Annotated in this window: 49 protein-coding genes (2 of these 49 running past the window's edge); 31 read left to right on the top strand and 18 right to left on the bottom strand. The window is 52.8% G+C overall.

The window, feature by feature from the left end; translation table 11 throughout:
- The 10 genes from LY264_RS20140 to thpR form a co-directional block, all read right to left on the bottom strand.
- Window positions 1–647, bottom strand: the 5' portion of a protein-coding gene (locus tag LY264_RS20140) for an outer membrane usher protein (RefSeq protein ID WP_071692319.1). It extends 1,951 nt beyond the left edge of the window; the window shows 647 of its 2,598 coding nt (coding positions 1–647); the start codon lies at window positions 645–647; its stop codon lies beyond the left edge, outside the window.
- A gap of 37 nt (window positions 648–684) precedes the next feature.
- Window positions 685–1,416: a fimbrial chaperone gene (locus LY264_RS20135; RefSeq protein WP_240498918.1), complete on the bottom strand. Its 732-nt coding sequence runs from the start codon at window positions 1,414–1,416 to the stop codon at window positions 685–687.
- A 95-nt stretch (window positions 1,417–1,511) separates the two neighbouring features.
- Complete coding sequence (locus tag LY264_RS20130) at window positions 1,512–2,117, bottom strand: fimbrial protein (protein WP_048227074.1); 606 nt, start codon at window positions 2,115–2,117, stop codon at window positions 1,512–1,514.
- A gap of 237 nt (window positions 2,118–2,354) precedes the next feature.
- Window positions 2,355–2,954, bottom strand: a complete 600-nt coding sequence (locus LY264_RS20125) for a fimbrial protein (protein ID WP_048227073.1) — start codon at window positions 2,952–2,954, stop codon at window positions 2,355–2,357.
- Between the two features lie 590 nt (window positions 2,955–3,544).
- Window positions 3,545–4,036 carry a 2-amino-4-hydroxy-6-hydroxymethyldihydropteridine diphosphokinase gene (folK, locus tag LY264_RS20120; protein ID WP_048214906.1) on the bottom strand — a complete coding sequence of 164 codons (492 nt, stop codon included), beginning with the start codon at window positions 4,034–4,036 and terminating at the stop codon, window positions 3,545–3,547.
- A 110-nt stretch (window positions 4,037–4,146) separates the two neighbouring features.
- The gene (gene pcnB / locus LY264_RS20115; protein WP_204528218.1) at window positions 4,147–5,544 is read right to left on the bottom strand and encodes a polynucleotide adenylyltransferase PcnB; all 1,398 of its coding nucleotides are present in this window, start codon (window positions 5,542–5,544) and stop codon (window positions 4,147–4,149) included.
- Window positions 5,545–5,615: 71 nt separating this feature from the next.
- Window positions 5,616–6,512 carry a tRNA glutamyl-Q(34) synthetase GluQRS gene (gluQRS, locus tag LY264_RS20110; RefSeq protein ID WP_048227072.1) on the bottom strand — a complete coding sequence of 299 codons (897 nt, stop codon included), beginning with the start codon at window positions 6,510–6,512 and terminating at the stop codon, window positions 5,616–5,618.
- 70 nt (window positions 6,513–6,582) lie between these two features.
- A complete protein-coding gene (gene dksA / locus LY264_RS20105) occupies window positions 6,583–7,038 on the bottom strand; it encodes an RNA polymerase-binding protein DksA (protein WP_003829221.1) in 456 nt (151 codons plus the stop codon).
- A gap of 177 nt (window positions 7,039–7,215) precedes the next feature.
- Entirely contained in the window at window positions 7,216–7,920 is a 705-nt protein-coding gene (gene sfsA / locus LY264_RS20100) for a DNA/RNA nuclease SfsA (protein ID WP_048214903.1), read from the bottom strand.
- A gap of 15 nt (window positions 7,921–7,935) precedes the next feature.
- Entirely contained in the window at window positions 7,936–8,466 is a 531-nt protein-coding gene (gene thpR / locus LY264_RS20095) for an RNA 2',3'-cyclic phosphodiesterase (RefSeq protein ID WP_048214902.1), read from the bottom strand.
- A gap of 73 nt (window positions 8,467–8,539) precedes the next feature.
- Between thpR and hrpB the strand changes: the two genes are divergently transcribed.
- The 6 genes from hrpB (at window position 8,540) to fhuB (ending at window position 19,988) form a co-directional block, all read left to right on the top strand.
- Window positions 8,540–10,969, top strand: coding sequence for an ATP-dependent helicase HrpB (gene hrpB, locus LY264_RS20090; RefSeq protein WP_048227071.1), 2,430 nt, complete (start codon window positions 8,540–8,542; stop codon window positions 10,967–10,969).
- Between the two features lie 135 nt (window positions 10,970–11,104).
- Window positions 11,105–13,645, top strand: a complete 2,541-nt coding sequence (gene mrcB / locus LY264_RS20085) for a bifunctional glycosyl transferase/transpeptidase (protein ID WP_048214900.1) — start codon at window positions 11,105–11,107, stop codon at window positions 13,643–13,645.
- Window positions 13,646–13,949: 304 nt separating this feature from the next.
- A complete protein-coding gene (gene fhuA, locus LY264_RS20080; protein WP_048227070.1) occupies window positions 13,950–16,199 on the top strand; it encodes a ferrichrome porin FhuA in 2,250 nt (749 codons plus the stop codon).
- 47 nt (window positions 16,200–16,246) lie between these two features.
- On the top strand, window positions 16,247–17,044 hold the full coding sequence (gene fhuC / locus LY264_RS20075) for a Fe3+-hydroxamate ABC transporter ATP-binding protein FhuC (protein ID WP_003829206.1): 798 nt from the start codon (window positions 16,247–16,249) through the stop codon (window positions 17,042–17,044).
- Window positions 17,044–17,934 (top strand): Fe(3+)-hydroxamate ABC transporter substrate-binding protein FhuD, encoded by an 891-nt coding sequence (fhuD, locus tag LY264_RS20070; protein WP_048227069.1) that lies wholly within the window; start codon window positions 17,044–17,046, stop codon window positions 17,932–17,934. Before fhuC ends, fhuD begins: the two co-directional genes overlap by 1 nt.
- Window positions 17,935–17,948: 14 nt before the next feature.
- Window positions 17,949–19,988, top strand: coding sequence for a Fe(3+)-hydroxamate ABC transporter permease FhuB (gene fhuB / locus LY264_RS20065; RefSeq protein ID WP_122984003.1), 2,040 nt, complete (start codon window positions 17,949–17,951; stop codon window positions 19,986–19,988).
- Window positions 19,989–20,101: 113 nt separating this feature from the next.
- Here the strand turns inward: fhuB and hemL are convergent, their stop codons facing one another.
- The gene (gene hemL, locus LY264_RS20060) at window positions 20,102–21,382 is read right to left on the bottom strand and encodes a glutamate-1-semialdehyde 2,1-aminomutase (protein ID WP_048227067.1); all 1,281 of its coding nucleotides are present in this window, start codon (window positions 21,380–21,382) and stop codon (window positions 20,102–20,104) included.
- Between the two features lie 168 nt (window positions 21,383–21,550).
- Here hemL and clcA point away from each other — a divergent pair, with 168 nt between their 5' ends.
- The 3 genes from clcA to erpA are packed head-to-tail and all read left to right on the top strand — an operon-like array spanning window position 21,551 to window position 23,398.
- A complete protein-coding gene (gene clcA, locus LY264_RS20055; RefSeq protein WP_048227066.1) occupies window positions 21,551–22,972 on the top strand; it encodes a H(+)/Cl(-) exchange transporter ClcA in 1,422 nt (473 codons plus the stop codon).
- 23 nt (window positions 22,973–22,995) lie between these two features.
- Window positions 22,996–23,061, top strand: coding sequence for a small protein YadW (gene yadW, locus LY264_RS20050; protein WP_122984004.1), 66 nt, complete (start codon window positions 22,996–22,998; stop codon window positions 23,059–23,061).
- A complete protein-coding gene (gene erpA / locus LY264_RS20045; protein WP_008786260.1) occupies window positions 23,054–23,398 on the top strand; it encodes an iron-sulfur cluster insertion protein ErpA in 345 nt (114 codons plus the stop codon). The genes yadW and erpA overlap by 8 nt, the downstream gene beginning before the upstream one ends.
- 119 nt (window positions 23,399–23,517) lie before the next feature.
- Here the strand turns inward: erpA and LY264_RS20040 are convergent, their stop codons facing one another.
- Genes LY264_RS20040 through mtnN form a run of 3 tightly spaced genes read right to left on the bottom strand, consistent with a single transcriptional unit; the run spans window position 23,518 to window position 25,670 of the window.
- Window positions 23,518–24,141: a TRIC cation channel family protein gene (locus tag LY264_RS20040; protein ID WP_003829199.1), complete on the bottom strand. Its 624-nt coding sequence runs from the start codon at window positions 24,139–24,141 to the stop codon at window positions 23,518–23,520.
- Window positions 24,142–24,178: 37 nt separating this feature from the next.
- On the bottom strand, window positions 24,179–24,979 hold the full coding sequence (gene btuF, locus LY264_RS20035) for a vitamin B12 ABC transporter substrate-binding protein BtuF (RefSeq protein ID WP_003829197.1): 801 nt from the start codon (window positions 24,977–24,979) through the stop codon (window positions 24,179–24,181).
- The gene (gene mtnN, locus LY264_RS20030) at window positions 24,972–25,670 is read right to left on the bottom strand and encodes a 5'-methylthioadenosine/S-adenosylhomocysteine nucleosidase (protein WP_048214894.1); all 699 of its coding nucleotides are present in this window, start codon (window positions 25,668–25,670) and stop codon (window positions 24,972–24,974) included. Before mtnN ends, btuF begins: the two co-directional genes overlap by 8 nt.
- Before the next feature lie 83 nt (window positions 25,671–25,753).
- On the opposite strand from mtnN, the gene dgt reads away from it, so the two are divergent.
- From dgt to cdaR, 3 genes are all read left to right on the top strand, one after another.
- Entirely contained in the window at window positions 25,754–27,271 is a 1,518-nt protein-coding gene (gene dgt / locus LY264_RS20025; protein ID WP_048214893.1) for a dGTPase, read from the top strand.
- A gap of 129 nt (window positions 27,272–27,400) precedes the next feature.
- A complete protein-coding gene (gene degP / locus LY264_RS20020; RefSeq protein ID WP_003829191.1) occupies window positions 27,401–28,834 on the top strand; it encodes a serine endoprotease DegP in 1,434 nt (477 codons plus the stop codon).
- 148 nt (window positions 28,835–28,982) lie between these two features.
- On the top strand, window positions 28,983–30,140 hold the full coding sequence (gene cdaR, locus LY264_RS20015) for a DNA-binding transcriptional regulator CdaR (protein WP_003018564.1): 1,158 nt from the start codon (window positions 28,983–28,985) through the stop codon (window positions 30,138–30,140).
- 87 nt (window positions 30,141–30,227) lie between these two features.
- Here cdaR and LY264_RS20010 read toward each other — a convergent pair whose 3' ends face one another.
- The 4 genes from LY264_RS20010 to map form a co-directional block, all read right to left on the bottom strand.
- Window positions 30,228–30,614 carry a DUF3461 family protein gene (locus tag LY264_RS20010; RefSeq protein ID WP_005132126.1) on the bottom strand — a complete coding sequence of 129 codons (387 nt, stop codon included), beginning with the start codon at window positions 30,612–30,614 and terminating at the stop codon, window positions 30,228–30,230.
- Between the two features lie 109 nt (window positions 30,615–30,723).
- Window positions 30,724–31,548, bottom strand: a complete 825-nt coding sequence (gene dapD, locus LY264_RS20005; protein ID WP_003829186.1) for a 2,3,4,5-tetrahydropyridine-2,6-dicarboxylate N-succinyltransferase — start codon at window positions 31,546–31,548, stop codon at window positions 30,724–30,726.
- A gap of 31 nt (window positions 31,549–31,579) precedes the next feature.
- Entirely contained in the window at window positions 31,580–34,252 is a 2,673-nt protein-coding gene (gene glnD / locus LY264_RS20000; RefSeq protein WP_048227065.1) for a bifunctional uridylyltransferase/uridylyl-removing protein GlnD, read from the bottom strand.
- A 113-nt stretch (window positions 34,253–34,365) separates the two neighbouring features.
- Window positions 34,366–35,160 carry a type I methionyl aminopeptidase gene (gene map, locus LY264_RS19995; protein ID WP_048227064.1) on the bottom strand — a complete coding sequence of 265 codons (795 nt, stop codon included), beginning with the start codon at window positions 35,158–35,160 and terminating at the stop codon, window positions 34,366–34,368.
- 449 nt (window positions 35,161–35,609) lie between these two features.
- Here map and rpsB point away from each other — a divergent pair, with 449 nt between their 5' ends.
- The 19 genes from rpsB to LY264_RS19900 form a co-directional block, all read left to right on the top strand.
- The gene (gene rpsB / locus LY264_RS19990) at window positions 35,610–36,335 is read left to right on the top strand and encodes a 30S ribosomal protein S2 (RefSeq protein ID WP_249457465.1); all 726 of its coding nucleotides are present in this window, start codon (window positions 35,610–35,612) and stop codon (window positions 36,333–36,335) included.
- Window positions 36,336–36,471: 136 nt separating this feature from the next.
- On the top strand, window positions 36,472–37,323 hold the full coding sequence (gene tsf, locus LY264_RS19985; protein WP_003018551.1) for a translation elongation factor Ts: 852 nt from the start codon (window positions 36,472–36,474) through the stop codon (window positions 37,321–37,323).
- Between the two features lie 145 nt (window positions 37,324–37,468).
- The gene (gene pyrH, locus LY264_RS19980) at window positions 37,469–38,194 is read left to right on the top strand and encodes a UMP kinase (protein ID WP_003018549.1); all 726 of its coding nucleotides are present in this window, start codon (window positions 37,469–37,471) and stop codon (window positions 38,192–38,194) included.
- 139 nt (window positions 38,195–38,333) lie between these two features.
- Window positions 38,334–38,891: a ribosome recycling factor gene (gene frr / locus LY264_RS19975; protein WP_003018547.1), complete on the top strand. Its 558-nt coding sequence runs from the start codon at window positions 38,334–38,336 to the stop codon at window positions 38,889–38,891.
- Window positions 38,892–39,074: 183 nt separating this feature from the next.
- Window positions 39,075–40,271, top strand: a complete 1,197-nt coding sequence (ispC, locus tag LY264_RS19970) for a 1-deoxy-D-xylulose-5-phosphate reductoisomerase (protein ID WP_048227063.1) — start codon at window positions 39,075–39,077, stop codon at window positions 40,269–40,271.
- Window positions 40,272–40,458: 187 nt separating this feature from the next.
- A complete protein-coding gene (ispU, locus tag LY264_RS19965; RefSeq protein WP_008786266.1) occupies window positions 40,459–41,217 on the top strand; it encodes a (2E,6E)-farnesyl-diphosphate-specific ditrans,polycis-undecaprenyl-diphosphate synthase in 759 nt (252 codons plus the stop codon).
- Window positions 41,218–41,229: 12 nt separating this feature from the next.
- Entirely contained in the window at window positions 41,230–42,087 is an 858-nt protein-coding gene (cdsA, locus tag LY264_RS19960) for a phosphatidate cytidylyltransferase (RefSeq protein ID WP_003829174.1), read from the top strand.
- An 11-nt stretch (window positions 42,088–42,098) separates the two neighbouring features.
- Window positions 42,099–43,451, top strand: a complete 1,353-nt coding sequence (rseP, locus tag LY264_RS19955) for a sigma E protease regulator RseP (RefSeq protein WP_048227062.1) — start codon at window positions 42,099–42,101, stop codon at window positions 43,449–43,451.
- A 29-nt stretch (window positions 43,452–43,480) separates the two neighbouring features.
- Complete coding sequence (gene bamA / locus LY264_RS19950; protein WP_048227061.1) at window positions 43,481–45,898, top strand: outer membrane protein assembly factor BamA; 2,418 nt, start codon at window positions 43,481–43,483, stop codon at window positions 45,896–45,898.
- A 122-nt stretch (window positions 45,899–46,020) separates the two neighbouring features.
- Window positions 46,021–46,506, top strand: a complete 486-nt coding sequence (skp, locus tag LY264_RS19945; RefSeq protein ID WP_016151765.1) for a molecular chaperone Skp — start codon at window positions 46,021–46,023, stop codon at window positions 46,504–46,506.
- A gap of 3 nt (window positions 46,507–46,509) precedes the next feature.
- Complete coding sequence (gene lpxD, locus LY264_RS19940) at window positions 46,510–47,535, top strand: UDP-3-O-(3-hydroxymyristoyl)glucosamine N-acyltransferase (RefSeq protein WP_003018531.1); 1,026 nt, start codon at window positions 46,510–46,512, stop codon at window positions 47,533–47,535.
- Between the two features lie 103 nt (window positions 47,536–47,638).
- Complete coding sequence (fabZ, locus tag LY264_RS19935) at window positions 47,639–48,094, top strand: 3-hydroxyacyl-ACP dehydratase FabZ (RefSeq protein WP_003018528.1); 456 nt, start codon at window positions 47,639–47,641, stop codon at window positions 48,092–48,094.
- Window positions 48,095–48,097: 3 nt separating this feature from the next.
- Window positions 48,098–48,886, top strand: coding sequence for an acyl-ACP--UDP-N-acetylglucosamine O-acyltransferase (gene lpxA / locus LY264_RS19930; RefSeq protein ID WP_003018525.1), 789 nt, complete (start codon window positions 48,098–48,100; stop codon window positions 48,884–48,886).
- Window positions 48,886–50,034 (top strand): lipid-A-disaccharide synthase, encoded by a 1,149-nt coding sequence (gene lpxB, locus LY264_RS19925; protein ID WP_003829168.1) that lies wholly within the window; start codon window positions 48,886–48,888, stop codon window positions 50,032–50,034. The genes lpxA and lpxB overlap by 1 nt, the downstream gene beginning before the upstream one ends.
- On the top strand, window positions 50,031–50,627 hold the full coding sequence (gene rnhB, locus LY264_RS19920; RefSeq protein ID WP_048214887.1) for a ribonuclease HII: 597 nt from the start codon (window positions 50,031–50,033) through the stop codon (window positions 50,625–50,627). Before lpxB ends, rnhB begins: the two co-directional genes overlap by 4 nt.
- 24 nt (window positions 50,628–50,651) lie before the next feature.
- A complete protein-coding gene (gene dnaE / locus LY264_RS19915; protein WP_071692322.1) occupies window positions 50,652–54,134 on the top strand; it encodes a DNA polymerase III subunit alpha in 3,483 nt (1,160 codons plus the stop codon).
- 12 nt (window positions 54,135–54,146) lie between these two features.
- Window positions 54,147–55,106 carry an acetyl-CoA carboxylase carboxyl transferase subunit alpha gene (gene accA, locus LY264_RS19910; protein ID WP_003829164.1) on the top strand — a complete coding sequence of 320 codons (960 nt, stop codon included), beginning with the start codon at window positions 54,147–54,149 and terminating at the stop codon, window positions 55,104–55,106.
- 99 nt (window positions 55,107–55,205) lie between these two features.
- A complete protein-coding gene (ldcC, locus tag LY264_RS19905; RefSeq protein ID WP_048227059.1) occupies window positions 55,206–57,344 on the top strand; it encodes a lysine decarboxylase LdcC in 2,139 nt (712 codons plus the stop codon).
- 66 nt (window positions 57,345–57,410) lie between these two features.
- Window positions 57,411–57,671 carry the 5' portion of a VOC family protein gene (locus LY264_RS19900; protein WP_003829160.1) on the top strand. Its footprint extends 129 nt past the window's final position, so the window shows 261 of its 390 coding nt (coding positions 1–261); its start codon is at window positions 57,411–57,413; the stop codon falls past the right edge of the window.

The following is a 57,671-nucleotide window of genomic DNA, read 5'->3' as shown; positions in this document are numbered from 1 at the left end:
GAACGCAGATGCCAACCCGCGAGGTTTATCCCTGCGTTCAGGCCAGTGTAGAGGCTATCATCGGAGTCATCGGAATATTCATTATGCCAGGCGTTAGCGTTATAGGAGAGCATGGCGGCATTGACGCCGTCCTCCCAAAAGGAAGGATCGATATAGTTGCTATAGGACTTCTCTTCCCACGCTTGGGGGACGCTAATATTCAGCAACTGATCGTTGGCGTTGTACTCTACTGAGGACAGAGGGATCAGCTTTGGCAGATCGAGGCAATTCTCAATATCGTCGCTGCGTTTTTGTAAAATGCCCTCATTTCCATGGTACTCGGGTTGGCTGATATGCAGGCGCAGCAGCATGGAGGGCGTAATACAGGCTTTAGCGCTTTTATTGTCGCCGAGATCAATAAACGTCAGCTTCATGTTGCCGACCGTTTTATTGTTCACGCTGACTCCGACATCGTAGATGCCCGGAAGCACGGCGTTACCGTTAGAGTAACGATCTAAGTCGATACCCCCTGCGGAGCTCCCCATCAAAAATGTGCGATCAAACTCCAGGTTTTCTTCAGCCCAGGCGAGATGACTAGAGGCAAATATGCAGCATATAATTGCCCGGGTAAGCCGCTTTAATTGACGTTTTTTTGATATGGGTGACATAAAATTTCCACATTAGAGCGCGAACGGCAATGAAAAATTACAGGGAGACCTGCCCGCTGATATCACCACCAAAATCGCTGATTGCGTGGTAATTCAACTTGGCTGATGACGGTGGTGAAGCCAGGCCCTTAATGGTGAAATCGGCGCTGCTTTTAGGGGCAACCATCGTGGCATTCACCTCATACTTTTTGCCCGCGCTTTCCACCGTGACGGCGCTAAAGGAGACAAAATAAGGGGTCGGGTTCGTTACCTGCACGATGGCGCCAGTGGCGGCTTTTTGGGCGTGCCAGGTTAATTTTTCAGGCGCTGTTGTGGATGTGCCTTCCAGCCCGTCAGGGCGATAGAAAAGTTTTATGCGCGTGCGAAAAGCCAACTGCAGCAGGTTCTTACCCTTTGCATCCGCTTCGCTCGGTTTAGGGGGAATTTCCAGCGCGTTAAACCAGAAAACGCTTTCTCTGTCTTTTGGCAGTGGAATGCTACCCGTATAGGTAAATTTCACCGTCTGACCGCGTTTAGCTTCAATACGGGAAACGGGGGGGGTGACAGTAAAAGGCACCTTGATGGTGCTGGGATCTTCGTTATCTTTGCCGTTATCCAACCAGCTTTGTACCAGTAACGGGCGTTGTCCTTTGTTTTCCATTCGAATGGAGGTGTCTTTTTGCTCTTCTTTATAAATAATTCGGGTCCCGGACAGGACAATATCGGCAGTAGCCTGTGAACAATAAGCAATGCTCAGTGTACAGAGCAAACAGTGGCTAAGATGACGCATCCTGGTCATACTCTTCTTTCCTTAAGTGTTGATAAAAGGAAATAACCGCAGTTATTTCCTTGGGTTAGGCTAAAACTACTAAGTACAGTGCTTAATTAGTTGTAAGCAATGGTGTAGGCTGCGTTGGTTTTAACAAAACCTGCTGCTACCGGAGCGACGACTGGAGTCGCTGCAGGGTCAGTCTGAGCTACGTATGAAGCAACAAATGACCACTGCGCCTTCTTGTTGGTGTCAAAGTTCTGTGAATGGAGGTCTTTACCATCAACAGTGACCATGGAATAAACGCCTGAGGTCGGATTTACTTCGTGAATCGCAATATTGACGCCGGTTGCCGCATTAGTAATGCTGGGGTCGTTGTTCAGGGTGCCCTGACCGTTGCTGTGGAACGGAGAGGTCATAGTCAGGTCTGCTTTAGTCTGAGTGATGAAGCCTGCTTTGCTGCAATCAACGCTGATAGTAAACGCTTTTGGTTTAGCGCCAACAGTGGCTGCTTTCACCATACCAGCGGTGTTAACTTCATCCACGGAGGCCGTTTCTAACTGAATTTGTGCATCTTGCGCACCGTTGTTGACGCTCATCACGCAGGTGTTATCACTGACCAGTCCAGCGAAGTCGATCTGGCCGCCATCCAGCGCAAACGCTGAGGAGGAAATCGTTGCCGCAGAAAATGCCAGTGAGATAACAAGTAATTTTTTGTTCACAATTAAACGTCCTTTTAATAAAAAATACTACTAGTCTGGAAAATGAATATTTCCGCTACGTAATATTAATTCATCTTGTTTTATCCAGTAAAATAACCAGCTCAAATGGTTTGCTTCTATTTATTTTCTGTGTTTATGTTCATTGTTCTGGTGAATGAAACATGGCTTACGTTAATTGCGTTTGTTGTAGTAAAGGAAATGGTTTCCCATTTCCTTTTTAATAACTAAAAAACTGACTTAGTTATAGGCGATGGTATAGGCCGCGTTGGTTTTAACAAAACCGGCAGCTACTGGAACCACCACCGGTGTGGCTGCCGGATTGGTTTGAGCTACGTATGAAGCAACAAATGACCACTGCGCTTTCTTATTGGTATCAAAGTTCTGGGAATGAACGTCTTTACCATCGACGGTAACCATAGAATAAGCACCGCTGGTAGGATTCTGTTCGTGAATTGCCACGTTAACGCCGGACGCTGCGTTGGTAATGGTGGTGTCGTTATTCAGAGTCCCCTGACCGTTACTACGAAACTGTGAGGTCATAGTCAGGTCTGCTTTAGTCTGAGTGGTGAAGCCTGCTTTGCTGCAATCAACGCTGATAGTAAACGCTTTTGGTTTAGCGCCAACAGTGGCTGCTTTCACCACACCAGCAGTGTTAACTTCATCCACGGAGGCCGTTTCTAACTGAATTTGTGCATCTTGCGCACCGTTGTTGACGCTCATTACGCAGGTGTTATCACTGACCAGCCCGGCAAAATCGATCTGACCACCATCCAGCGCAAACGCTGAAGATGAAAGCGTAGCGGTAGATAACGCGATAACGAGTAGCGTTTTGTTCATTTTGAAATGTCCTTATTAAACTTAATAATATTAAAAAATAACCGATGAATAAATTATTGCGGGGCAATTAAATCAAATATCAGCACCTGATGTAAAATTCATGAATTTGATTTTTTTTATAGAATTATTTTCCATGTGAATGATATTAAATTTTCATATTCATATGAGGGTATGCTTTTAGATGGTTATTGTTTTTGTGAATTCCTTAAGGGTCGGAATGAGAGCGAATTGGCATTTTTATACTTGTAACATCTGATGTGGTGATGTTTTAGCTTGATGCATTGACCAAATAGCGGTTTTTTTTGTAGGAAAAATCGAATGATTGGTTATGCTTTATCTGATATATCACTGTGGTTGATGTTTTTTTATTTATTAGAAAAAATGCAATCTTCTTTTAAAAAAAATAACAATCTCTGTGTTAATTAATAATCTAAAATATTAACGTATTGTACATTTATGAAGTAATACAATATTAATTATCGTGCAAAATGGTTATGGTTATGTTGCGGGCGGAGGGGCAACGTTGAATAGTAACACGGGCAACAATCGCGCAGTGTCTCTTGCGAGCGGCATGTCTGAAATTAACGGTATTACCAGAGAGCAGGACGTTGAGGGTAATTCTGGGCGAGATAAGTACGGAGCGGAGTATTGCCAGGGAAGAGCAGTTCTGGCGCGATTTCAACTAACGGCCACAGCATAAAGCCCCGGTTTTTCATGTCGTAGTGCGGCACGGTCAGACGTTCGGTGTTAATCACTTCATCGCCAAACAGCATAATGTCGAGGTCCAGCGTTCGCGGCCCCCAGCGTTCAGCTTTGCGCACGCGGCCCTGTTGCAGTTCAATACGCTGGGTATGGTCCAGCAACGCTTCGGGGGCGAGGGTGGTTTCCAGCGCCACGGCGGCGTTCAGGTAATCGGGCTGATCCTGTGGGCCTAATGGCGGTGTGCGGTAAAATGAAGAGACGGCCATAATGCGGCTGTCGGGAATTTCACCGATCGCCTGTATGGCAGCATTCACCTGTTCCAGCGGGGAGGCGAGGTTGCTGCCAATAGCGATATATACCCGTCGTCTTTCAGGCTGCATCTGTGTTGGCTTTCCTCGCTCATCCCAGTCACGTACTGATGTACGCTCCCGGGAGTTCGCTGTGTCGCCGCCTTGATGCAACCCGAAATCCATTGGGTATACGCGATTGGTCACGCGGAACCTTCGCGGCGTGGCGCGCGTTTACGCGGGCGACGATGGCGACGGCGTACGTCTGGCTCTTCATCCAGCTCGTTCAGCATGCCTTTTTGTTCCGGCGGCGCTGAAACCTGGAATTCACCCCACCATTTCGCCAGTCGTTGCAATTCCGCGTTGTGTTCGACTTCAGCACGCAGCGCTAACAGGTCGTAAGCTGCGCGGAACTTTGGATGCTCCATCAGCTTCCAGGCGCGTTTGCCCTGGCGACGGGACATACGTAACTGCAACTGCCAGATATCGCGGGTCAGTGAGGTCAGACGTTTCGGGATCGCCAGCGAGCGGCAGGCTTCGTCCAGCACGTCGTTCATTGCCAGCGCGAAAGCGTCGTAATAGGCCAGACCGCTTTCTTGCGCAATTTTCTGTGCGGCTTCCAGTAACGGATACCAGAACATGGCAGCAAACAAGAACGCCGGGTTAACGCGCATATCATTGTGAATGCGGTTATCGGTATTCTTCAGTACCTGGGCAATGATGCGTTCCATCGGGCTGTCACCGTCTTCGGTGAAGTAGCGCGTAATGGTTGGGAACAGCGGTTGGAACAGGCTGTACTCACGCAGTTTTTTATAGGTTTCGTACCCATAGCCCGCCTGTAACAGCTTGAGCGCTTCTTCAAACAGGCGTGCAGGAGGAATATCGTTAAGCAAGGTAGCCAGACGCGGGATAGGCTCCGCGGTTTCCGGGCTGATACGCATGTCGAGCTTGGCGGCAAAGCGCACGGCGCGCAGCATACGTACAGGATCTTCGCGGTAGCGCGTTTCCGGATTACCGATCAGGCGAATGATGCCCTCTTCGAGATCCTGCATTCCCCCGACGTAATCACGTACGGTGAAATCGGCCACGCTGTAATACAGGCTGTTGATCGTGAAGTCGCGACGCTGGGCATCTTCTTCGATGGAGCCGAAGATGTTGTCACGCAGCAGCATACCGTTTTGCCCACGCTGCGATGTTGTGCGATCGGATTCGCTGCCTTCATGATGACCGCGGAAAGTCGCCACTTCGATAATTTCTGGGCCGAACATGACATGGGCCAGACGGAAACGGCGACCGACCAGGCGACAGTTACGAAACAGTTTGCGCACCTGATCCGGCGTTGCGTTAGTGGTGACATCAAAATCTTTCGGTTTTTTGCCCAGCAAAAGATCGCGTACACCACCGCCAACCAGCCATGCCTCGTATCCGGCCTTATTGAGCCTGTACATTACCTTCAGGGCATTTTCACTGATATCTTTGCGGGAGATAGAGTGCTGCTCACGCGGAATTACCGTCATATGTGGACGGGCGACGGCGAGCTCAGCCTCGCGCTCCTCGCGGCTTAGCACCTTGCGGCAAAAATTAGCGACTCGGGTAAAAATAGTGCACCTCGGTAGTGTCAAACTTCAATCAGAACAAGTGTTGCTGTGTAAAAATAGCGGCTAATCATAGCTCAGCATGATGCATTTGAGAATGCCGGATTTAAGATCGCCGATTCAGGCACCGCTGTCAGACGCCAATTCTCAACGGCAAACTCCAGGATCTGATCAACCTGCATATCCTGCCACGGGATATCGGCACGCTGGCCGAGAAAGCGCAGCGCGGCAATAATCACCGGACGCGGATCGCCTTGCGGCAGCGCAGGTGCATGATTTTGTTTTGAAAGTTTAGCGCCTTGTTCGTTGAGCGCCAGCGGAAGATGAATATAGTCAGGCGCTTGCCAGCCAAACTGCTGATACAAAGAGATTTGCCGCACCGTGGGTTCGATAAGATCGGCGCCGCGTACAATCTCCGTTACGCCCTGAAAGTGGTCATCAACCACCACAGCGAGGTTATAGGCAAACAGCCCGTCGCGTCGGTGGATAATAAAATCTTCCCTCGCAAGCTGCGGGTCAGCCTGAATCTCACCGCGCAGTTGGTCAGTAAACTGCATCACCGGATGGCGTTGCTTTATGCGGACAGCCGCCTGCTCTGGTCCGAGGCGTAACTCACGGCAGTGGCCGTCATAAATACCGCCGACGCTTTGAATACGCGCCCGCGTACAGGTGCAGTAATAGCTCAGATCCTGTTGATGTAACCAGGCGAGCGCCTCGCGGTAGGCATCATGACGTTGGGATTGCCATAAAATATCGCCATCCCAGTGCAGTCCGTAATGTTCCAGCTGACGCAGAATCGTATCTGCAGCACCGGGAACTTCACGAGGGGGGTCAATATCTTCAATGCGCACTCGCCAGATTCCGCGCTGTGAGCGGGCCTGCAGGTAACTCCCGAGGGCGGCAATTAGTGAACCGAAATGCAGTTCGCCAGAAGGGGAAGGGGCGAAGCGGCCTATATAGTGTGAATCGCTCATTTTGCGGACTAACAAATAATAAGGCGGGAGAAGCTCCCGCCTGTAGTAAACGTGGTAAAAATGACCGGAATTAACCTGCCATTTGTTTTTCGCGGATTTCTGCCAGCGTTTTACAGTCGATGCACAGATCGGCTGTAGGACGCGCTTCCAGACGGCGAATACCAATTTCTACGCCGCATGATTCGCAGTAGCCGAAATCTTCGTCTTCTACTTTCTTCAGCGTCTTCTCGATCTTTTTGATCAATTTGCGCTCACGGTCACGGTTACGCAGCTCAAGGCTGAATTCTTCTTCCTGTGCGGCGCGGTCCACCGGATCAGGGAAGTTAGCCGCTTCGTCTTGCATATGAGTTACGGTGCGATCGACTTCATCCCTAAGTTGATTGCGCCATGCCTCAAGAATACGCCTGAAGTGCGACAGCTGGGCTTCGTTCATATACTCTTCGCCCGGTTTCTCCTGGTACGGCTCCACCCCAGCGATGGCGAGAATACTCAGGGACGATGTTTTACGGTTTTGCCCTTCTTGCATGTTGCTTCTCCTTAACACGCACTATCGATCCCCATGTTCGGGGGAAAAATCAGGTCGCTATAAATAGCAGATGCTTTTCCGGATAGCAATTATCTAAACGTAACACTTGACAACCCTGTGAGGAAAAGCGTATTTGCCCACGCGCCCAGAATACTAATTGACCAGATATTTACACCATTACAAGGTAATGGGCAACGGCTCTTTAAGAGTCATACCGTGGGCAGAAAGTTCCGCTTTATAAACCAGAATTTCAACCCCCTTAAGCTGTGCTTCAACTAATAATTGCGCATATTTTGCATCGATATGGCGCGCGGGTGAAAACCGTGTAATGGCTGAATGTAGCACGGCGAAAAATATCACTGCCCGCTTGCCTTCAGCCGCTACGCTCATCAATTCCCGAAGATGCTTCTGACCTCGTTCAGTGATGGCATCGGGAAAATAACCCTGCTCTTTTTCCGCCAACGTGACTGATTTCACTTCAATATAGCAGTCAGGTCGGGAATCTGCCTGTAACAAAAAGTCGATGCGGCTCCCTTCGGCGCCGTATTTTACTTCACTTTTCAAAGTGCTGTAGCCTGAAACTTCTGAAATTAACGCCTGCTGAATCGCCTCTTTCGTTAATCTGTTGGCCCACAGCGTGTTAACACAAATAAATTCACCGGATTGAGTTTGCGTTAATTCCCAGGTATGTGGATATTTGCGTTTAGTATTTTCTGATGTCGAATACCAAACGGTGTCACCTGGCATTGCGCATCCGGTCATCGCACCGGTATTTGGGCAGTGTAACGTTAACTCTGTGCCATCTGGTGTGATCACATCCGCTAAAAAGCGCTTATAGCGCTGGATGAGCGTTGCTGGTTGTAAAGGTGGAGAAAATTGCATAAACAGTCCCTTTGATTATTCAGTCAGCGTCCAGCGTTGCAACTGCGTGTAACGCGTGCGTCCTCGCGCAAATGAGGAGGAATAAAGCGCAAATTCCGTGACTGGAAACGACCAGCCAAAGCCCGGTGGCGGGATTGGCACCGCGTGGCCGGCATCGCGCAGCAGCGTGATATGTGGATGAAACGGCTGCGGGCTTTGGTAGCAACCGCTGCGTGCGGCCTGTGCCCGCAGCATATTCGCCAGTTGCAGCAACCCGCGCGGCGGCTGACGCATTCCCAGCCACACAACCCGGGATCGCAACCATTGCCCGGCATCATCGAGTTTGAGCGTAAAACCCGGCTGGCGAATACGCCCCGCGAGCTGCGACAGCGCCTGTTGCTTCTCAGCGCTGACGTCGCCTAAAAAGGCCAGCGTCAGATGCAGATTATCAGCCGCGACGGGGCGACCCGCTTCAGGGGGAAACTGCGCGGCCCGCCAGTGGATTAGCTGCTCCCGAACCCCGGCTGGCAATTCAATCGCAAAGAACAGCCTTTTTGGCTCAGACATGATGGATACTCGGTTATGAATTAACGCGATGCTACAATGCAGCGCGAAGAATGTTAACCCTCTGGAGCCATTTGTGACGTCGTTGCCCGTTGCCGCCGTAGTGCCTGAACTGCTTACCGCCCTTGATGCCTCGCCGCAGGTTCTGCTTACGGCGCCGACCGGTGCCGGGAAATCGACCTGGCTGCCGTTGCGACTTCTTGAGCATCGCGGTATCACGGGGCGGATTATTTTGCTGGAGCCGCGCCGCCTGGCAGCGCGCAATGTGGCGCAGCGATTAGCGGAATTGCTGAACGAAAAGCCGGGTGAAACCGTGGGTTATCGCATGCGCGCGCAAAGTTGCGTAGGGCCGCAGACCCGGCTGGAAGTGGTAACAGAGGGCGTCCTGACGCGGATGATCCAACGCGATCCTGAACTGACAGGCGTCGGGCTGGTGATCCTCGACGAATTTCACGAACGGAGTTTACAGGCTGATCTGGCGCTGGCGCTATTGCTGGATGTGCAGCAAGGGCTGCGGGACGATCTGAAACTGTTGATTATGTCCGCCACTCTGGATAACGGGCGTTTGCAGCAGATGTTGCCCGATGCGCCGACGATCGTTTCTGAAGGCCGCGCATTTCCCGTTGAGCGGCGGTATCAGCCGTTGGCGGCGCATTTGCGTTTTGATGAAGCGGTAGCGATAGCGACGGCGGAGCTATTGCGCCATGAAGGTGGGTCACTGCTGCTGTTTTTACCGGGTGTGGGCGAAATCCTGCGTGTACAGGAGCAGCTGGCTACGCGTGTAGGCAGCGATGTTGTGCTGTGTCCACTGTACGGCGCGTTAACGCTTTCCGAGCAGCGTCAGGCGATTGTGCCCGCGCCGCAAGGCAAACGCAAAGTGGTGCTGGCCACCAATATTGCTGAAACCAGCTTAACGATCGAAGGCATCCGACTGGTGGTGGACTGCGCCCAGGAACGCGTGGCGCGCTATGACGTGCGTACCGGTCTGACGCGACTGATTACCCAGCGCATCAGCCAGGCTTCGATGACTCAGCGCGCGGGACGTGCGGGTCGTCTGGAGCCCGGTATTTGCGTGCATCTGCTTGCCAAAGAGCAGGCAGAAAGAGCGGCAGCACAGGGGGAAGCGGAGATATTGCAGAGCGATCTGTCCGGGCTACTGATGGAGTTGCTGCAATGGGGATGTACCGAACCTGAACAACTGAACTGGCTGGATACGCCGCCCGCCATCAATCTGCAGGCGGCAAAACGGCTGTTGCAGATGCTGGGCGCGCTTGAGGGCGACAGGCTCAGTGCTCGCGGACAGAAAATGGCGGCATTGGGTAACGATCCTCGTTTAGCGGCGATGCTGGTCGGTGCCAAAAATAATACCGAAGCGGCTACGGCGGCAAAACTGGCTGCGATTCTGGAAGAGCCGCCGCGCGGCGGAAGTACCGATCTGACCGTGGCGTTTTCACGAAATCAGCCCGCCTGGCAGCAGCGCAGTCAACAGTTGCTGAAACGGCTTAACGTTAGCAGCGGACAGCCCGACAGCACGTTGCTCCCCTCATTGCTGGCGCGGGCGTTTACCGATCGGATCGCGCGTCGACGCGGGCAGGAAGGGCGCTATCAACTGGCGAATGGCATGGGCGCAATGCTGGATGCTGATGACGCTTCAGGACGCTATGAATGGCTGATAGCGCCACTTTTGTTGCAGGGTAGCGCTGCGCCAGACGCGCGTATTTTGCTGGCTCTGCCGCTGGATATTGAGGCGCTGATGCAGGCATGTCCTGAGCTGCTGCAACAGTCCGACACCATCGAATGGGATGAGACTCAGGGAACGTTAAAGGCATTGCGTCGGTCGCGCATTGGTCAGCTCACGGTAAAAGTACAGCCATTGGCCAAACCCTCGGAAGAGGAGTTGCATCAGGCGATGTTGAATGGCATTCGCGATAAAGGGCTAAGTGTGCTCAACTGGACGTCGGAAGCCGAGCAGTTTCGACTGCGTCTGCAATGTGCGGCAAACTGGTTGCCAGAGTATGACTGGCCCGCGGTAGATGAGGATTCTCTGCTGGCGTCGCTGGAGACCTGGCTGCTGCCGCACATGAGCGGTGTGCACTCGTTACGCGCATTAAAAGCACTCAATGTGGGACAGGCGTTGCGCGGTTTACTGGACTGGTCAATGTTGCAACGTCTGGATAGTGAGCTGCCTGCGCATTACACTGTGCCGACGGGAAGCCGGATTGCCATTCGCTATCATGAGGATAATCCTCCAGTATTGGCGGTTCGGATGCAGGAAATGTTTGGTGAAGCAAAGACCCCAACCATTGCCCAGGGGCGCGTGCCGCTGGTGCTGGAGTTGCTGTCTCCGGCCCAAAGACCGCTACAGGTGACCAGCGATCTGAGCGCGTTCTGGCAGGGATCGTACCGCGAGGTGCAAAAAGAGATGAAAGGGCGTTATCCCAAACATGTCTGGCCGGACGATCCGGCGAATACCGCGCCAACGCGGCGTACCAAAAAGTATTCGTAATGTAACTGTAGGCCGGATGAGGCGTTATGCCGCATCCGGCGAAAGAGCGGTAATAATTGAGAGATTTCTTCTTCTGTCGCAGGACGGAAGAACAGAGAATCGGGCCCTTGCGCCTGAATGTTGCGGAGAAAAAGCATGGCGGGGAATGACCGCGAGCCAATTGGACGTAAAGGGAAACCCTCGCGTCCGGTGAAACAAAAGGTGAGCCGTCGTCAACTCAGAGATGAAGAGTATGACGACGATTATGATGATGATGACTATGAGGATGAAGAACCGATGCCGCGTAAGGGTAAAGGCAAAGGGCGTAAGCCTCGTGGTAAGCGCGGCTGGTTCTGGCTGCTGGTAAAACTGTCGATTGTCTTTTTGGTGCTGATCGCCATTTACGGCGTTTATCTGGACCAAAAAATTCGTAGCCGTATTGATGGCAAAGTCTGGCAGCTTCCTGCGGCAGTTTATGGCCGTATGGTTAACCTTGAGCCAGAAATGCCTATCGGCAAGAACGAGATGGTGAAGCTGCTGGAGGCCACGCAGTACCGTCAGGTGACGAAGATGACGCGTCCGGGCGAATTTACCGTGCAGGCGAAGAGCATCGAGATGATTCGTCGTCCGTTTGACTTCCCGGACAGCAAAGAAGGGCAGGTGCGTGCGCGTCTGACCTTTGACGGCGATCATCTGGACACCATCGAGAATATGGATAACAACCGCCAGTTCGGTTTCTTCCGTCTCGATCCGCGTCTGATCACCATGCTCTCTTCACCTAACGGTGAGCAGCGCCTGTTTGTTCCGCGTAGCGGCTTCCCGGATCTGCTGGTGGATACGCTGCTGGCGACCGAAGACCGTCACTTCTATGAGCATGACGGTATCAGCCTTTATTCCATTGGTCGTGCGGTGCTGGCGAACCTGACGGCTGGTCGTACGGTACAGGGGGCCAGTACGCTGACTCAGCAGCTGGTGAAAAACCTGTTCCTGTCCAGCGAACGTTCCTACTGGCGTAAGGCCAACGAAGCCTATATGGCGCTGATCATGGATGCGCGTTACAGCAAAGACCGCATTCTTGAGCTGTATATGAACGAAGTCTATCTCGGCCAAAGCGGTGATAACGAGATTCGCGGCTTCCCGCTGGCGAGCCTCTATTATTTCGGTCGTCCGGTAGAAGAGCTGAGCCTCGACCAGCAGGCGTTGCTGGTGGGGATGGTTAAAGGGGCGTCGATCTACAACCCGTGGCGTAACCCGAAGCTGGCGCTGGAGCGTCGTAACCTGGTTCTGCGTCTTCTGCAGCAGCAGCAGATTATCGACCAGGATCTGTATGACATGCTGAGCGCGCGTCCGCTAGGCGTACAGCCGCGTGGTGGGGTGATCTCCCCGCAGCCTGCCTTTATGCAGATGGTGCGTCAGGAGCTCCAGGCGAAGCTGGGCGATAAAGTTAAAGATCTCTCCGGCGTGAAGATTTTCACCACCTTTGATTCCGTGGCGCAGGACGCCGCAGAAAAAGCGGCGGTGGAAGGCATTCCGGTATTGAAGAAACAGCGTAAGCTGAGCGATCTGGAAACCGCGATTGTGGTCGTTGACCGCTTTAGTGGTGAAGTTCGCGCCATGGTCGGCGGAGCAGAACCGCAGTTTGCGGGCTATAACCGTGCGATGCAGGCGCGTCGTTCGATTGGTTCTCTGGCCAAGCCAGCAACCTATCTGACCGCGCTCAGCCAGCCGAAGTTGTACCGCCTGAATACCTGGATTGCCGATGCGCCGATTGCGCTGCGTCAGCCGAACGGCCAGGTGTGGTCACCGCAGAACGATGACCGTCGCTATAGCGAAAGCGGCAAAGTAATGCTGGTGGATGCGTTAACGCGTTCAATGAACGTGCCAACGGTAAATCTGGGGATGGCGCTGGGCCTGCCTGCTGTAACCGATACCTGGTTGAAGCTGGGTGCGCCGAAAGATCAGCTTAACCCGGTTCCGGCCATGCTGCTGGGTGCGTTAAACCTGACGCCAATCGAAGTGGCGCAGGCGTTCCAGACTATCGCCAGCGGTGGGAACCGCGCGCCGCTGTCGGCGCTGCGTTCGGTGATTGCCGAAGATGGTACCGTGCTGTACCAGAGCTTCCCACAGGCCGAGCGTGCTGTTCCGGCGCAGGCGGCGTATATGACGCTGTGGACTATGCAGCAGGTGGTTCAGCGTGGTACGGGTCGCCAGCTTGGCGCGAAGTATCCGGGTCTGCATCTGGCAGGGAAAACCGGGACCACCAACAACAACGTGGATACCTGGTTTGCCGGGATCGACGGCAGCCAGGTGACCATCACCTGGGTGGGCCGCGATAACAACCAGCCAACCAAGCTGTACGGTGCCAGCGGCGCGATGTCGATTTATCAGCGTTATCTGGCCAACCAGACGCCAACACCGCTGGTGTTGACGCCGCCGGAGGATGTGGTGGATATGGGCGTAGACTATGACGGTAACTTCGTTTGTAGCGGGGGTATGCGCACGCTTCCTGTATGGACCACCGATCCGGATTCACTGTGTCAGCAAGGTGAGATGCTGCAGCAGTCGGGTAATCCGTTTGATCAATCTTCTCAGCAGCCGCAGCAACAGCAGCCTCAACAGCAGCAACCGCCGCAGCAGGAGAAGAAGGACGGTGATGGCGTAGCCGGTTGGATTAAAGAGATGTTTGGCGGTAACTAACGCCAGCCTAAAAACCCGCTTCGGCGGGTTTTTCTTTTTTGCGCTATATGGTTTTAGTTTGCCTTGCCTGATGGCGTTGCGCTTATCAGGCCTACGGAATTAAGGCTGCCATCCGGTACGTTATTCGTTAAAACATTTCAGCCTAATTTATTAACCCTTTCTTTTCATCTGGTTATTTCTTAACCCCTCAGTTTTAGTAGGGACGCGTATTGCTTGCTATCTCGCCAGAGTTTCGAATATTATGCTGCCGTTATAATAATAATTCTCGTTTACGTTATCATTCACTTTCATCAGAGAAATACCAATGGCGCGTCTTAAAACTGCTCAGCCAAGTTCATCACTGCGTAAAATCGCAGTAGTGGTAGCCACAGCGGTTAGCGGCATGTCTGTCTATGCACAGGCGGCGGTTGACCCGAAAGAAGAAACCATCACCGTAACTGCTGCACCTGCTCCGCAGGAAAGCGCATGGGGGCCTGCGGCAACCATCGCTGCACGACAGTCTGCTACGGCGACCAAAACCGACACTCCGATTCAAAAAGTTCCTCAGTCTATTTCAGTGGTCACCGCCGAAGAGATGGCGTTGCATCAACCAAAATCGGTCAAAGAGGCGCTCAGCTACACCCCGGGCGTTGCCGTGGGTACACGTGGCGCGTCCAATACCTATGACTACCTGATTATTCGCGGATTTGCCGCCGACGGCCAAAGTCAGAATAACTATCTGAATGGCCTGAAGATGCAGGGCAACTTCTACAATGATGCGGTCATCGACCCTTATATGCTGGAGCGCGCCGAAGTGATGCGCGGTCCGGTTTCCGTTCTGTACGGAAAGAGCAACCCGGGTGGGTTGTTGAATATGGTCAGCAAGCGCCCGACAACGGAGCCGCTGAAAGAAGTTCAGTTCAAAATGGGTACTGACAGCCTGTTCCAGACCGGTTTTGACTTCAGCGATGCGCTGGATGACGATGGTGTGTACTCATACCGCCTGACCGGCCTGGCGCGTTCCGCGAATGCGCAGCAGCAGGGCGCAGAAGAACAGCGTTATGCCATCGCGCCATCTTTCACATGGCGTCCGGATGATAAGACGAATTTCACCTTCCTCTCCTACTTCCAGAACGAGCCGGAAACCGGTTATTACGGCTGGTTGCCGAAAGAGGGGACCGTGTCTAAGCTGCCAAATGGTTCACGTCTGCCGACCGATTTCAACGAAGGTGCGGACAACAATACCTACTCTCGTAACGAGAAGATGGTGGGCTACAGCTTCGACCACGAATTTAACGACACCTTTACCGTACGTCAGAACCTGCGTTATGCGCAAAACAAAGTGTCGCAGAAAAGCGTGTACGGCTACGGCATGTGCTCCGATCCGCTGTATACCAAAGATCCGGCTAACAGTCCTTGCGCCAGTATCCCTCAGTCAGATTGGGATCACACGCTGACTCGTCAGTACGTTGACGACAATGAAAAATTGCAGAATTTCTCTGTTGATACCCAGTTGCAGAGCACATTCGCCACCGGTTCCCTGGATCACACATTGCTGACCGGCGTTGACTATATGCGTATGCGTAACGATATCAACTCCTGGTTCGGTTGGGCTGGTTCGGTAGCGCCGTCTGATATCTATAATCTTGACCGTAGCGATTTTGACTTTGGCTCGCACCCTGGACCTGGCGCAGCTTATCGCGTTCTGAATAAACAGGAACAAACGGGCCTGTACGCTCAGGATCAGATGCAGTGGGATAAGGTGCTGGTCACTCTGGGCGGCCGTTACGACTGGGCTAAACAGGACTCTCTGAACCGCGTTTCTGGTGTGCTGGACTCCCGTGATGACCGACAGTTCACCTGGCGTGGCGGTGTTAACTACCTGTTCGACAACGGTGTGACCCCGTATTTCAGCTACAGCGAATCGTTTGAACCAAATTCTCAGGTTGGGGAAAGCGGCAATATCTTTGCGCCATCTAAAGGTAAGCAGTACGAAGCGGGCGTGAAGTACGTGCCGAGCGACCGTCCGATTGTATTAACCGGTGCCGTTTACCAGTTGACCAAAACCAACAACCTGATGGCCGATCCGAATGGATCGATCTGGTCAGTTGAAGGCGGTGAAATTCGTTCACGCGGTGTTGAAATCGAAGCGAAAGCGGCACTGTCTGCCAGCGTTAACGTGGTCGGTTCTTATACCTACACCGATGCGGAATACACCACCGACACCAATTACAAAGGCAATACGCCTGCTCAGGTGCCAAAACATATGGCATCACTGTGGGGGGATTACACCCTCTATGATGGCGCGCTTTCCGGGCTGACGTTGGGTACGGGGGTTCGTTATACTAGTTCCAGCTATGGCGATCCGGCAAACTCCTTCAAAGTGGGAAGCTACACGCTGGTAGATGCGTTAGTACGTTACGATCTGGCGCGTGTTGGTATGGCTGGCTCCAACGTGGCGCTGCATGTGAACAACCTGTTTGACCGTGAATACGTCGCCAGCTGCTTCAATACTTATGGCTGCTTCTGGGGCGCAGAACGTCAGGTCGTTGCAACTGCAACCTTCCGTTTCTAATTTCTCTTTGGGCACGCTTTGCGTGCCCGTTTTACAAGTTGGCTGCTATGCAGGAAAACAGATCCCATCCCGACACCACTTTTGCGTTGCGTAATGTCTCCTTTCGTGTGCCTGGCCGCACGCTTTTGCATCCTCTCTCATTAACTTTTCCTGTAGGGAAAGTGACGGGTCTTATCGGCCACAACGGTTCCGGTAAATCGACATTATTGAAAATGCTGGGACGTCATCAGCCGCCGTCAGAAGGTGAAATCCTGCTCGACGAACAGCCGCTGGAGAGCTGGAGTAGCAAAGCGTTTGCCCGCAAGGTCGCCTATCTGCCGCAACAGCTGCCGCAGGCAGAAGGGATGACCGTACGCGAACTGGTGGCGATTGGTCGTTATCCGTGGCACGGGGCGCTGGGGCGTTTTGGCGTTGCCGACAGAGAGAAAGTAGAAGAAGCCATTTCGCTGGTAGGTTTAAAGCCGCTGGCGCACCGTCTGGTCGATAGCCTGTCCGGTGGGGAACGCCAACGCGCGTGGATTGCCATGCTGGTGGCACAGGACAGCCGTTGTCTGCTGCTTGATGAACCAACTTCCGCGCTGGATATCGCCCATCAGGTTGACGTGCTGGCGCTGGTGCACCGCTTAAGCCAGCAGCGTGGGCTGACGGTGGTAGCGGTGCTGCATGATATCAATATGGCGGCCCGTTACTGCGATTACCTCGTTGCGCTGCGCGGCGGTGAGATGATTTCTCAAGGAACGCCTGCTGAACTGATGCGCAGTGAAACTCTGGAACAAATTTACGGTATCCCGATGGGCATTTTGCCGCATCCGGCCGGTGCCGCACCCGTGAGTTTTGTCTATTAATGATCGGATTACCTCATATTACCCGTCGGCGGCTGCTTACGGCGATGGCGCTGTCGCCTCTGTTGTGGCGGATGAATACGGCGCACGCCGCGGCGGTTGATCCCCAGCGCATTGTAGCGCTGGAATGGCTGCCGGTAGAGCTGCTGCTGGCGCTGGGTATTACGCCGTACGGCATCGCAGATATCCCTAACTACAAGCTGTGGGTCAGTGAGCCTCCTCTGCCGGACTCGGTAATTGACGTCGGGCTACGTACGGAACCCAATCTCGAACTGCTGACCGAAATGAAGCCCTCATTTCTGCTCTGGTCGGCAGGCTATGGTCCTTCCCCTGAAAAGCTGGCGCGGATTGCACCAGGCCGGGGATTTAATTTCAGCGATGGCAAAAAGCCGCTGGCCGTTGCGCGACAGTCGCTGCAGGAAATGGCGCAATTGTTCAATCTGCAAGCCTCTGCTGAACGCCATTTGACTGAGTACGATCGTTTTATTGCCAGCCTGAAACCGCGCTTTATGCAACGCGGCGCGCGTCCCGTGCTCCTGACATCCCTGCTTGATTCGCGGCATATGCTGGTGTTTGGTTCAAACAGCCTGTTCCAGGACGTACTGGACGAATATGGGATCCCTAACGCCTGGCAGGGAGAAACAAACTTCTGGGGCAGTACTGCCGTGAGTATTGACCGTCTGGCTGCTTATAAGGATGTCGATGTGCTGTGCTTTGATCACGGCAACGATAAAGAGATGGCTGCGCTGATGTCTACGCCATTATGGCAGGCGATGCCGTTTGTCCGTGGCGGACGTTTTCAACGTGTGCCTGCCGTTTGGTTCTATGGCGCAACGTTATCGGCCATGCATTTTGCCCGTATTCTGGATAATGCGTTGGGAGGCAAAGCGTGAGCAGGAAACTTGAAATGCCGGATGGCGGCGCGAAAAGCGCCTTATCCGACCTACGGTTTGGGCGCTTTGTAGGCCGGATAAGGCGAAGCCGCCATCCGGCGTTGCTGTTGTTGGTGCTGTTTGTTGCTGCCTGCTGGCTGACATGGGTTAACTTCTCCGTTGCGCTACCGCGCAGTCAGTGGCAACAGGCTATCTGGTCACCGGATATCGACATCATTGAGCAGATGGTTTTTCACTATAGCCTGCTGCCGAGGCTGGCGATATCGCTACTGGTCGGCGCCGGGCTGGGTCTGGTCGGCGTGTTGTTTCAGCAGGTGTTGCGTAACCCGCTGGCGGAGCCAACCACGCTGGGCGTTGCGACCGGTGCGCAGTTGGGCATTACGGTCACCACGCTGTGGGCTATTCCTGGTGCGCTGACCACGCAATTTGCGGCGCTGGCGGGAGCATGTGTCGTTGGGGCGCTGGTGTTTGGCGTTGCCTGGGGCAAGCGCCTTTCTCCGGTGACGTTAATCCTTGCCGGGTTGGTGGTCAGCCTGTACTGCGGGGCGATTAACCAGTTGATGGTTATCTTCCATCACGATCAGCTGCAAAGCATGTTTTTATGGAGCAGCGGCACGTTAACGCAAACCGACTGGAGCGGCGTACAGCGTCTGTGGCCTCAGCTGTTGGGCGGTGTGATGCTGACTCTGTTGTTATTACGCCCAATGACACTGATGGGACTGGATGACGGCGTGGCGCGTAACCTCGGTCTGGCGCTGTCGCTGGCACGTCTGGCGGCGTTATCGCTGGCCATTGTCATCAGCGCCTTACTGGTTAACGCGGTTGGGATTATCGGCTTTATTGGCCTGTTTGCACCGCTGCTGGCGAAAATGCTCGGTGCGCGTCGTTTGCTGGCACGTCTGGGGCTTGCCCCGCTAATTGGTGCGTTGATCCTCTGGCTCTCCGACCAAATCATTCTGTGGCTGACCCGCGTATGGATGGAAGTCTCCACCGGTTCAGTGACCGCGTTGATTGGCGCACCGTTGCTACTGTGGTTGTTGCCGCGCTTGAGGAGTATGAGCGCCCCGGATATGAACGCCAGTAATCGCATCGCCGCTGAGCGTCAGAATGTGCTGATGTTTGCGCTGGCAGGTGGCGTAATCTTGCTGCTAACCCTCGTGGTGGCGCTGTCGTTTGGCCGCGACGCACATGGCTGGACATGGGCCAGCGGCGCGATGCTGGATGAGCTGATGCCCTGGCGCTGGCCTCGCATTCTGGCGGCCCTGATTGCCGGGGTGATGCTGGCGGTAGCGGGCTGTATTATTCAACGTCTGACGGGCAACCCGATGGCCAGCCCGGAAGTGCTGGGCATTAGCTCCGGTGCGGCATTTGGCGTGGTGCTCATGCTGTTTTTGGTCCCCGGAAATGCTTTTGGCTGGCTGCTGCCTGCCGGAAGCCTCGGGGCCGCGGGCACTCTGCTTATCATTATGATTTCCGCCGGGCGCGGTGGTTTTTCACCGCACCGTATGCTGTTGGCCGGTATGGCGCTCAGTACGGCCTTTACTATGCTGCTGATGATGCTGCAGGCCAGCGGCGATCCGCGCATGGCGGGCGTGTTGACCTGGATTTCCGGTTCAACCTATAACGCGAGCGGAGAGCAGGTACTGCGTACCGGGATTGTGATGGTGATTCTGCTGGCGATGACGCCACTGTGCCGCCGTTGGCTAACAATTTTACCGCTCGGCGGCGATACGGCGCGGGCTGTCGGTATGGCTATCACGCCATCACGCGTGGGGTTACTGCTGCTGGCGGCAGGGCTGACGGCGACAGCCACCATGACAATTGGACCGTTGAGCTTTGTCGGGCTGATGGCTCCGCATATTGCCCGTATGATGGGTTTTCGCCGGGCGATGCCGCATATGCTGATTTCGGCGCTGGCGGGTGGCGTGTTGCTGGTCTTTGCTGACTGGTGCGGCAGGATGGTGCTGTTTCCGTATCAGATCCCGGCGGGATTATTGTCGACGTTTATTGGTGCGCCGTACTTTATCTATCTGCTGAGAAAGCAGAGTCGCTGAGGCTGACCCCTTTCATGTAGGCCGGATAAGACACTTTTAGTCGACATCCGGCAATAAAAAAGCCGGGTGGCGGCTTCGCCTTACCCGGCCTACATTTCTGCACGTTCTCTTGTTTACAATTTCGCAAACACCCGGCGCGCGGCGTCGATGGTGTTATTGATATCGTCTTCACTGTGCGCCACGGACATAAAGCCCGCTTCGAAGGCAGACGGCGCCAGATAAATTCCTTCATCCAGCATCATGTGGAAGAAGCGCTTGAAGCGTTCGACGTCGCATGCCATCACATCCTGATAGCAGGTTACGGTTTCTGCATCGGTGAAGAAAATCCCGAACATCCCGCCCACATGGTTAACCACCAGCGGAATATTCGCTTCTTCGGCAGCTTCCAACAGACCTTCCGCCAGACGCGTTGTCAGTTCGTTCAGCGTTTCATGAATACCCGGTTGGGCCACTTCGGTCAGACAAGCAAAGCCCGCCGCCATTGCAATCGGGTTACCGGACAGCGTACCCGCCTGGTAAACCGGACCGGTCGGCGCCAGCGCGTCCATCACATCACGACGGCCACCGAATGCGCCAACGGGCATCCCGCCACCGATGATTTTACCCAGGCAGGTCAGGTCCGGAACAACGCCGTAATAATCCTGCGCACCGGCCAGTGCCACGCGGAAACCGGTCATCACTTCATCGATAATCAACAGCGCGCCAAACTCATCGCACAATGCACGCAGGCCTGGCAGGAATTCTGGCAGCGGCGGGATGCAGTTCATGTTGCCGGCGACCGGCTCAACGATGATACAGGCGATCTCCTGCGGGTACTGTTCAAACGCTGCACGCACTGAAGAGAGATCGTTATAGGTGCAGGTCAGGGTGTGTTTCGCGAAATCAGCTGGAACGCCAGGGGAGTTCGGCTGGCCCAGCGTTAACGCGCCGGAACCGGCTTTGACCAGCAGGCAGTCAGCATGGCCGTGGTAGCAGCCTTCAAATTTGATGATTTTATCACGACCGGTGAAACCGCGCGCCAGACGGATTGCGCTCATTGTCGCTTCCGTACCGGAGTTCACCATGCGCACCATGTCCATGGTCGGCACTAATTCGGTGACCAGCTCCGCCATTTTCACTTCCATCTCGGTCGGTGCACCGAAGCTTAAACCGCGTTCCGCAGCTTCAATCACCGCATTACGGATTGCCGGGTGGTTGTGACCCAGTACCATCGGTCCCCAGGAACCGACGTAATCGACATAGGCTTTACCATCGACATCGTACAGATACGCGCCGTCCGCTTTTTCGATAAACAGCGGAGTACCACCCACGCCAGTAAAGGCGCGAACGGGGGAGTTAACGCCGCCTGGGATAAGTTCGCGTGCTGCGCTGTAGAGATTTTCAGACTTACTCATGGATGGGGTCCTGGTTCGTAGAAAAAGTAAATGCCCGCTATTCTAGTTATTCAGAGAAGGTTATGAAAGTTTTACGCATTTGAAACAATGCGATTTGCAGGGGATTTTCGCGAAATGTGCGAGTAGAATGCCGATTCCGTATTTGTATTACCAATTAATGATCATCTGATGAAGACAGACACTCCCTCTTTTGAAGCACAGCAAATTGTGCGTTTACGCCGCAGGGATCAAATTCGTCGTCTCCTGGAACGAGACAAAACGCCGTTGGCGATCCTGTTGATGGCTGCAGTAGTGGGTACTGTGACAGGGCTTGTTGGCGTGGCATTTGAGAAAGCGGTGACCTGGGTGCAGAATCAGCGCATTGGCGCGCTGGCTCAGGTTGCGGACCATGACATTCTGCTGTGGCCGCTGGCGTTTATTCTCTCGGCGTTGCTGGCGATGGTCGGCTATTTCCTGGTGCGTAAATTTGCGCCGGAAGCCGGTGGTTCGGGGATCCCAGAGATTGAAGGTGCGCTGGAAGAGCTGCGACCTGTGCGCTGGTGGCGTGTCCTGCCGGTGAAATTTATCGGCGGCATGGGTACGCTGGGAGCCGGCATGGTGCTCGGGCGAGAAGGGCCGACCGTGCAGATTGGCGGCAACATTGGACGCATGGTGCTGGATATTTTCCGTATGCGCAGCGCCGAAGCGCGGCATACCCTGCTGGCTACCGGTGCCGCAGCGGGCTTGTCGGCGGCGTTTAACGCTCCGCTGGCGGGGATCCTGTTCATTATTGAAGAGATGCGTCCACAGTTTCGCTATAACCTCGTGTCGATCAAAGCCGTGTTTACCGGCGTTATTATGTCGAGCATCGTGTTTCGTATTTTCAACGGTGAAGCCCCGATAATTGAAGTCGGGAAACTCTCTAATGCGCCGGTGAATACGCTGTGGCTGTATCTGGTGCTCGGACTTATTTTTGGCTGTGTCGGACCGTTGTTCAACACTATGGTGTTGCGTACCCAGGATATGTTCCAGCGCTTTCACGGCGGTGAAATTAAAAAATGGGTGCTGATGGGCGGCGCGATCGGTGGTCTGTGCGGGATCCTCGGATTAATTCAACCGGAAGCGGCAGGCGGTGGTTTTAACCTGATCCCGATTGCCGCAGCAGGCAATTTTAGCGTCGGTCTGTTGCTGTTTATATTTATCACCCGGGTGATCACCACGCTGCTGTGCTTCTCATCCGGTGCGCCCGGTGGGATCTTTGCCCCGATGCTGGCGTTGGGCACGTTGCTTGGCACCGCGTTCGGTATGGCCGCAGCGGCCTCTTTTCCGCAGTATCACCTGGAGGCCGGAACCTTTGCCATTGCCGGAATGGGGGCTTTGTTGGCGGCTTCGGTACGTGCGCCGCTCACGGGTATTGTACTGGTGCTGGAGATGACCGATAACTATCAGCTCATTTTGCCAATGATTATTACCTGTCTTGGCGCAACACTATTAGCCCAATTTATGGGCGGAAAGCCGCTATACTCGACTATCCTTGCCCGTACGCTGGCAAAACAGGAAGCGGAGCAGGCGGCGAAAAGCCAGGGGACTGCCGCTGGCGAGAATACTTGAACGAAATACCAGGGTATTAGATAATGGCCCAAAGTATTGGGTTGAAATTTACCCAATTGCCGATGTCGTTTGGAGCAAAATATGAGTGATGACGTAGCGCTGCCACTGCAATTTACTGAAGCAGCAGCCAATAAAGTTAAAAGCCTGATCGCTGACGAAGATAACCCGAATCTGAAATTACGCGTGTATATCACTGGCGGTGGTTGCAGCGGTTTCCAGTACGGTTTCACCTTTGATGATCAGGTCAATGAAGGTGATATGACCATCGAGAAACAAGGTGTTGGTCTGGTCGTTGATCCGATGAGTCTGCAATATCTGGTGGGCGGCGCGGTTGACTATACCGAAGGTCTGGAAGGTTCCCGCTTCGTTGTGACTAACCCGAATGCGAAAAGCACCTGCGGGTGTGGTTCTTCTTTCAGCATCTGATTGCTGTCTGTAATACTGATGGTCTGATGTTGTAGGCCCGGTAAGCGTAGCGCCACCGGGCAATGTGCCGGATGGCGGCGTAAACGCCTTATCCGGCCTACATGTTCTGTATCGTCATATCAACGCCCGTTATCATCCAGCGCAAACGTCGGCAATTTCAGATGCCAGCGAATGGCGGCAAGCCGAATCAGCAGCGTGACAATCATCCCCATCATACTGGCGTTTTCCAGTGAAACATCAAAGGTATAAAACGCTGTCGCATGCACGATCCCGCCGATAATACAGGCTGTGGCGTAGATCTCGGTGCGCAAAATCATCGGGACTTCACGAGCTAACACATCGCGAATGATCCCACCACCTACGCCGGTAATCACCCCCATACAAATCGCCACCAGCGGCCCTGTTCCTGCGAGAAATGCCTTGTTGACCCCAATACCCACGAACACCGCCAGACCAACGGCATCCAGCACCGGAAGGATCCATTTCGGTATGCGTCTTGGTTGACGTACCAACAGGATCGTCAGCATGCTGGTGATCATCGCCACCACCAGATCGGTCGGATCCTTAACCCAAAAAACCGGTCCATTATCCAGCGCCATATCGCGGATCGTGCCACCACCAACGGCGGTAACCACGCCGAGTACCAGGACGCCAAACGGATCCATACGTAATTTTCCGGCCAGTAATACGCCAGAGATTGCAAATACTGCGGTGCCGACAATATCAAGCCAATAGACGAGCATTTTTAAATCCTCACAACAGACCTGGTGGGGGCAGGCGCTAATTTATCTGTGAAAGCGCATTACAGAGTTGTTTTGCGGCGAGGATAATACGCGGGCTCGCGCGTTCGAACCAGTCACTATTAAGTGTAATAATGGGTATTTTAAGCTGGTTTCCCCAGTATTGCTCAATTTTCAGAGTTTCGCCCGGACCGCCTGTGGCAACAATAGCCTGGGGGGCTCGTGCCAGGACCTGCTCACGGCTAACCTGCGGCCAGGGAACCCGACTACCGGCAAAGATGTTTTCTCCGCCGCATACCTCAAGAACTTCGTGCTGAATAGAACCTTTTCCACTGGTAAACAGAGGATTGGCACCAAACTGGAGAAACACGCGTTTTTTCGGTTTGTTGGCATACTGAGATTTAAGTAAAGCATAGTCATCAAGCATGGTTTGCGCCGCCTGTTTAGCTTGTTCAGGCTTGGGGCTCCATGCCGCTAATTGGCGTAGCGCATCGGCAACCTGCTCAATGGTAACGGCGTCCACCCAGATGACCTTAATACCCAGAGAGGTTAGTTGATTCACCTGCCGCTCAGCATTTCCCCCGCGCCAGGCGACAACCAAATCAGGTTTCAGCGCCACAATACGTTCAAGATTCATCCCTTGCCAGGTTGAGACTTCCTCAATATTTTTGGCTTCTGGCGGGTAGTTTGAATAGCTGCTGACGCCAACGGGGGTAATGCCAGCGGCAAAAGCGAGTTCAGTATTGGCAGGAGAAAGCGTCACAACACGCGGCGCGGCGTAAAGGAACGCCGGGAGAGTGAAAAGCAGGGCGACCAGCGCCCTGGAGAGTAATTTAGCCATGCGCCAGTTTCTGTACCAGCGTTTCGACCATCAGGCTTGACTGCTTCGCGGCAACCACCAGGAATTCGTCAAAGCTGAGATGGGACTGCTGATCGGCAACGTCAGAGATAGCGCGAACCACGACAAATGGCACGTTAAAGTTGTGGCAAACGTGCGCAATTGCGGTCGCTTCCATCTCAACGGCAATCGCCTGCGGGAAGTTATGCTTAATTTTAGCCAGCCCCACGGAACCATTAATGAAGGCGTCGCCGCTGACGATAAGTCCGCGAACGGCGTTCAGATTGAGTTCGGCGATGCAAGACTCTGCGGCAGCAATCAACGTAGGATCGGCTTTAAAACCAGCCGGGCAGCCCGGTAGCTGACCAAATTCATAACCAAAGGCAGTGACGTCGGCGTCGTGATAGCGCGCTTCGTCAGAAACTACGATATCCCCGACTTTCAGCGTAGAGGCCAGGCCACCCGCAGAACCGGTATTAATGATGGCGTCCGGCTTGCAGCGTTCAAGCAGCAGCGTAGCGCCCAGTGCCGCAGCCACTTTACCGATACCCGATTTCAGCAGCGCAACCTCTGTACCGTTCAGTTGGCCGGTGTAAATTTCACAACCGCCGAGCGCGATGGTCTGACGGTTTTCGATTTTGTCACGCAGCAGCGTAACTTCTTCTTCCATTGCACCAATGATGCCGATTTTCATAGATTTACTCGCGATAAGCCAGATTTGAGGGCATAGTCTATCATGCGCTTAAGGGGTAGCGCATTTCTCAGGCGGGAGAGGACATGGCACAGATCGATTTCCGAAAAAAAATAAACTGGCATCGTCGTTACCGTTCGCCGCAGGGCGTGAAGACTGAGCATGAGATCCTGCGTATTTTCGAAAGCGATCGCGGACGTATTATCAATTCACCGGCAATTCGCCGACTGCAACAAAAGACCCAGGTCTTTCCGCTGGAACGTAATGCGGCGGTGCGCACGCGTTTAACGCACTCAATGGAAGTTCAGCAGGTTGGCCGCTATATCGCGAAAGAGATCCTCAGCCGACTAAAAGAGCAAAAGTTGCTGGAGCAGTATGGCCTGGATGAACTGACGGGACCGTTTGAAAGTATTGTCGAAATGTCCTGCCTGATGCATGACATTGGCAATCCGCCGTTTGGCCATTTTGGGGAAGCGGCGATTAATGACTGGTTCCGCCAGCGGCTGTATCCCGCAGACGCAGAAAGTCAGCCCCTAAGTGATGACCGCTGCCAGGTGGCGGCATTACGGTTGCGTGAAGGCGAGGAGTCGCTGAATGATATTCGCCGTAAGGTACGCCAGGACCTGTGCCATTTTGAAGGCAATGCGCAGGGTATTCGCCTTGTGCATACGTTGATGCGTATGAACCTTACCTGGGCGCAGGTTGGCGGTATTTTAAAATATACCCGTCCAGCGTGGTGGCGCGGCAGTGCACCCGAAACACACAATTATTTAATGAAGAAGCCGGGTTATTACCTTTCTGAAGAACCGTATATTGAGCGGTTGCGTAAAGAATTATCATTAGCGCCTTACAGTCGCTTTCCATTAACCTGGATTATGGAAGCTGCCGATGATATCTCTTATTGCGTAGCGGATCTGGAAGATGCCGTTGAGAAAAGAATCTTTAGCGTCGAGCAGCTTTATCACCATCTGCATGAGGCGTGGGGGCAACATGAAAAAGGTTCCCTGTTTATCCAGGTTGTTGAGAACGCCTGGGAAAAATCACGTTCAAATACATTAAGCCGGAGTACCGAAGATCAGTTCTTTATGTATTTACGCGTCAATACGCTGAATAAACTGGTGCCGTATGCGGCCCAGCGGTTTATTGATAATTTGCCGCAGATTTATGAAGGCAGCTTTAATCATGCGCTGCTAGAAGATGCCAGTAGCTTCAGCCAGCTACTGGGCGTTTATAAAAATGTGGCAGTAAAACATGTGTTTAGCCATCCGGATGTTGAACAACTGGAATTACAGGGCTATCGGGTGATCAGCGGGTTGCTGGAGATCTATCAGCCGTTATTAAAAATGTCTCAGTCAGATTTTTCTGAACTGGTCGACAATGAAAGAGTAAAACGTTTTCCTATCGAGTCCCGTTTATTTCAGAAGTTGTCTACCCGCCATCGTCTTGCGTATGTTGAGGCGGTTAGTAAAATATCGACGGGGTGCGCCGAGTATTCGGTTCTGGAATATTATTATCGCTGCCGGTTGATCCAGGATTATATCAGCGGGATGACGGATTTGTATGCCTGGGATGAATATCGTCGCTTGATGGCCGTAGAACAATAAATACTCATTTGTAAAGACGGACAATAAAATTTTACTTTTTCCTTAAACTTAATTCTGGAACTTAGCGCTATAAAACGACTCTGACGTATACAGCAATTTTGCGTTACCTGTTAATCGAGAACGAAACACATGAAAAAAACCACATTAGCAATGAGTGCACTGGCTCTGAGTTTAGGTTTGGCGTTGTCCCCCCTGTCTGCTACAGCGGCTGAGACGTCGTCTTCAGCAATGACCGCCCAACAGATGCCAAGCTTGGCCCCGATGCTCGAAAAAGTGATGCCATCGGTGGTAAGTATTAACGTCGAGGGGAGCACGACGGTAAATACGCCGCGCATGCCGCGTAATTTCCAGCAGTTCTTCGGTGATAATTCACCGTTCTGCCAGGACGGTTCTCCGTTCCAGAGTTCGCCGTTCTGCCAGGGCGGCGCACCGGGCGCTGACAATGGCGGCGGCCAGCAGCAGAAATTTATGGCACTCGGTTCCGGCGTAATTATTGATGCCGCGAAAGGGTATGTCGTGACCAATAACCACGTGGTAGATAACGCCACGGTGATTAAAGTTCAGTTGAGCGATGGTCGTAAATTTGACGCGAAGATCGTGGGTAAAGATCCGCGCTCCGATATCGCGCTGATCCAAATTCAGGATCCGAAAAACCTGACGGCGATTAAGCTGGCAGATTCCGATGCGCTGCGCGTGGGTGATTACACCGTGGCAATTGGTAACCCGTTTGGCCTCGGTGAAACGGTGACTTCCGGTATCGTTTCTGCACTGGGCCGTAGCGGCCTGAATGCGGAAAACTACGAGAACTTTATCCAGACGGATGCTGCGATCAACCGGGGTAACTCCGGTGGTGCGCTGGTCAACCTGAACGGTGAGCTGATCGGCATTAACACCGCGATCCTCGCGCCGGACGGCGGTAACATCGGTATCGGTTTTGCGATCCCAAGCAACATGGTGAAAAACCTGACTTCACAGATGGTTGAGTTCGGCCAGGTTAAACGCGGCGAACTGGGCATTATGGGTACCGAACTGAGCTCTGAGCTGGCGAAAGCGATGAAAGTTGACGCCCAGCGTGGCGCATTCGTCAGCCAGGTGATGCCGAACTCTTCTGCAGCGAAAGCGGGGATTAAAGCTGGGGATGTGATTACCTCCCTGAACGGCAAACCTATTAGCAGCTTCGCCGCCCTGCGTGCGCAGGTCGGTACGATGCCGGTTGGCAGCAAAATCACCCTGGGTCTGCTGCGTGACGGTAAGCCGGTCACCGTGAACCTGGAATTGCAGCAGAGCAGCCAGACTCAGGTTGACTCCAGCTCTATCTTTAAAGGCATTGAAGGTGCCGATATGAGCAATAAAGGACAGGACAAAGGTGTCGTGGTAAGCGACGTGAAACCGAATTCTCCGGCTGCACAGATTGGCCTGAAGAAAGGGGATGTGATTATCGGTGCGAACCAGCAGCCGGTGAAAAACATCGCTGAACTGCGCAAAATCCTCGACAGCAAACCAGCCGTACTGGCGCTGAACATTCAGCGTGGTGACAGCTCCATCTATCTGTTGATGCAGTAATCTCCCTCAACCCCTTCCTGCACAGGAAGGGGTTTCTTTTTGTGATACTTCCCACAACTCCATACTTCTCCCTTCCGCTTTGTGCATTTGCACAATGTCGCCGCTTATTATCTTCCCTATGCTTGAGCTCTGCTCACAGGAGGGGTTTATGGCTGGCTGGCATCTTGATACCAAAATGGCGCAGGATATCGTGGCGCGCACCATGCGCATCATTGATACCAATATCAACGTAATGGATGCCCGTGGGCGGATAATCGGCAGCGGCGATCGCGAACGTATTGGTGAATTGCACGAAGGGGCGCTGCTGGTACTTTCGCAAGGTCGGGTGGTCGATATCGACGATGCGGTGGCCCGGCATTTACACGGTGTGCGTCAGGGGATAAACCTGCCGCTGCGTCTGGAAGGCGAAATCGTTGGCGTTATCGGTCTTACCGGCGAACCGGAGCATCTGCGCAAATACGGCGAGTTAGTGTGCATGACCGCCGAAATGATGCTGGAACAGTCGCGCTTGATGCATCTGTTAGCGCAGGATAGCCGTCTGCGTGAAGAGCTGGTGATGAACCTGATTCAGGCGGAAGAGAATACGCCAGCGCTGATGGAATGGGCCCAGCGCCTGGGCATTGATCTGAACCAGCCGCGCGTGGTGGCGGTAGTGGAGGTCGACAGCGGTCAGCTTGGTGTTGACAGCGCGATGGCTGAACTACAGCAATTACAGAATGCGTTGACCACGCCAGAGCGTAATAATCTGATTGCGATTGTTTCCCTGACTGAGATGGTGGTACTGAAACCCGCGCTCAATCAGTTTGGCCGCTGGGACGCTGAAGATCATCGCAAGCGCGTTGAGCAGCTTATTGCCCGCATGAAAGAGAACGGACAGCTGCGTTTTCGCGTGTCGCTGGGCAACTATTTTACCGGGCCTGGTAGCATTGCCCGTTCGTATCGTACGGCGCGCACCACCATGATGGTCGGTAAACAGCGTATGCCGGAAAGCCGTAGCTATTTCTATCAGGATTTGATGCTGCCAGTACTGCTGGACAGCCTGCGCGGCGGCTGGCAGGCCAATGAGCTGGCGCGTCCGTTGGTGAGGCTGAAAGCGATGGATAACAATGGGTTGCTGCGTCGGACATTGGCGGCATGGTTTCGTCATAACGTCCAGCCGCTGGCGACCTCAAAGGCACTGTTTATTCATCGTAATACGCTGGAATATCGCCTGAATCGTATTTCAGAACTGACCGGGCTGGATCTGGGGAATTTTGACGACCGACTGCTGCTGTATGTGGCGTTACAGTTAGATGAGCAGCATTGATTAATTGCCTGATGGCGCTACGCTTATCAGGCAAAATGCCGGGTGGCGGCTTCGCCTTACCCGGCCTACGAATACATTCACGTGCGGTTATTTACGCGTCAGTTTTTCCAGATCGGCTTCAATTTCGCTGATCTTGTTGGTCACGACGCTTTCGAGATGGCGTAAATCATCAAGGATCTTGCGTTTAAGATCGACTTCGCTGCGATCGCGCTGGCAGATCTGATCCAGTTCATCGATCACATAGCGCAGGTTGGGACTGATCTCCTGCACTTCTTTGTAACCCTGGCCGATGCCATCAGCTACCACCGTTTTGCGCTGACGGGGATATTTGAACTTCACGCTCTTGGCAAAAAACTCGCCTTTATCCTTTTGGAAATAGATTTTCAGGATATCGTTGTTGGCTTCTTGCCGCAGGCTGTAACGATCGATTTCTTCAGGATTAGTAATGCCCAGACTTTTCAGATTGTCATACATAGCGGTACCCTTAAGCTCACTATAACCATTGAATAATTAACGAAAAGCCTTGTTTATGCCACTCGCAGATGTAAAAAAAGCGGGCTAAGCCCGCTTTTTCAAACCGCTGTTAGTCGATAGTGCGCAACAGTTCGTTGATTCCCACTTTGCCACGCGTTTTGGCATCGACTTTCTTCACAATCACCGCGCAGTACAGGCTGTATTTGCCATCTTTCGACGGCAGGTTGCCGGAGACGACCACGGAGCCAGCCGGAACGCGACCATAATGCACTTCGCCAGTTTCGCGATCGTAAATACGGGTGCTCTGACCGATGTACACGCCCATGGAGATAACAGAACCTTCTTCGACGATCACGCCTTCAACCACTTCAGAGCGTGCGCCGATGAAGCAGTTGTCTTCGATGATGGTCGGGTTAGCCTGCAACGGCTCCAGTACGCCGCCGATGCCAACGCCGCCGGACAGGTGTACGTTTTTACCGATTTGCGCACAGGAACCGACTGTTGCCCAGGTATCAACCATCGTACCTTCATCAACATAAGCGCCGATGTTTACGTAAGATGGCATCAGCACGGTGTTACGGGCGATAAACGCACCCTGACGCACGGCCGCAGGCGGAACCACGCGGAAACCTTCCTTCTGGAAGCGCGCTTCGTCGTAGTTGGCGAATTTCATCGGTACTTTATCGAAGTAACGGCTTTCCGCACCTTCGATGACCTGATTATCGTTAATACGGAAAGAGAGCAGGACCGCCTTTTTCAGCCACTGATGCGTGACCCACTGACCCTCAATCTTCTCTGCGACGCGCAGTGCACCGGAATCCAGTAAAGAAATAACCTGATTCACCGCTTCGCGGGTTACGGTATCTACATTTGCCGGAGTAATGTCGGCACGGCGCTCGAAAGCGGACTCAATAACGTTCTGTAACTGCTGCATTGTTAAACTCTTTCCATAATAAATAAAAACATCACCCTTTATCGTTTGGATTGAGGGCCTCTGTCAACCGTTGATGCACTTCCTGCTGCAGCTCATTATTAAGGGCGCGCCGGTCGGCGGTGGCGATTATGAATAAATCTTCTACTCGCTCGCCAATGGTTGTAATTCGGGCGCCATGCAGCGAAATTCCCAGATCGGCAAAAATCTGCCCGACCCGCGCCAGCAGGCCGGGCTGGTCGAGAGCGATAAGCTCCAGGAATGATTTTCGGTCGGTATGGGTCGGCAAAAAGGTGACCTCAGTATCGACGGTAAAGTGGCGTAATTTTGCCGGCTGGCGACGCGGTTGCGGTGGCTGCCAACTGCGCTGCGTGATGGCCTGTTCCAGTCCAAAACGGATCGCTTCATGTCGGTCTGAAGACAGCGGGCTGCCGTCCGGTTCCAGCACGATGAACGTATCCATCGCCATCCCATCGCGGGTAGTGAAAATCTGCGCATCGTGGACGCTAAGATTACGCCTGTCCAGTTCGGCGCAGACGGCGGCAAACAGGTAAGGGCGGTCAGGGCTCCAGATGAAAATTTCTGTCCCGCCGCGCGTGGCCTGTGGGCTGAGCAGGATCAGCGGCTTGCTGAGATCGTGTTGCAGCAGATGGCGCGCATGCCAGGCCAGCTGATTTGGGCTGTGACGCACGAAGTAGTTGGCGCGACAGCGTGACCAGATGTGGTGCAACGCTTCTTCATCAATGCTGTCCATTCGCAGTAGCGCCAGCGCCTGAAGCTGATGGTGGCGTACGCGCTCGCGCATATCCGGCGTATTTTGCATGCCACGACGGAGTTGTTTTTCCGTCGCGAAGTACAGCTCGCGTAGCAGGCTTTGCTTCCAGCTATTCCACAGCGTTTCGTTGGTGGCGCAAATATCCGCGACGGTCAGACACACCAAAAAGCGCAGACGGTGTTCCGTTTGTACCTCTTCGGCGAATTGCTTGATCACTTCGGGATCCTGAATATCGCGGCGCTGAGCGGTCACCGACATCAGCAAATGCTGGCGCACCAGCCACACGATCAACTGCGTTTCGCGGGAATTCAGGCCGTGCAGTTCGGCGAACTTGAGCACGTCCTGAGCGCCGAGCACCGAGTGATCGCCGCCGCGACCTTTGGCGATATCGTGGAACAGCGCGGCAATCAGAATCAACTCCGGCTGTCGCAGACGCGGCCATAGATCCACGCATAGCGGATGGCGCTGACGGGTCTCTTCGTTGGCAAAACTTTCCAGCTTGAGCATTACGCGGATGGTGTGTTCATCCACCGTATAGGCATGAAACAGGTCAAACTGCATTTGGCCGACTATATGCGACCATTGCGGCATATAAGCCCACAACACGCTGTGGCGATGCATTGGCAGCAGACCGCGGCTCACCGCACCCGGATGACGCAACATACTGAGAAACAGCGATCGCGCTTCCGGGATATAGCATAACGGCTGCGTTAAATGACGACGGGCATGGCGCAGATGGCGCAGCGTGGTGGAGTAAATCCCGCTGATTGCGCTGTTACGCACCATGATGTAAAACATCCGCAGTATCGCTTCGGGTTTACGGATAAACAGGTCGTCGTTGCGCAGATCGATCAACGTGCCGCGCAGTTGAAAGTCGTCATCAATCGGACGCGGTTTTTCATCGGCGGGCATGGCGAGGATCGCCTCGTCGAACAGTTGCAACAGCATGTGATTCAGTTCGCTGACCCGTCGGGTGACGCGGAAATAGTCTTTCATCATCCGCTCGATAGGCTCGTTGCCTTCGCCGCCGTAGTTTAGCCTTTGCGCCACGCTGAGCTGGCGGTCAAACAGCAGGCGGTTGTCGTAACGACTAACGACCAGATGCAGGGCGAAGCGAATCCGCCACAGGATATGCAAACATTCATTCAGCTCGGCGCGTTCAGCCAGTGTCAAAAAGCCGAAGCCGACCATTTCGTCCAGTGAGGTGGCGCCAAAATGGCGGCGGGCCACCCATTGCAGGGTATGGATATCGCGCAGGCCGCCGGGACTGCTTTTGATATCCGGCTCCAGGTTGTAGCTAGTGCCGTGATAGCGCTGGTGGCGCTGATTCTGCTCTTCCACTTTGGCTGCGTAAAACTTGTCGGAAGGCCAGAAACCTTCGCTAAAAATATGCTTTTGCAGCTCCAGAAACAGCGCCACATCGCCGATCAGCAGGCGAGTTTCAATCAGGTTGGTGGCGACGGTTAAATCTGACAATCCTTCCAGCAGACACTCTTCCAGCGTACGCACGCTATGCCCAACCTCCAGCCTCACGTCCCATAGCAGCGTTAACAGCTCACCGACTTTTTCGGCCTGCGTGTCAGGCAGCTTTTTACGGCTGAGGATCAACAGGTCGATATCGGAAAGCGGGTGCAGTTCGCCGCGCCCGTAACCCCCAACGGCAACCAGCGCCAGGTCGGCAATTTGGCCAAAACCGGCTTCAATCCACAGGCGTTGTAGCAACTGGTCAATAAATTCGGTACGGGCCTCAATGAGCTGTTCTGCGGAAATTCCACTGTCAAACGCTTCGCCTAACCAGTTCTGGAAGGTGTCGATATGCGCTTTAATGCCGGAGCAGTTGAGATCTTGCTGTGGCCATGTCCCTGGGTTTTGCGGTTGGCCAGGCAGGGTGGGGAGGGCAGTATTTGCGTGCTGTTCAGGAAGAGTATTCATTATGCGCCACCCATTAAAAAGCCGGATGATGGCGTGAACGCCTTATCCGGCCTACTAAGTAGTACAATTTGTAGGCCTGATAAGATGCGAATGCATCGCCATCAGGCAAAACATTATTCGCCGTGTGTGATGATCGCTGGGATGGTGTCATCCTTGCGTAACGTCAGAATTTCACAGCCGTTTTCCGTCACTACAATAGTATGCTCGTACTGTGCAGACAAGCTCCGGTCTTTGGTTTTCACTGTCCAGCCGTCTTTCATGGTGCGGATGCGGTAATCACCGGCATTCAGCATCGGTTCTATGGTGAACGTCATGCCAGGCTGCAGTACCACACCACCGTCGTCTGCATCGTAGTGCAGAACCTGTGGCTCTTCATGGAAGCCGCGACCGATACCGTGACCGCAGTATTCACGAACAACAGAGAAACCTTCGCCTTCCGCGTATTTCTGAATCGCAGCGCCCAGCGTGCGCAGGCGAATGCCCGGTTTTACCATCCGCAGCGCCAGATACAGGCTTTCCTGTGTGACGCGGCACAAACGCTCGCCCAGAATAGTAGGTTTGCCGACGATAAACATCTTGGAGGTATCGCCGTGGTACTCGTCTTTAATCACGGTCACGTCGATGTTAACGATATCACCATCTTTCAGGTGCTTCGCGTCGTCCGGGATCCCGTGACACACCACTTCATTAATAGAGATACATACGGATTTCGGATAGCCGTGATAGCCCAGGCAGGCGGAAATGGCCTGCTGCTCATTCACGATGTAGTCATTACAGAGGCGATCCAGCTCGCCGGTGCTGACGCCCGGTTTAACAAACGGTTCGATCATTTCCAGTACATCAGCGGCCAGGCGGCCAGCGACGCGCATTTTTTCGATTTCTTCAGGGGTCTTGATTGAGATAGCCATGAATTCTGTCCATCAGTGTCGATTATTTCGACAATAATTGTGTAAGTGCTGTCAATGGTATCAGTCCCGCATACATGCTGCCAAATTGAGAATCATTCTGAACTTCGCCTTTCGTGCCACAGATGCGTTGGCTACATTTTTTCACCCCAGTCACTTACTGGTTGTAAGCTCCCGGGGATTCAAAAATTTGCCGCCTTCCTGTAACACGAAATTCATCGTTCATTCAGCACAGTCCGCCAACAATTATTGGTGTCGGTGGCGTATTTGTGGTATAAAGCGCGCCGGACTTCCGATCCATTCGAAGACTACACACGATGGACGGGAGCGACAAATCTCACTTTGTGTAACAACACACACGTATCGGCACATATTCCGGGGTGCCCTTTGGGGTCGGTAATATGGGATGCGTGGAGGCTTAACCCCAACTTTTATATATAGAGGTTTTAATCATGGCAACTGTTTCCATGCGCGACATGCTCAAGGCTGGTGTTCACTTCGGTCACCAGACCCGTTACTGGAACCCGAAAATGAAGCCGTTCATCTTCGGTGCGCGTAACAAAGTTCACATCATCAACCTTGAGAAAACTGTACCGATGTTCAACGAAGCTCTGGCTGAACTGAACAAGATCTCTTCTCGTAAAGGTAAAATCCTTTTCGTTGGTACTAAACGCGCTGCAAGCGAAGCGGTGAAAGAAGCTGCTAACAGCTGCGACCAGTTCTTCGTGAACCATCGCTGGCTGGGCGGTATGCTGACTAACTGGAAAACCGTTCGTCAGTCCATCAAACGTCTGAAAGATCTGGAAACTCAGTCTCAGGACGGTACTTTCGAAAAGCTGACCAAGAAAGAAGCGCTGATGCGTACTCGTGAGCTTGAGAAACTGGAAAACAGCCTGGGCGGTATCAAAGACATGGGCGGTCTGCCGGACGCTCTGTTCGTAATCGATGCTGACCACGAGCACATTGCTATCAAAGAAGCAAACAACCTGGGTATCCCAGTATTTGCTATCGTTGATACCAACTCTGATCCGGACGGTGTTGACTTCGTTATCCCGGGTAACGACGACGCAATCCGTGCTGTGACCCTGTACCTGGGCGCTGTAGCTACTACCGTTCGTGAAGGCCGTTCTCAGGATCTGGCTTCCCAGGCGGAAGAAAGCTTCGTAGAAGCTGAATAATAAGGCACGCTCGTTAGAGCCCTTATAGACCAGGTAGTATCACGTTTGGTTAGGGGGCCTGTATATGGCCCCCTTTTTCACTTTTAAATCTGTGCGGTTTCATGCCGGGCAGATCAAATCTTCCGAGGATTTTAGAATGGCTGAAATTACCGCATCCCTGGTAAAAGAGCTGCGTGAGCGTACTGGCGCAGGCATGATGGATTGCAAAAAAGCACTGACTGAAGCTAATGGCGACATCGAGCTGGCAATCGAAAACATGCGTAAGTCCGGTGCAATCAAAGCGGCGAAAAAAGCAGGCAACGTTGCTGCTGACGGCGTAATCAAAACCAAAATCGACGGCAACATCGCTTTCATTCTGGAAGTTAACTGCCAGACTGACTTCGTTGCTAAAGATGCTGGTTTCCAGGCATTTGCTGACAAAGTACTGGACGCTGCCGTTGCTGGCAAAATCACTGACGTTGAAGTTCTGAAAGCACAGTTCGAAGAAGAACGTGTTGCTCTGGTTGCTAAAATCGGTGAGAACATCAACATCCGTCGCGTTGCTTCCCTGGAAGGCGAAGTTCTGGGTAACTACCAGCACGGTGCTCGTATCGGTGTTCTGGTTGCTGCAACTGGCGCTGACGAAGAACTGGTTAAACAGCTGGCAATGCACGTTGCTGCAAGCAAACCAGAATTCGTTAAGCCGGAAGACGTTTCCGCTGAAGTGGTAGAAAAAGAATACCAGGTTCAGCTGGACATCGCTATGCAGTCTGGCAAGCCGAAAGAAATCGCAGAGAAAATGGTTGAAGGCCGCATGAAGAAATTCACCGGCGAAGTTTCTCTGACCGGTCAGCCTTTCGTCATGGAACCGAGCAAATCTGTTGGTCAGCTGCTGAAAGAGCATAACGCTGACGTAACTGGTTTCATCCGCTTTGAAGTGGGTGAAGGCATCGAGAAAGTTGAGACTGACTTTGCAGCAGAAGTTGCTGCGATGTCCAAGCAGTCTTAATTTTTAAAGGAGCCGCCTGAGGGCGGCTTCTTTTTGTGTCTGGCTTGTAAATTCAGCGAACCGCTATAGTGGTCATGCTGAAAAGCGACATACAATGTCGCCGGAATTAACTCATCTCATTCGTTGACAGTCTCAGGAAAGAAACATGGCTACCAATGCAAAACCCGTCTACAAACGTATTCTGCTTAAGTTAAGTGGCGAAGCTCTGCAAGGTTCAGAAGGCTTCGGTATTGATGCAAGCATCCTCGACCGCATGGCTCAGGAAATCAAAGAGCTGGTTGAGCTGGGTATTCAGGTTGGCGTAGTGATTGGTGGTGGTAACCTGTTCCGTGGCGCTGGTCTGGCGAAAGCGGGGATGAACCGCGTTGTGGGCGACCACATGGGCATGTTAGCCACCGTAATGAACGGTCTGGCGATGCGCGATGCGCTTCACCGCGCCTATGTGAACGCTCGCTTGATGTCCGCAATTCCTCTGAACGGCGTGTGTGATAACTACAGCTGGGCCGAAGCTATCAGCCTGCTGCGTAACAACCGCGTTGTTATTTTGTCTGCGGGTACCGGCAATCCGTTCTTCACCACCGATTCTGCAGCCTGCCTGCGCGGTATTGAAATTGAAGCGGATGTGGTTCTGAAAGCCACCAAAGTCGATGGCGTATTTACTGCCGACCCGGCTAAAGATCCAACGGCGACTATGTACGAACAGTTGACCTACACTGAAGTACTGGATAAAGAGCTGAAAGTAATGGATCTTGCCGCGTTCACGCTGGCTCGTGACCACAAATTACCGATTCGTGTCTTTAACATGAACAAACCAGGTGCACTGCGCCGTGTTGTTATGGGTGAAAAAGAAGGCACGTTAATCACGGAATAATTCCCGTTGCGGCTAAATGCAGGTAATATTCCGCTTTAATGTCGCGGGATACGTCCCTCAAAATTAATCAAGACTATACTTGTCACATCTTGCGTGGCGGGTATGGTCTGACTGAAACAAGCTTTCAAGGATTCGTAACGTGATCAACGATATCAGAAAAGATGCTGAAGTACGCATGGACAAATGCGTCGAAGCGTTCAAAAACCAAATCAGCAAAATTCGCACGGGTCGTGCTTCTCCTAGCCTGCTGGATGGTATTGTCGTGGAATATTACGGCACGCCGACTCCGCTGCGCCAGCTGGCAAGCGTAACGGTTGAAGATTCCCGTACCCTGAAAATCAACGTATTTGACCGTTCTATGGGTCCAGCCGTTGAGAAAGCAATCATGGCTTCCGACCTCGGTCTGAATCCAAGCTCTGCGGGCTCTGACATCCGCGTTCCGCTGCCGCCGCTGACCGAAGAACGTCGTAAAGATCTGACCAAGATCGTACGTGGTGAAGCTGAAGGCGCGCGTGTTGCGGTACGTAACGTACGCCGCGATGCAAACGACAAAGTGAAAGCGTTGTTGAAAGAAAAAGAGATCAGCGAAGATGACGATCGCCGTTCTCAGGACGACGTACAGAAACTGACTGACGCAGCAATCAAGAAAGTTGATGCGGCGCTGGCAGAGAAAGAAGCAGAACTGATGCAGTTCTGATTCGCCTGTACGCTAAAAACGCCGCTTAGAAGGCCTGAGAAGGCTGGATGGCGGCGTTTTGCTTTTTTCTGTCTACATACTCTAAATAATTCAAGTTGCAGGAAGGCGGTGACACCAAAGGCCGAGTAAAGCCAACGTACATGCAACTTGAAGTATGACGAGTAAAATTCTTCTGGATGTCCGATGAAGCAATTAACCATCCTGGGATCAACCGGTTCCATTGGTTGCAGTACGCTGGATGTAGTACGCCATAACCCGGAAAAATTTCGTGTTGCTGCGTTGGTGGCGGGTAAAAATGTTGCCCGTATGGTAGAGCAATGCCTGGAGTTTGCGCCTCGCTATGCGGTAATGGATGATGAAAAAAGCGCGGCACAGGTAAAAGCTACTCTTTTGGCACAGGGTAGCCGTACCGAGGTGATGAGCGGGCAGCAGGCTGCCTGTGATATGGCTGCGCTGGATGATGTTGATCAGGTCATGGCGGCGATTGTCGGCGCAGCGGGTTTGCTGCCGACGCTGGCGGCAATTCGTGCGAGCAAAAGCATTTTACTGGCGAATAAAGAATCGCTGGTGACCTGCGGTCGTCTGTTTATGGACGACGTGAAACGCCACAAAGCGCAGCTTTTGCCGGTAGATAGCGAGCATAACGCGATTTTTCAGAGTTTACCGCAACCTATCCAACACAATCTGGGATACGCTGACCTTGAGCAAAACGGCGTCATGTCAGTTCTGCTTACCGGGTCTGGTGGCCCATTCCGTGAAACGCCATTGCGCGATCTGGTCTCTATGACCCCCGATCAGGCATGCCGTCATCCGAATTGGTCGATGGGACGAAAAATCTCTGTCGATTCCGCCACCATGATGAACAAAGGTCTGGAATACATTGAAGCGCGTTGGTTATTTAATGCCAGTGCAAGCCAGATGGAAGTGCTGATTCATCCGCAGTCGGTTATTCATTCGATGGTCCGTTATCAGGATGGTAGTGTTCTGGCGCAGTTGGGTGAACCTGATATGCGTACACCTATTGCCCATACGATGGCATGGCCAGAACGTGTGACGTCCGGTGTTAAGCCTGTCGACTTTTGCAAACTCAGTGCGTTGACGTTTTCCGCACCTGATTACCAGCGTTATCCGTGCCTGAAACTGGCGATGGACGCGTTTGAGCAAGGTCAGGCGGCGACGACCGCACTCAATGCCGCGAATGAAATTACCGTTGCCGCATTCCTGGCGCAGCAGATCCGATTTACCGATATTGCCGATCTCAATTTATCTGTACTGGATAAGATGGATTTGCAGGAACCGCAGAGCGTTGACGACGTGTTGAAGGTCGATGCCATCGCGCGGGAAGTCGCCAGAAAAGAAGTGATGCGACTCTCAAGCTGATGATAATCCCTCTACGGAGAATCGTGCTATTTGTTAGCGTTGGGCTTCAGTGATATAGTCTGCGCCACCCGATCGCGGGTATTTGCTTTTTTTCGGTCGGGTAAGCCGTGGTTTGACACGGCTTTTTTGTGGATAGGCTTCAGTATTCCTGAGTACCGTAAATCCTTTCAGGGACTAATAACGCGTTATGTTGTCTGCAACTAAACCATTAAGCGAAAATTTGCCAGCACATGGTTGTCGCCATGTCGCAATTATCATGGATGGCAATGGCCGCTGGGCGAAAAAGCAAGGGAAGATTCGCGCCTTTGGGCATAAGGCTGGAGCAAAATCCGTCCGCCGGGCTGTCTCTTTTGCTGCAAATAACGGTATTGATGCGTTAACGCTGTATGCCTTTAGCAGTGAGAACTGGAACCGACCTGCGCAGGAAGTGAGCGCGTTAATGGAACTGTTTGTGTGGGCACTTGATAGCGAAGTGAAAAACCTACATCGCCATAACGTACGCCTGCGTATTATCGGGGATATCAGTCGATTTAACTCACGTTTGCAAGAACGGATTCGCAAATCAGAAGCGATTACCGCCCAGAATACCGGGTTGACGCTGAATATTGCAGCGAATTACGGTGGACGGTGGGATATTGTCCAGGGAGTCAGGCAACTGGCACAACAGGTGCAGGACGGTGTGCTGCATCCTGAGCAAATTGATGAAGAGATGCTTGGGCAGCAAATTTGTATGCATGAGCTGGCTCCTGTGGATTTAGTGATAAGGACTGGGGGAGAGCACCGAATTAGTAATTTTCTGTTGTGGCAAATTGCCTACGCCGAACTTTACTTTACCGATGTTCTCTGGCCCGATTTCGATGAACAAGACTTTGAAGGTGCGCTGCATGCCTTTGCTAATCGTGAGCGTCGTTTCGGCGGCACCGAACCCGGTGATGAAAAAGCCTGATGGGGGTCGCTTTTGCTGAAGTATCGCCTGATTTCTGCTTTTGTTTTAATACCCGTTGTCATCGCGGCGCTGTTTTTGCTGCCGCCGGTGGGGTTCGCCATTGTTACGTTGGTCGTCTGTATGTTGGCCGCCTGGGAGTGGGGACAGTTAAGCGGTTTTACCACGCGTACGCAGCGAGTCTGGCTGGCGGTTTTGTGCGGGCTATTGCTGGCACTGATGCTATTTTTGCTGCCAGAATACCATCGCGATATCCATCAACCGCTGGTTGAAGTATCGCTGTGGGCGTCGCTGGGCTGGTGGGTCGTAGCGCTGTTACTGGTATTGTTTTACCCAGGTTCTGCGTCGGTCTGGCGTAATTCCAAAACATTACGCATAATTTTCGGCGTGTTAACCATTGTCCCGTTCTTTTGGGGAATGCTGGCGCTACGTGCATGGCACTATGATGAGAATCATTATAGTGGCGCGCTATGGCTGCTGTATGTCATGATCCTCGTTTGGGGAGCGGACTCTGGTGCGTATATGTTTGGTAAGCTGTTTGGCAAACATAAGCTGGCACCGAAGGTTTCTCCTGGTAAAACCTGGCAGGGTTTTATTGGCGGACTCGCCACTGCGGCCGTGATCTCATGGGGTTATGGCATGTGGGCGAATCTTGAAGTTGCGCCTGTCACCTTGCTCATTTGCTCCATCGTTGCAGCCCTGGCCTCCGTGCTGGGTGACCTGACCGAGAGTATGTTTAAGCGTGAAGCAGGTATTAAGGACAGTGGTCACTTAATTCCAGGACACGGCGGTATTCTGGATCGTATTGATAGCCTGACGGCTGCGGTACCGGTCTTTGCCTGCCTGTTGTTACTGGTGTTCAGGACGCTCTAACGGATGGTCTTATGCTGAGTATTCTCTGGAATTTGGCTGCATTCATCATCGCACTTGGTGTGCTTATCACCGTGCATGAATTTGGTCATTTCTGGGTTGCGCGGCGCTGCGGAGTCCGCGTCGAACGCTTTTCCATTGGCTTTGGAAAAGCGCTTTGGCGGCGTACCGATAAATCAGGTACGGAATACGTCATCGCCATGATTCCCCTCGGCGGTTACGTCAAAATGCTGGATGAGCGCGCTGAACCGGTCGCACCGGAATTGCGCCATTACGCCTTCAACAATAAAACGGTTGGACAACGTGCTGCTATTATCGCCGCAGGTCCGATTGCAAACTTCCTTTTTGCTATTTTTGCTTATTGGCTGGTGTTTATCATTGGTGTCCCTGGCGTTCGTCCGGTTATTGGTGAAATAACACCCAACTCGATTGCTGCACAGGCGCAAATTCAGCCGGGTACGGAACTAAAAGCGGTTGATGGCATCGAAACCCCTGATTGGGATGCCGTGCGATTGCAACTGGTATCCAAAATTGGCGATGAGCATACGACCCTCAGCGTGGCGCAATTTGGCAGTAACCAGCGACAGGACAAAACGCTGGATTTACGCCATTGGACATTTGAGCCAGACAAAGAGGATCCTGTCTCTAGTTTGGGCATGCGTCCGCGTGGTCCGCAGATTGAACCGGTACTGTCAGAAGTGCAGGTTAATTCCGCTGCAAGTAAGGCAGGTTTGCAAGCTGGCGACAGGATCGTTAAAGTCAATGGTCAGTCGCTGACGCAATGGATGACGTTCGTGACGCTGGTGCGCGATAATCCGGATACGCCGTTAGCGCTAGATATTGAAAGACAAGGAAGTTCCTTGTCTTTAACGTTAACCCCAGATTCAAAACAGGTTAACGGTAAGGCAGAAGGGTTTGCGGGCGTGGTGCCTAAAGTTATTCCTCTGCCTGATGAGTATAAGACTGTACGCCAGTATGGACCATTCAGCGCCATCCTCGAAGCCTCGGATAAAACGTGGCAGTTGATGAAGCTGACGGTCAGTATGCTGGGAAAATTGATTACCGGTGATGTAAAACTGAACAACCTCAGTGGGCCGATTTCTATCGCCCAGGGGGCTGGGATGTCAGCGGAGTTCGGGATTATTTATTACCTGATGTTCCTTGCGCTTATCAGCGTGAACTTAGGGATAATCAACCTGTTTCCGTTGCCCGTTCTTGACGGGGGGCATCTGCTGTTCCTGGCGATTGAAAAGCTGAAGGGCGGTCCGGTATCCGAGCGGGTTCAAGACTTTAGTTATCGCATTGGCTCTATCTTGCTGGTGTTGTTAATGGGGCTTGCACTTTTCAATGATTTCTCTCGGTTGTAAGAGAGTGTTAGGAAGAACGCATAATAACGATGGCGATGAAAAAGTTGCTCATAGCGTCGCTGCTGTTTAGCAGCGCCACCGTATACGGTGCTGAAGGGTTCGTAGTGAAGGACATTCATTTCGAAGGCCTACAGCGAGTCGCCGTTGGTGCGGCTCTCCTCAGTATGCCGGTGCGCACAGGCGACACGGTTAATGATGAAGACATCAGTAATACCATTCGTGCTCTGTTCGCCACCGGAAACTTTGAGGATGTCCGCGTCCTGCGCGATGGTGATACCCTTCTGGTTCAGGTAAAAGAACGCCCGACGATTGCCAGCATCACTTTCTCCGGTAACAAATCGGTGAAAGATGACATGCTGAAGCAAAACCTCGAGGCGTCTGGCGTGCGTGTTGGCGAGTCTCTGGATCGCACAACGCTTGCCGATATCGAAAAGGGCCTGGAAGATTTCTACTATAGCGTCGGTAAGTACAGCGCCAGTGTGAAAGCGGTGGTGACGCCGTTGCCGCGTAACCGCGTTGACCTCAAGCTGGTCTTCCAGGAAGGTGTTTCGGCGAAGATCCAACAGATCAATATCGTCGGCAACCATGCCTTCTCGACTGACGAACTTATCTCTCACTTCCAGTTGCGTGACGAAGTGCCGTGGTGGAACGTGGTGGGCGATCGTAAATACCAGAAACAGAAGCTGGCGGGCGACCTTGAAACCCTGCGTAGCTACTATCTGGATCGCGGTTATGCTCGCTTCAATATTGATTCCACTCAGGTCAGCCTGACGCCGGATAAAAAAGGCATCTACATCACCGTTAACATCACTGAAGGCGAGCAGTACAAGCTTTCTGGGGTTCAGGTGAGCGGTAACCTGGCCGGGCACTCCGCCGAAATTGAGACCCTGACGAAGATCGAGCCAGGTGAACTCTATAACGGCACCAAAGTGACCAAAATGGAAGATGACATCAAGAAGCTTCTGGGTCGCTATGGCTATGCCTATCCGCGCGTACAGTCGCAGCCTGAAATCAACGACGCTGACAAAACCGTTAAATTGCGTGTAAACGTGGATGCGGGTAACCGTTTCTATGTGCGTAAGATCCGTTTTGAAGGTAATGACACTTCTAAAGACTCCGTTCTGCGTCGCGAAATGCGTCAGATGGAAGGCGCATGGTTGGGCAGCGATTTGGTCGACCAGGGTAAAGAGCGTCTGAACCGTCTGGGTTACTTTGAAACCGTTGATACTGATACTCAGCGTGTTCCAGGCCGTCCAGATCAGGTTGATGTTGTCTACAAGGTTAAAGAGCGTAACACCGGTAGCTTTAACTTCGGCGTCGGTTACGGTACCGAGAGCGGCGTGAGCTTCCAGGCTGGCGTTCAGCAGGATAACTGGTTAGGTACCGGTTATTCTGTTGGGATTAACGGCACCAAAAACGACTACCAAACCTATACTGAGTTGTCTGTCACTAACCCGTACTTCACCGTTGATGGTGTGAGCCTTGGTGGCCGCGTCTTCTATAACGACTTTGAAGCGGATGATGCAGACCTGTCCGACTATACCAACAAAAGTTATGGTACAGACGTGACGCTGGGCTTCCCGGTCAACGAATACAACACGTTGCGTGCGGGCCTGGGTTATGTACATAACAAACTGTCCAATATGCAGCCGCAGGTTGCGATGGATCGTTATCTTGAGTCAATGGGTGAGACCAATACCAACAGCTTTGCTGCGGATGACTTCACCTTTAACTATGGTTGGACATATAACAAGCTTGACCGTGGCTACTTCCCAACGGAAGGTACGCGCGTCAACCTGAACGGCAAAGTCACCATTCCGGGTTCTGACAACGAATACTATAAAGCGACGTTGGATACCGCGACCTATGTACCGATCGATGATGACCATAAATGGGTCGTCCTGGGTCGTACCAAGGTAGGTTATGGAGACGGTATAGGCAGCAAAGAGTTGCCGTTCTACGAGAACTTCTATGCGGGTGGCTCCAGCACCGTGCGTGGCTTCCAGTCTAATACCATCGGTCCGAAAGCGGTCTATAAACCTGGGGCTTACGCAGGGGATCCTGACAGCTACGAAGAGTGTACCAATAAAGACGGTTCGTACTGTAAATCAGACGATGCGGTCGGTGGTAACGCCATGGCCGTAGCCAGCCTGGAATTTATTACCCCGACGCCGTTTATCAGCGATAAGTATGCTAACTCGGTCCGTACCTCCTTCTTCTGGGATATGGGTACCGTTTGGGATACTAACTGGCAGGATAGCGATCAAACTCGCGCTATTGGGGTTCCAGATTACGGTGATCCGAGCAATATCCGTATGTCTGCAGGTATCGCGTTACAATGGATGTCCCCATTGGGGCCGTTGGTTTTCTCCTACGCCCAGCCGTTCAAGAAGTACGATGGAGACAAAGCGGAACAGTTCCAGTTTAACATTGGTAAAACCTGGTAACTGTTCTTCGCAAAGGAATGTAGTGGTAGTGTAGCGATGACTTTAGGCGATCTTGCATGGGATCGCCTGGCCACGCAAAGAACTGCACCTTCGGGTGCAAATGGGATGGTAAGGAGTTAATTGTGAAAAAGTGGTTATTAGCTGCAGGTCTCGGTTTAGCGATGGCAACGTCCGCACAGGCTGCTGACAAAATTGCAATCGTCAACATGGGTAGCCTGTTCCAACAGGTTGCACAGAAGACGGGTGTTTCTGCTACGCTGGAAAACGAGTTCAAAGGCCGTGCCAGCGAACTGCAGCGTATGGAATCCGATCTGCAATCTAAAATGCAGCGTCTGCAATCAATGAAAGCAGGTAGCGATCGTACCAAGCTGGAAAAAGACGTCATGGCTCAGCGCCAGACTTTCTCTCAGAAAGCTCAGGCTTTCGAGCAGGATCGTGCACGTCGTTCCAACGAAGAACGTGGCAAACTGGTTACTCGTATCCAGACAGCTGTGAAATCTGTTGCTAACAGCCAGAGCATCGATCTGGTCGTTGACGCAAACACCGTTGCATACAATAGCAGCGATGTAAAAGACATCACCGCTGACGTACTGAAACAGGTTAAATAAGTAATGCCTTCAATTCGACTGGCTGATTTAGCAGAGCAGTTGGATGCAGAATTACACGGTGATGGCGATATCGTCATCACCGGCGTAGCGTCCATGCAATCTGCGCAAACTGGCAATATCACGTTCATGGTGAATCCTAAATACCGTGAACATTTAGGCGTATGCCAGGCGTCTGCCGTTGTGATGACGCAGGACGATCTTCCTTTTGCTAAGAGTGCGGCGCTGGTAGTGAAGAATCCCTACCTGACCTATGCACGTATGGCGCAAATTTTAGATACCACGCCTCAGCCTGCACAGAACATTGCACCCAGTGCAGTGATCGATGCAACGGCGAAGCTGGGTAATAATGTCTCTGTGGGCGCAAATGCGGTCATTGAGTCTGGCGTAGAACTGGGCGATAACGTGGTTATCGGTGCAGGTTGCTTCGTCGGAAAAAATACCAAAATCGGTGCAGGTTCACGCTTGTGGGCGAATGTGACGATTTACCACGACATCCAGATCGGTGAAAATTGCCTGATCCAGTCCAGCACCGTCGTTGGATCTGATGGATTTGGTTACGCGAACGATCGTGGTAACTGGGTGAAGATCCCCCAGCTTGGTCGCGTGATTATCGGCGATCGCGTCGAGATCGGCGCTTGTACCACCATTGACCGTGGTGCTCTGGACGATACTGTGATCGGTAATGGTGTTATCATTGATAACCAGTGCCAGATTGCGCATAACGTTGTGATTGGCGACAATACGGCGGTAGCCGGTGGCGTCATTATGGCGGGTAGCCTGAAGATTGGCCGTTATTGCATGATTGGCGGTGCCAGCGTGATCAATGGGCATATGGAAATATGCGACAAAGTTACGGTAACTGGCATGGGTATGGTGATGCGTCCTATCACTGAACCTGGCGTCTACTCCTCAGGCATTCCGCTACAACCCAACAAGGTATGGCGTAAAACAGCTGCACTGGTGATGAATATTGATGATATGAGCAAGCGCCTCAAAGCGATTGAGCGCAAGGTTAATCAACAAGACTAAAGCACCTTTTTTGCATGTCTGACTTTTCGGCCTGTCCCATTCATACGATTGCGACAGGCCGTGTTATTATTGCCTTTTAGTATATTTTGACAGGAAGAGTATTTTGACTACTAACACTCATACTCTGCATATTGAAGAGATTTTAGAACTTCTGCCGCACCGTTTTCCGTTTCTGCTGGTTGACCGCGTGCTGGATTTTGAAGAAGGTCGTTTTCTGCGCGCAGTGAAAAATGTATCCGTTAACGAGCCTTTCTTTCAGGGCCACTTCCCGGGTAAACCTATTTTCCCTGGCGTATTGATTCTGGAAGCGATGGCACAGGCTACCGGTATCCTCGCGTTTAAAAGCGTAGGAAAACTGGAACCAGGCGAACTGTATTATTTCGCGGGTATTGATGAAGCACGCTTTAAGCGTCCTGTCGTGCCTGGCGATCAGATGATCATGGAAGTGACTTTCGAGAAAACGCGCCGTGGCCTGACCCGTTTTAAAGGGGTTGCGCTGGTCGACGGTAAAGTTGTGTGCGAAGCAACGATGATGTGTGCCCGTAGCCGGGAGGCCTGATACGTGATTGATAAATCCGCCTTTATTCACCCGACCGCCATTGTAGAAGAGGGCGCCAGCATTGGTGCCAATGCTCACATTGGCCCATTTTGTATTGTTGGACCCCATGTTGAAATTGGTGAGGGTACCGTACTGAAGTCTCACGTTGTCGTGAATGGCCATACAAAAATTGGTCGCGATAACGAGATCTATCAGTTTGCCTCCATCGGTGAAGTTAACCAGGATCTTAAATATGCTGGTGAACCGACCCGTGTGGAAATTGGCGATCGCAACCGCATCCGCGAAAGCGTCACCATTCATCGTGGCACAGTGCAGGGCGGTGGAGTGACAAAGGTGGGCAGCGATAACTTACTGATGATTAATGCGCACGTCGCGCATGATTGTACGGTAGGCAACCGCTGTATTCTGGCGAATAACGCCACGCTTGCCGGACATGTTTCGCTTGATGATTTTGTTATCATCGGCGGCATGACCGCGGTGCATCAGTTCTGCATCATCGGTGCGCATGTGATGGTTGGTGGCTGTTCTGGTGTAGCCCAGGACGTGCCTCCGTACGTTATCGCCCAGGGCAACCACGCGACGCCGTTTGGCGTCAATATCGAAGGTTTGAAGCGTCGTGGATTCACCCGCGAAGCGATTACCGCGATTCGTAACGCCTACAAAGCGTTGTACCGTAGCGGTAAAACGCTGGAAGAAGTGAAACCCGAAATCGCGGAACTGGCGAAACAGTATCCCGAAGTTCAGGCTTTCAGCGACTTCTTTGAGCGCTCAACGCGTGGCCTGATTCGTTAATGACTGAACAGCGTCCTTTAACGATTGCCCTCGTCGCCGGAGAAACCTCCGGCGATATTCTTGGTGCAGGGTTAATCCGTGCACTCAAGGCTCGTGTTCCCAATGCGCGCTTTGTTGGCGTGGCGGGTCCGCTGATGCAGGCCGAAGGCTGTGAAGCCTGGTACGAAATGGAAGAGCTGGCGGTCATGGGCATTGTTGAAGTGCTCGGACGCCTGCGCCGTTTACTGCATATTCGTGCCGACCTCACTCGCCGATTCACCGACTTAAAGCCGGATGTTTTCGTCGGCATTGATGCGCCTGATTTCAATATTACCCTCGAAGGGAACTTGAAAAAACAGGGCATTAAAACCATTCATTATGTCAGCCCGTCCGTCTGGGCGTGGCGACAGAAACGCGTTTTCAAAATAGGCAGATCCACCAACATGGTGCTGGCCTTTCTGCCTTTCGAAAAAGCGTTTTATGACAAATTTAACGTCCCGTGCCGCTTTATCGGTCATACCATGGCAGATGCCATGCCGTTGGACCCGGATAAAAATGCGGCGCGTGATGTTCTGGGCATTCCTCATGACGCTCACTGCCTGGCGCTACTGCCAGGAAGCCGTGGTGCAGAAGTGGAGATGCTCAGCGCCGATTTTCTGAAAACGGCGCAGCTATTACGCCAGCATTATCCGGATCTCGAAGTGGTGGTGCCGTTGGTGAATGCCAAACGCCGCGAGCAGTTTGAGCGAATCAAAGCTGAAGTTGCACCGGAGCTTTCTGTACATCTGCTCAATGGGATGGGACGTGAAGCAATGGTGGCCAGCGATGCCGCACTGCTGGCTTCAGGTACCGCCGCGCTGGAATGTATGCTGGCAAAATGCCCGATGGTGGTTGGCTACCGTATGAAACCCTTCACCTTCTGGCTGGCGAAGCGTCTGGTGAAGACTGATTACGTTTCGCTACCTAACCTGCTGGCGGGAAGAGAACTGGTTAAAGAGCTGTTGCAGGAAGAGTGTGAACCGCAGGCGCTGTCGCAAGCGCTATTGCCGTTGCTGGCGAATGGTAAAACCAGCCATGCGATGCACGACACATTCCGTGAACTGCACCAGCAGATCCGTTGCAATGCTGATGAGCAGGCAGCGGATGCGGTCCTGGAGTTAGCGCAATGATTGAATTTGTGTATCCGCATACGCATTTAGTTGCGGGTGTGGATGAAGTCGGGCGCGGCCCTTTGGTTGGCGCAGTCGTCACAGCTGCCGTCATTCTGGATCCGGCTCGCCCTATTATCGGTCTTAACGATTCAAAGAAACTGTCAGAAAAACGTCGCCTGGCGCTGTTTGATGAAATTAAAGAAAAAGCGTTAAGCTGGAGCCTTGGTCGGGCGGAACCGCATGAAATCGACGAGCTGAACATTTTGCATGCCACCATGCTGGCCATGCAGCGTGCTGTTGCGAGTCTACATATTGCGCCCGAATACGTGCTGATTGACGGCAATCGTTGCCCGGCATTACCGGTACCGTCGATGGCGGTGGTCAAAGGTGATAGCCGCGTGGCGGAGATTAGCGCCGCATCGATTCTGGCAAAAGTGACCCGTGACGCGGAAATGGCGGCGCTGGATACGGTTTTTCCACAGTATGGTTTTGCACAGCACAAAGGCTATCCAACCGCATTTCATCTGGAAAAATTGGCACTGCATGGTGCGACTGAGCACCATCGCCGCAGCTTTGGCCCCGTCAAACGCGCACTGGGACTCTCGTCCTGATTCTTGTGTCGAAGGAATCTGAAGATGTCTGAACCACGTTTCGTCCACCTACGGGTGCACAGCGACTACTCCATGATCGATGGGCTGGCGAAAACCGGACCGCTGGTGAAAAAGGCGGCCGCGTTAGGCATGCCTGCGCTGGCGATCACCGATTTTACCAACCTGTGTGGTCTGGTGAAGTTTTACGGAGCGGGTCACGGTGCGGGTATTAAGCCGATAGTTGGCGCAGATTTTCATGTCCGCAGTGAGCTGTTGGGCGATGAACTCACGCAGCTCACCGTGCTGGCCGCAAATAATACCGGCTATCAGAACCTGACGTTGTTGATTTCGAAAGCCTATCAGCGCGGCTATGGCGCAGAAGGACCGGTTATCGACCGGGACTGGTTGGTTGAGCTAAAAGAAGGTTTGATTTTGCTCTCCGGCGGTCGCATGGGCGATGTCGGACGCAGCCTGCTGCGCGGCAATAGCGCACTGGTTGACGAGTGCGTGGCGTTTTACGAAGAACATTTTCCCAATTGCTATTTCCTCGAACTGATTCGCACCGGCAGGCAAGATGAAGAAAATTATCTGCACGCAGCCGTAGAACTGGCCGAAACGCGTGGTCTACCGGTGGTAGCGACTAACGATGTCCGCTTCCTTGAAACCGGAGATTTCGATGCGCATGAAATCCGCGTGGCAATCCACGACGGGTTTACCCTTGATGACCCGAAACGCCCGCGCAACTATTCGCCGCAGCAGTACATGCGCAGCGAAGATGAGATGTGCGATCTGTTCTCGGATATTCCGGAAGCGCTGCAAAACACCGTCGAGATAGCCAAACGCTGCAACGTGACGGTGCGTCTGGGCGAATACTTCCTGCCGCAGTTCCCGACCGGCGATATGACCACCGAGGATTTCCTCGTGGCGAAATCACGCGAAGGGCTGGAAGAACGTCTCGAATTTTTGTTCCCTGACCCTGAAGTTCGTGCGCAGAAGCGCCCGCCTTACGATGAACGTCTGGAAGTTGAACTTAAAGTTATCAACCAGATGGGATTCCCAGGCTACTTCCTGATCGTTATGGAATTTATCCAGTGGTCGAAAGATAACGGTGTACCGGTAGGCCCGGGACGTGGTTCCGGCGCTGGCTCACTTGTCGCCTATGCGCTGAAAATTACCGATCTCGATCCGCTGGAGTTTGACCTGCTGTTCGAACGTTTCCTTAACCCGGAACGTGTCTCAATGCCCGACTTCGACGTTGACTTCTGCATGGAGAAACGCGACCAGGTTATCGAGCACGTGGCGGAAATGTACGGTCGTGATGCGGTTTCGCAGATTATTACCTTTGGTACGATGGCTGCAAAAGCGGTTATCCGCGACGTGGGCCGCGTGCTGGGACATCCGTACGGTTTCGTTGACCGTATTTCGAAACTGGTGCCGCCCGACCCGGGCATGACGCTGGCAAAAGCCTTTGAAGCCGAACCCCAACTGCCGGAAATCTATGAGGCAGATGAAGAGGTTAAAGCGCTGATCGATATGGCGCGTAAGCTGGAAGGCGTCACGCGTAATGCCGGTAAGCACGCCGGTGGTGTGGTTATCGCACCGACAAAAATTACTGATTTTGCGCCTCTGTACTGTGATGAGCAGGGGCTGCACCCGGTTACTCAGTTTGATAAGAACGACGTGGAATATGCCGGTCTTGTGAAGTTCGACTTCCTCGGCCTGCGTACGCTCACCATCATCAACTGGGCGCTGGAAATGATCAACGCGCGCCGTGAAAAGAACGGTGAGCCACCGCTGGATATTGCGGCTATCCCGCTGGATGATAAGAAAAGCTTCGATATGCTGCAACGCTCGGAGACCACGGCGGTCTTCCAGCTTGAATCCCGCGGTATGAAAGACCTGATCAAACGTCTGCAGCCTGACTGCTTCGAAGACATGATCGCACTGGTGGCTCTGTTCCGCCCAGGTCCGCTACAGTCGGGGATGGTAGATAACTTTATCGACCGTAAGCATGGTCGCGAAGAGATTTCCTACCCGGACGTACAATGGCAGCATGAGTGTCTGAAACCGGTACTGGAGCCGACCTACGGCATTATCCTGTATCAGGAACAGGTTATGCAGATTGCCCAGGAGTTGTCCGGGTACACCCTTGGCGGCGCGGATATGCTGCGTCGTGCGATGGGTAAGAAAAAGCCGGAAGAGATGGCTAAGCAGCGCGGCACCTTTGAAGAAGGGGCGAAAAAGCGCGGCGTAGACGGCGAACTGGCGATGAAAATCTTTGACCTGGTGGAGAAATTCGCCGGTTACGGATTTAACAAATCGCACTCCGCAGCCTATGCGCTGGTCTCTTACCAGACGCTGTGGCTGAAGGCGCATTATCCTGCTGAGTTTATGGCGGCGGTAATGACCGCCGATATGGATAACACCGAGAAAGTGGTCGGGCTGGTAGATGAATGCTGGCGTATGGGGCTCAAAATCCTGCCGCCGGACATCAACTCCGGTCTTTACCATTTTCACGTGAATGATGATGGCGAGATTGTTTATGGCATCGGCGCGATAAAAGGCGTGGGTGAAGGACCAATTGAAGCTATTATTGAGGCGCGTAACGAAGGCGGTTACTTCCGTGAGTTGTTTGATCTCTGTGCGCGCACGGATATCAAAAAACTTAACCGCCGGGTGCTGGAAAAGCTAATCATGTCCGGGGCGTTTGATCGCCTTGGCCCGCATCGCGCGGCGTTGATGAATTCGCTCAACGATGCGCTAAAAGCCGCCGATCAGCATGCAAAAGCCGAAGCCATCGGTCAGGCCGATATGTTTGGCGTGCTGGCGGAAGAACCGGAGCAAATTGAACAATCCTATGCCAGTTGCCAACCGTGGCCGGAGCAGGTGGTATTAGATGGTGAGCGTGAAACGTTGGGGCTTTACCTGACGGGACACCCCATCAACCAGTATTTAAAAGAAATTGAGCGCTATGTCGGAGGCTACAGGCTGAAAGACATGCATCCGACAGAACGTGGTAAAGTCACCACGGCTGCGGGGCTCGTCATTGCTGCGCGGGTAATGGTCACCAAGCGCGGCAATCGTATCGGCATCTGTACACTGGATGACCGTTCCGGACGTCTGGAAGTTATGTTGTTTACCGATGCTCTGGATAAATACCAGCAATTGCTGGAAAAAGACCGCATACTTATCGTCAGCGGACAGGTCAGCTTTGATGACTTCAGCGGCGGGCTTAAAATGATGGCCCGTGAAGTCATGGATATTGACGAAGCCCGGGAAAAATATGCTCGCGGGCTTGCTATCTCGCTGACGGACAGGCAAATTGATGACCAGCTTTTAAACCGACTCCGTCAGTCTCTGGAACCCCACCGCTCGGGGACAATTCCAGTACATCTCTACTATCAGAGGGCGGATGCACGTGCGCGGTTGCGTTTTGGCGCGACGTGGCGTGTCTCTCCGAGCGATCGTTTGCTAAACGATCTCCGTGGCCTTATTGGTTCGGAGCAGGTGGAACTGGAGTTTGACTAATACAGGAATACTATGAGTCTGAATTTCCTTGATTTTGAACAGCCGATTGCAGAGCTGGAAGCAAAAATCGATTCTTTGACTGCGGTTAGCCGTCAGGATGAGAAACTGGATATTAACATCGATGAAGAAGTGCATCGCCTGCGTGAAAAAAGCGTAGAACTGACGCGTAAAATCTTCGCCGATCTTGGCGCTTGGCAGGTAGCCCAACTGGCGCGCCATCCACAGCGTCCGTACACCCTGGATTATGTCCGCCTGGCGTTTGATGAATTTGATGAGCTGGCGGGCGATCGTGCCTATGCGGATGATAAAGCTATTGTCGGCGGTATCGCGCGTCTGGATGGCCGTCCGGTGATGATCATTGGTCATCAGAAAGGCCGTGAGACCAAAGAAAAGATTCGCCGTAATTTCGGCATGCCAGCGCCGGAAGGCTATCGCAAAGCGCTGCGTCTGATGGAAATGGCCGAGCGTTTCAACATGCCGATCATTACCTTCATCGACACCCCTGGGGCTTACCCGGGCGTGGGCGCGGAAGAGCGTGGTCAGTCAGAAGCGATCGCGCGCAACCTGCGTGAAATGTCGCGTCTGAGCGTACCGGTAATCTGCACCGTTATCGGTGAAGGTGGTTCCGGTGGCGCGCTGGCGATCGGTGTAGGCGATAAAGTGAATATGCTGCAATACAGCACCTATTCCGTTATCTCCCCAGAAGGTTGTGCTTCCATTCTGTGGAAAAGCGCCGACAAAGCACCGCTGGCCGCAGAAGCGATGGGAATTGTTGCCCCGCGTCTGAAAGAGCTGAAGCTTATCGACTCTATCATTCCGGAACCGTTAGGCGGTGCACACCGCAATCCGGAAGTGATGGCTGCGTCCCTGAAAGCACAGCTGCTGGCCGATCTCGCCGATCTCGACGTGTTAAGCAAAGACGATCTGAAAAACCGTCGTTACCAGCGTCTGATGAGCTACGGTTACGCGTAAACTGCATTTATTCTGAAAAGGGCCACTACGTTGTGGCCCTTTTTTTTACCTGCGGTTTGACCAGGCTATGATTAACTAAGGTTTTTCCAGGAGGAACGCATGAATATCATTGCCATCATGGGACCGCATGGCGTCTTTTATAAAGATGAGCCCATCAAGGAACTTGAGCGTGCGCTGCAACAGCAGGGATTTCAGATTATCTGGCCGCAGAATAGTGTCGACCTGCTGAAGTTTATCGAACACAACCCGCGAATTTGCGGCGTCATTTTTGACTGGGATGAATATAGCCTTGAGCTGTGCAGTGACATCAACCAGCTCAACGAGTATCTCCCGCTCTATGCCTTTATTAATACCCATTCGACGATGGATGTCAGTGCGCACGACCTGCGCATGGCGCTGTGGTTTTTTGAGTATGCGCTGGGTCAGTCTGAAGAAATTGCCACCCGCATTCGCCAGTACACCAGCGAATACCTCGATAACATTACGCCTCCGTTCACCAAGGCGCTGTTTACCTATGTGAAGGAAGGGAAGTATACCTTTTGTACGCCTGGACATATGGCGGGTACGGCGTACCAGAAAAGCCCGGTCGGCTGCCTGTTCTATGATTTCTTTGGCGGCAATACGCTGAAAGCCGACGTGTCCATTTCCGTAACCGAACTGGGCTCATTGCTTGATCATACCGGTCCGCACCTTGAAGCGGAGGAGTACATCGCTCGCACCTTTGGTGCCGAACAGAGCTATATGGTGACTAACGGCACCTCGACATCGAACAAGATTGTCGGTATGTATGCTGCGCCTGCAGGAAGTACGCTACTGATTGACCGCAACTGCCATAAGTCGCTGGCGCATTTGCTGATGATGAGCGATGTGGTGCCAATCTGGTTGAAGCCTACGCGTAACGCGTTGGGGATCCTCGGCGGTATACCCCGTCGGGAATTTACCCATGCAAGTATTGAACGCAAGGTAGAAGAGACGACTCAGGCGCAATGGCCGGTACACGCGGTGATCACCAACTCCACCTATGACGGGCTGCTTTATAACACCAACTGGATCAAGCAAACCCTGGATGTGCCCTCCATCCATTTTGATTCAGCCTGGGTGCCGTATACCCATTTTCATCCGATCTATCAGGGGAAAAGTGGGATGAGCGGCGAACGGGTACCGGGAAAGGTGATATTTGAAACCCAGTCCACCCACAAGATGCTGGCGGCGTTGTCACAGGCTTCGCTGATCCACATTAAGGGTGACTATGATGAAGACACGTTCAACGAAGCCTTTATGATGCACACCTCCACGTCTCCGAGCTACCCGATTGTGGCGTCGATAGAAACGGCGGCGGCAATGCTGCGTGGTAATTCCGGCAAGCGGTTAATCAATCGTTCGGTGGAACGGGCGTTGCATTTCCGTAAAGAAGTGCAGCGTCTGCGCGAAGAGTCGGATGGCTGGTTCTTTGATATCTGGCAGCCGGAAAAGGTCGATGAAGCAGAATGTTGGCCGGTAGCGCCAGGTGAAGACTGGCACGGATTTGTTGATGCTGATGCCGACCACATGTTCCTCGACCCGGTGAAGGTGACGATTCTGACGCCGGGAATGGATGAACAGGGAAATATGAGCGAAGAGGGGATCCCCGCGGCGTTGGTGGCGAAATTCCTTGATGAACGCGGCGTCGTCGTCGAAAAAACGGGACCGTATAACCTGTTGTTCCTGTTCAGTATTGGCATAGATAAAACCCGGGCGATGGGGCTGCTACGTGGCCTGACGGAATTTAAGCGCTCGTACGATCTGAATTTACGCGTGAAAAATATGCTGCCGGATCTGTATGCTGAAGATCCCGATTTCTATCGCAATATGCGTATTCAGGATCTGGCACAGGGGATCCATAAGCTGATCCGCCAGCACGATCTCTCCGGACTGATGCTGCGTGCATTTGATACTTTGCCGGAAATGAAAATGACACCGCACCAGGCCTGGCAGCGGCAGATCAAAGGTGAGGTGGAAACCGTGGCGCTTGATCAACTGGTAGGACGCGTGTCCGCCAATATGATCCTGCCTTATCCTCCCGGCGTGCCGCTCTTGATGCCCGGGGAAATGATCACTGCTAAAAGCCGGGCTGTCCTCGATTTTCTTCTGATGCTGTGTTCAGTGGGGCAGCGCTACCCGGGATTTGAAACCGATATCCATGGCGCTAAACTGGGCGAGGATGGTGTGTATCGCGTGAGAGTCTTAAAAATGGCATAACGACTTGCCTGACCCTAAGACGTACGAGTAACGTGCTGACAGAAAAATGAAAGAGGCGATGACGCTATGCTGGGATTAAAACAGGTTCACCATATTGCCATTATTGCGACGGACTACGCGGCAAGTAAGGCATTTTACTGCGATGTGCTTGGCTTTACACTGATGAGCGAAGCCTATAGGGAAGAGAGAGACTCGTGGAAAGGCGATCTGGCATTGAACGGCCAGTATGTGATTGAGCTTTTTTCTTTCCCGTTTCCACCTTGCCGTCCGAGCCGACCGGAAGCCTGCGGTTTGCGTCATCTGGCGTTCAGCGTGGAGGATGTGGAA

This window comes from Citrobacter portucalensis, assembly GCF_023374935.1.
Classification (GTDB): domain Bacteria; phylum Pseudomonadota; class Gammaproteobacteria; order Enterobacterales; family Enterobacteriaceae; genus Citrobacter; species Citrobacter portucalensis.
The sequence above is the reverse complement of the archived record's forward strand: the minus strand, read 5'-3'. Positions and strand labels throughout refer to the sequence as shown.

Excerpts from the sequence above, each read along its gene's own strand:
- dgt (WP_048214893.1), top strand. The coding sequence starts at position 25,754 with ATGGCACAGATCGATTTCCGAAAAAAAATAAACTGGCATCGTCGTTAC.
- sfsA (WP_048214903.1), bottom strand. The coding sequence starts at position 7,920 with ATGCAATTTTCTCCACCTTTACAACCAGCAACGCTCATCCAGCGCTAT.
- glnD (WP_048227065.1), bottom strand. The coding sequence starts at position 34,252 with ATGAATACTCTTCCTGAACAGCACGCAAATACTGCCCTCCCCACCCTG.
- tsf (WP_003018551.1), top strand. The coding sequence starts at position 36,472 with ATGGCTGAAATTACCGCATCCCTGGTAAAAGAGCTGCGTGAGCGTACT.
- lpxB (WP_003829168.1), top strand. The coding sequence starts at position 48,886 with ATGACTGAACAGCGTCCTTTAACGATTGCCCTCGTCGCCGGAGAAACC.
- mrcB (WP_048214900.1), top strand. The coding sequence starts at position 11,105 with ATGGCGGGGAATGACCGCGAGCCAATTGGACGTAAAGGGAAACCCTCG.
- gluQRS (WP_048227072.1), bottom strand. The coding sequence starts at position 6,512 with ATGAGCGATTCACACTATATAGGCCGCTTCGCCCCTTCCCCTTCTGGC.
- LY264_RS20040 (WP_003829199.1), bottom strand. The coding sequence starts at position 24,141 with ATGCTCGTCTATTGGCTTGATATTGTCGGCACCGCAGTATTTGCAATC.
- LY264_RS20135 (WP_240498918.1), bottom strand. The coding sequence starts at position 1,416 with ATGCGTCATCTTAGCCACTGTTTGCTCTGTACACTGAGCATTGCTTAT.
- ispU (WP_008786266.1), top strand. The coding sequence starts at position 40,459 with ATGTTGTCTGCAACTAAACCATTAAGCGAAAATTTGCCAGCACATGGT.
- clcA (WP_048227066.1), top strand. The coding sequence starts at position 21,551 with ATGAAGACAGACACTCCCTCTTTTGAAGCACAGCAAATTGTGCGTTTA.
- degP (WP_003829191.1), top strand. The coding sequence starts at position 27,401 with ATGAAAAAAACCACATTAGCAATGAGTGCACTGGCTCTGAGTTTAGGT.
- accA (WP_003829164.1), top strand. The coding sequence starts at position 54,147 with ATGAGTCTGAATTTCCTTGATTTTGAACAGCCGATTGCAGAGCTGGAA.
- fhuC (WP_003829206.1), top strand. The coding sequence starts at position 16,247 with ATGCAGGAAAACAGATCCCATCCCGACACCACTTTTGCGTTGCGTAAT.
- LY264_RS20010 (WP_005132126.1), bottom strand. The coding sequence starts at position 30,614 with ATGTATGACAATCTGAAAAGTCTGGGCATTACTAATCCTGAAGAAATC.
- fhuD (WP_048227069.1), top strand. The coding sequence starts at position 17,044 with ATGATCGGATTACCTCATATTACCCGTCGGCGGCTGCTTACGGCGATG.
- dksA (WP_003829221.1), bottom strand. The coding sequence starts at position 7,038 with ATGCAAGAAGGGCAAAACCGTAAAACATCGTCCCTGAGTATTCTCGCC.
- mtnN (WP_048214894.1), bottom strand. The coding sequence starts at position 25,670 with ATGAAAATCGGCATCATTGGTGCAATGGAAGAAGAAGTTACGCTGCTG.
- fhuB (WP_122984003.1), top strand. The coding sequence starts at position 17,949 with ATGCCGGATGGCGGCGCGAAAAGCGCCTTATCCGACCTACGGTTTGGG.
- fhuA (WP_048227070.1), top strand. The coding sequence starts at position 13,950 with ATGGCGCGTCTTAAAACTGCTCAGCCAAGTTCATCACTGCGTAAAATC.
- cdaR (WP_003018564.1), top strand. The coding sequence starts at position 28,983 with ATGGCTGGCTGGCATCTTGATACCAAAATGGCGCAGGATATCGTGGCG.
- hemL (WP_048227067.1), bottom strand. The coding sequence starts at position 21,382 with ATGAGTAAGTCTGAAAATCTCTACAGCGCAGCACGCGAACTTATCCCA.
- btuF (WP_003829197.1), bottom strand. The coding sequence starts at position 24,979 with ATGGCTAAATTACTCTCCAGGGCGCTGGTCGCCCTGCTTTTCACTCTC.
- thpR (WP_048214902.1), bottom strand. The coding sequence starts at position 8,466 with ATGTCTGAGCCAAAAAGGCTGTTCTTTGCGATTGAATTGCCAGCCGGG.
- map (WP_048227064.1), bottom strand. The coding sequence starts at position 35,160 with ATGGCTATCTCAATCAAGACCCCTGAAGAAATCGAAAAAATGCGCGTC.
- LY264_RS20125 (WP_048227073.1), bottom strand. The coding sequence starts at position 2,954 with ATGAACAAAACGCTACTCGTTATCGCGTTATCTACCGCTACGCTTTCA.
- dapD (WP_003829186.1), bottom strand. The coding sequence starts at position 31,548 with ATGCAGCAGTTACAGAACGTTATTGAGTCCGCTTTCGAGCGCCGTGCC.
- folK (WP_048214906.1), bottom strand. The coding sequence starts at position 4,036 with ATGCAGCCTGAAAGACGACGGGTATATATCGCTATTGGCAGCAACCTC.
- erpA (WP_008786260.1), top strand. The coding sequence starts at position 23,054 with ATGAGTGATGACGTAGCGCTGCCACTGCAATTTACTGAAGCAGCAGCC.
- lpxD (WP_003018531.1), top strand. The coding sequence starts at position 46,510 with ATGCCTTCAATTCGACTGGCTGATTTAGCAGAGCAGTTGGATGCAGAA.
- bamA (WP_048227061.1), top strand. The coding sequence starts at position 43,481 with ATGGCGATGAAAAAGTTGCTCATAGCGTCGCTGCTGTTTAGCAGCGCC.
- pyrH (WP_003018549.1), top strand. The coding sequence starts at position 37,469 with ATGGCTACCAATGCAAAACCCGTCTACAAACGTATTCTGCTTAAGTTA.
- dnaE (WP_071692322.1), top strand. The coding sequence starts at position 50,652 with ATGTCTGAACCACGTTTCGTCCACCTACGGGTGCACAGCGACTACTCC.
- ldcC (WP_048227059.1), top strand. The coding sequence starts at position 55,206 with ATGAATATCATTGCCATCATGGGACCGCATGGCGTCTTTTATAAAGAT.
- rnhB (WP_048214887.1), top strand. The coding sequence starts at position 50,031 with ATGATTGAATTTGTGTATCCGCATACGCATTTAGTTGCGGGTGTGGAT.
- ispC (WP_048227063.1), top strand. The coding sequence starts at position 39,075 with ATGAAGCAATTAACCATCCTGGGATCAACCGGTTCCATTGGTTGCAGT.
- rseP (WP_048227062.1), top strand. The coding sequence starts at position 42,099 with ATGCTGAGTATTCTCTGGAATTTGGCTGCATTCATCATCGCACTTGGT.
- rpsB (WP_249457465.1), top strand. The coding sequence starts at position 35,610 with ATGGCAACTGTTTCCATGCGCGACATGCTCAAGGCTGGTGTTCACTTC.